This window comes from Sphingomonas sp. Leaf30, assembly GCF_001422525.1.
Classification (GTDB): Bacteria; Pseudomonadota; Alphaproteobacteria; order Sphingomonadales; family Sphingomonadaceae; genus Sphingomonas; species Sphingomonas aerolata.
Genome location: NZ_LMKZ01000001.1, coordinates 183,726 through 237,270, shown reverse-complemented (window position 1 = coordinate 237,270; position 53,545 = coordinate 183,726). Strand labels below are relative to the sequence as shown.

63 protein-coding genes and 1 tRNA gene (2 of these 64 only partly in view) are annotated in these 53,545 nt (G+C 66.7%); 33 read left to right on the top strand and 31 right to left on the bottom strand.

Annotation, left to right across the window (positions count from 1 at the left end; translation table 11 throughout):
* The 5 genes in view from ASE89_RS01125 to ribH are tightly spaced (at most 23 nt apart) and all read left to right on the top strand, a layout consistent with a single transcriptional unit that may run on beyond the window.
* On the top strand, positions 1 to 340 hold the 3' portion of the coding sequence (locus tag ASE89_RS01125; protein WP_056673271.1) for a hypothetical protein. Its footprint begins 8 nt before the window's first position; the window shows 340 of its 348 coding nt (coding positions 9-348); the start codon falls outside the window, past its left edge; the stop codon is at positions 338 to 340.
* Between the two features lie 23 nt (positions 341 to 363).
* A complete protein-coding gene (gene ribD / locus ASE89_RS01120) occupies positions 364 to 1,323 on the top strand; it encodes a bifunctional diaminohydroxyphosphoribosylaminopyrimidine deaminase/5-amino-6-(5-phosphoribosylamino)uracil reductase RibD (RefSeq protein ID WP_056673269.1) in 960 nt (319 codons plus the stop codon).
* On the top strand, positions 1,323 to 1,964 hold the full coding sequence (locus ASE89_RS01115) for a riboflavin synthase (RefSeq protein ID WP_056673266.1): 642 nt from the start codon (positions 1,323 to 1,325) through the stop codon (positions 1,962 to 1,964). The genes ribD and ASE89_RS01115 overlap by 1 nt, the downstream gene beginning before the upstream one ends.
* On the top strand, positions 1,954 to 3,117 hold the full coding sequence (ribB, locus tag ASE89_RS01110; RefSeq protein ID WP_031440487.1) for a 3,4-dihydroxy-2-butanone-4-phosphate synthase: 1,164 nt from the start codon (positions 1,954 to 1,956) through the stop codon (positions 3,115 to 3,117). The genes ASE89_RS01115 and ribB overlap by 11 nt, the downstream gene beginning before the upstream one ends.
* Positions 3,117 to 3,539 (top strand): 6,7-dimethyl-8-ribityllumazine synthase, encoded by a 423-nt coding sequence (gene ribH, locus ASE89_RS01105; RefSeq protein WP_031440486.1) that lies wholly within the window; start codon positions 3,117 to 3,119, stop codon positions 3,537 to 3,539. The genes ribB and ribH overlap by 1 nt, the downstream gene beginning before the upstream one ends.
* Before the next feature lie 50 nt (positions 3,540 to 3,589).
* On the opposite strand, the gene ASE89_RS01100 is transcribed toward ribH, so the two are convergent.
* Entirely contained in the window at positions 3,590 to 4,126 is a 537-nt protein-coding gene (locus ASE89_RS01100; RefSeq protein WP_236701578.1) for a hypothetical protein, read from the bottom strand.
* A gap of 90 nt (positions 4,127 to 4,216) precedes the next feature.
* Positions 4,217 to 5,305 carry an alkene reductase gene (locus tag ASE89_RS01095; RefSeq protein ID WP_056673263.1) on the bottom strand — a complete coding sequence of 363 codons (1,089 nt, stop codon included), beginning with the start codon at positions 5,303 to 5,305 and terminating at the stop codon, positions 4,217 to 4,219.
* A 50-nt stretch (positions 5,306 to 5,355) separates the two neighbouring features.
* On the opposite strand from ASE89_RS01095, the gene ASE89_RS01090 reads away from it, so the two are divergent.
* From ASE89_RS01090 to ASE89_RS01065, 6 genes are all read left to right on the top strand, one after another.
* Positions 5,356 to 6,333 (top strand): DMT family transporter, encoded by a 978-nt coding sequence (locus ASE89_RS01090; RefSeq protein ID WP_082451174.1) that lies wholly within the window; start codon positions 5,356 to 5,358, stop codon positions 6,331 to 6,333.
* Entirely contained in the window at positions 6,330 to 6,983 is a 654-nt protein-coding gene (locus tag ASE89_RS01085; RefSeq protein WP_056673260.1) for a COQ9 family protein, read from the top strand. The genes ASE89_RS01090 and ASE89_RS01085 overlap by 4 nt, the downstream gene beginning before the upstream one ends.
* Positions 6,984 to 7,089: 106 nt before the next feature.
* The gene (locus tag ASE89_RS01080; RefSeq protein WP_056673257.1) at positions 7,090 to 7,365 is read left to right on the top strand and encodes a FeoA family protein; all 276 of its coding nucleotides are present in this window, start codon (positions 7,090 to 7,092) and stop codon (positions 7,363 to 7,365) included.
* Between the two features lie 13 nt (positions 7,366 to 7,378).
* A complete protein-coding gene (feoB, locus tag ASE89_RS01075) occupies positions 7,379 to 9,241 on the top strand; it encodes a ferrous iron transporter B (RefSeq protein ID WP_056673255.1) in 1,863 nt (620 codons plus the stop codon).
* Positions 9,242 to 9,410: 169 nt separating this feature from the next.
* Positions 9,411 to 10,001 carry a single-stranded DNA-binding protein gene (gene ssb, locus ASE89_RS01070; protein WP_056673254.1) on the top strand — a complete coding sequence of 197 codons (591 nt, stop codon included), beginning with the start codon at positions 9,411 to 9,413 and terminating at the stop codon, positions 9,999 to 10,001.
* A gap of 101 nt (positions 10,002 to 10,102) precedes the next feature.
* Positions 10,103 to 11,554, top strand: coding sequence for a sensor histidine kinase (locus ASE89_RS01065; protein ID WP_082451265.1), 1,452 nt, complete (start codon positions 10,103 to 10,105; stop codon positions 11,552 to 11,554).
* A gap of 16 nt (positions 11,555 to 11,570) precedes the next feature.
* Here the strand turns inward: ASE89_RS01065 and ASE89_RS01060 are convergent, their stop codons facing one another.
* The 3 genes from ASE89_RS01060 to metX all read right to left on the bottom strand — a co-directional run bounded on the left by ASE89_RS01060 (position 11,571) and on the right by metX (position 13,833).
* Positions 11,571 to 11,966, bottom strand: coding sequence for a response regulator (locus ASE89_RS01060; protein ID WP_031439515.1), 396 nt, complete (start codon positions 11,964 to 11,966; stop codon positions 11,571 to 11,573).
* A 110-nt stretch (positions 11,967 to 12,076) separates the two neighbouring features.
* On the bottom strand, positions 12,077 to 12,697 hold the full coding sequence (gene metW, locus ASE89_RS01055; protein ID WP_192003298.1) for a methionine biosynthesis protein MetW: 621 nt from the start codon (positions 12,695 to 12,697) through the stop codon (positions 12,077 to 12,079).
* On the bottom strand, positions 12,694 to 13,833 hold the full coding sequence (gene metX / locus ASE89_RS01050; RefSeq protein WP_056673248.1) for a homoserine O-acetyltransferase MetX: 1,140 nt from the start codon (positions 13,831 to 13,833) through the stop codon (positions 12,694 to 12,696). The genes metW and metX overlap by 4 nt, the downstream gene beginning before the upstream one ends.
* Before the next feature lie 73 nt (positions 13,834 to 13,906).
* Here metX and hisC point away from each other — a divergent pair, with 73 nt between their 5' ends.
* The gene (gene hisC / locus ASE89_RS01045) at positions 13,907 to 15,004 is read left to right on the top strand and encodes a histidinol-phosphate transaminase (protein WP_056675098.1); all 1,098 of its coding nucleotides are present in this window, start codon (positions 13,907 to 13,909) and stop codon (positions 15,002 to 15,004) included.
* Entirely contained in the window at positions 15,004 to 15,912 is a 909-nt protein-coding gene (locus tag ASE89_RS01040) for a prephenate/arogenate dehydrogenase family protein (RefSeq protein ID WP_056673245.1), read from the top strand. The genes hisC and ASE89_RS01040 overlap by 1 nt, the downstream gene beginning before the upstream one ends.
* 26 nt (positions 15,913 to 15,938) lie before the next feature.
* Here ASE89_RS01040 and ASE89_RS01035 read toward each other — a convergent pair whose 3' ends face one another.
* Genes ASE89_RS01035 through ftsE form a run of 4 tightly spaced genes read right to left on the bottom strand, consistent with a single transcriptional unit; the run spans position 15,939 to position 18,740 of the window.
* Entirely contained in the window at positions 15,939 to 16,625 is a 687-nt protein-coding gene (locus tag ASE89_RS01035; protein ID WP_056673242.1) for a lysophospholipid acyltransferase family protein, read from the bottom strand.
* Positions 16,622 to 17,158: a YdcF family protein gene (locus ASE89_RS01030; RefSeq protein ID WP_056673239.1), complete on the bottom strand. Its 537-nt coding sequence runs from the start codon at positions 17,156 to 17,158 to the stop codon at positions 16,622 to 16,624. The genes ASE89_RS01035 and ASE89_RS01030 overlap by 4 nt, the downstream gene beginning before the upstream one ends.
* Positions 17,155 to 18,033, bottom strand: coding sequence for a cell division protein FtsX (locus tag ASE89_RS01025; protein WP_082451173.1), 879 nt, complete (start codon positions 18,031 to 18,033; stop codon positions 17,155 to 17,157). The genes ASE89_RS01030 and ASE89_RS01025 overlap by 4 nt, the downstream gene beginning before the upstream one ends.
* Positions 18,030 to 18,740, bottom strand: coding sequence for a cell division ATP-binding protein FtsE (ftsE, locus tag ASE89_RS01020; RefSeq protein WP_056406665.1), 711 nt, complete (start codon positions 18,738 to 18,740; stop codon positions 18,030 to 18,032). Before ftsE ends, ASE89_RS01025 begins: the two co-directional genes overlap by 4 nt.
* A 198-nt stretch (positions 18,741 to 18,938) precedes the next feature.
* Here ftsE and ASE89_RS21060 point away from each other — a divergent pair, with 198 nt between their 5' ends.
* The 3 genes from ASE89_RS21060 to ASE89_RS20680 all read left to right on the top strand — a co-directional run bounded on the left by ASE89_RS21060 (position 18,939) and on the right by ASE89_RS20680 (position 20,422).
* Positions 18,939 to 19,925 carry an MJ0042-type zinc finger domain-containing protein gene (locus tag ASE89_RS21060; protein ID WP_056673233.1) on the top strand — a complete coding sequence of 329 codons (987 nt, stop codon included), beginning with the start codon at positions 18,939 to 18,941 and terminating at the stop codon, positions 19,923 to 19,925.
* Positions 19,926 to 20,087: 162 nt separating this feature from the next.
* Positions 20,088 to 20,174 (top strand) — tRNA-Leu (locus ASE89_RS01010).
* Between the two features lie 92 nt (positions 20,175 to 20,266).
* Complete coding sequence (locus ASE89_RS20680; RefSeq protein ID WP_168427519.1) at positions 20,267 to 20,422, top strand: hypothetical protein; 156 nt, start codon at positions 20,267 to 20,269, stop codon at positions 20,420 to 20,422.
* On the opposite strand, the gene ASE89_RS01005 is transcribed toward ASE89_RS20680, so the two are convergent.
* Both ASE89_RS01005 and ASE89_RS01000 read right to left on the bottom strand, forming a co-directional pair.
* Positions 20,419 to 21,126 (bottom strand): PilZ domain-containing protein, encoded by a 708-nt coding sequence (locus ASE89_RS01005; protein WP_167396708.1) that lies wholly within the window; start codon positions 21,124 to 21,126, stop codon positions 20,419 to 20,421. The two genes, ASE89_RS20680 and ASE89_RS01005, sit on opposite strands and share 4 nt — an antisense overlap.
* A gap of 212 nt (positions 21,127 to 21,338) precedes the next feature.
* On the bottom strand, positions 21,339 to 21,806 hold the full coding sequence (locus ASE89_RS01000; protein WP_056675096.1) for a hypothetical protein: 468 nt from the start codon (positions 21,804 to 21,806) through the stop codon (positions 21,339 to 21,341).
* A gap of 325 nt (positions 21,807 to 22,131) precedes the next feature.
* Between ASE89_RS01000 and ASE89_RS20115 the strand changes: the two genes are divergently transcribed.
* The 5 genes from ASE89_RS20115 (at position 22,132) to ASE89_RS00980 (ending at position 27,577) form a co-directional block, all read left to right on the top strand.
* The gene (locus tag ASE89_RS20115) at positions 22,132 to 22,293 is read left to right on the top strand and encodes a hypothetical protein (protein WP_156360361.1); all 162 of its coding nucleotides are present in this window, start codon (positions 22,132 to 22,134) and stop codon (positions 22,291 to 22,293) included.
* Positions 22,294 to 22,393: 100 nt separating this feature from the next.
* Complete coding sequence (locus ASE89_RS00995) at positions 22,394 to 23,524, top strand: type III polyketide synthase (protein ID WP_236701577.1); 1,131 nt, start codon at positions 22,394 to 22,396, stop codon at positions 23,522 to 23,524.
* A complete protein-coding gene (locus ASE89_RS00990; protein ID WP_056673227.1) occupies positions 23,518 to 24,216 on the top strand; it encodes a methyltransferase domain-containing protein in 699 nt (232 codons plus the stop codon). The genes ASE89_RS00995 and ASE89_RS00990 overlap by 7 nt, the downstream gene beginning before the upstream one ends.
* Positions 24,213 to 25,298, top strand: coding sequence for an NAD(P)/FAD-dependent oxidoreductase (locus tag ASE89_RS00985; protein ID WP_236701576.1), 1,086 nt, complete (start codon positions 24,213 to 24,215; stop codon positions 25,296 to 25,298). The genes ASE89_RS00990 and ASE89_RS00985 overlap by 4 nt, the downstream gene beginning before the upstream one ends.
* Positions 25,299 to 25,417: 119 nt before the next feature.
* Positions 25,418 to 27,577: a transglycosylase domain-containing protein gene (locus ASE89_RS00980; protein WP_082451171.1), complete on the top strand. Its 2,160-nt coding sequence runs from the start codon at positions 25,418 to 25,420 to the stop codon at positions 27,575 to 27,577.
* Here ASE89_RS00980 and ASE89_RS00975 read toward each other — a convergent pair.
* The 3 genes from ASE89_RS00975 to ASE89_RS00965 are packed head-to-tail and all read right to left on the bottom strand — an operon-like array spanning position 27,553 to position 29,262.
* Positions 27,553 to 28,227, bottom strand: coding sequence for a M48 family metallopeptidase (locus ASE89_RS00975; protein WP_056673222.1), 675 nt, complete (start codon positions 28,225 to 28,227; stop codon positions 27,553 to 27,555). The genes ASE89_RS00980 and ASE89_RS00975 overlap by 25 nt on opposite strands.
* Before the next feature lie 4 nt (positions 28,228 to 28,231).
* Complete coding sequence (locus ASE89_RS00970) at positions 28,232 to 28,666, bottom strand: YcgN family cysteine cluster protein (protein ID WP_031395091.1); 435 nt, start codon at positions 28,664 to 28,666, stop codon at positions 28,232 to 28,234.
* Positions 28,663 to 29,262, bottom strand: coding sequence for an SCO family protein (locus ASE89_RS00965; RefSeq protein ID WP_056673220.1), 600 nt, complete (start codon positions 29,260 to 29,262; stop codon positions 28,663 to 28,665). The genes ASE89_RS00970 and ASE89_RS00965 overlap by 4 nt, the downstream gene beginning before the upstream one ends.
* Positions 29,263 to 29,336: 74 nt before the next feature.
* Between ASE89_RS00965 and ASE89_RS00960 the strand changes: the two genes are divergently transcribed.
* Positions 29,337 to 29,993, top strand: coding sequence for an ankyrin repeat domain-containing protein (locus ASE89_RS00960; protein ID WP_236701575.1), 657 nt, complete (start codon positions 29,337 to 29,339; stop codon positions 29,991 to 29,993).
* Positions 29,994 to 30,010: 17 nt separating this feature from the next.
* Here the strand turns inward: ASE89_RS00960 and ASE89_RS00955 are convergent, their stop codons facing one another.
* From ASE89_RS00955 to ASE89_RS00905, 11 genes are all read right to left on the bottom strand, one after another.
* Positions 30,011 to 30,508, bottom strand: a complete 498-nt coding sequence (locus ASE89_RS00955) for an MmcB family DNA repair protein (protein ID WP_031395094.1) — start codon at positions 30,506 to 30,508, stop codon at positions 30,011 to 30,013.
* A 118-nt stretch (positions 30,509 to 30,626) separates the two neighbouring features.
* Positions 30,627 to 31,286 carry a cell wall hydrolase gene (locus ASE89_RS00950; RefSeq protein ID WP_056673217.1) on the bottom strand — a complete coding sequence of 220 codons (660 nt, stop codon included), beginning with the start codon at positions 31,284 to 31,286 and terminating at the stop codon, positions 30,627 to 30,629.
* A gap of 153 nt (positions 31,287 to 31,439) precedes the next feature.
* A complete protein-coding gene (locus ASE89_RS00945; RefSeq protein WP_056673214.1) occupies positions 31,440 to 31,766 on the bottom strand; it encodes a DUF1491 family protein in 327 nt (108 codons plus the stop codon).
* A 10-nt stretch (positions 31,767 to 31,776) separates the two neighbouring features.
* Entirely contained in the window at positions 31,777 to 32,256 is a 480-nt protein-coding gene (locus ASE89_RS00940; RefSeq protein ID WP_056675088.1) for a PaaI family thioesterase, read from the bottom strand.
* Positions 32,246 to 32,713: a PTS sugar transporter subunit IIA gene (locus ASE89_RS00935; RefSeq protein WP_056675086.1), complete on the bottom strand. Its 468-nt coding sequence runs from the start codon at positions 32,711 to 32,713 to the stop codon at positions 32,246 to 32,248. The genes ASE89_RS00940 and ASE89_RS00935 overlap by 11 nt, the downstream gene beginning before the upstream one ends.
* 101 nt (positions 32,714 to 32,814) lie before the next feature.
* Positions 32,815 to 33,411, bottom strand: a complete 597-nt coding sequence (gene hpf / locus ASE89_RS00930) for a ribosome hibernation-promoting factor, HPF/YfiA family (RefSeq protein WP_031395099.1) — start codon at positions 33,409 to 33,411, stop codon at positions 32,815 to 32,817.
* A gap of 49 nt (positions 33,412 to 33,460) precedes the next feature.
* Positions 33,461 to 34,153 (bottom strand): DNA polymerase III subunit epsilon, encoded by a 693-nt coding sequence (dnaQ, locus tag ASE89_RS00925; RefSeq protein WP_056675084.1) that lies wholly within the window; start codon positions 34,151 to 34,153, stop codon positions 33,461 to 33,463.
* A gap of 7 nt (positions 34,154 to 34,160) precedes the next feature.
* Positions 34,161 to 34,748 carry a dephospho-CoA kinase gene (coaE, locus tag ASE89_RS00920; protein WP_056673211.1) on the bottom strand — a complete coding sequence of 196 codons (588 nt, stop codon included), beginning with the start codon at positions 34,746 to 34,748 and terminating at the stop codon, positions 34,161 to 34,163.
* Positions 34,745 to 35,560, bottom strand: coding sequence for a shikimate dehydrogenase family protein (locus ASE89_RS00915; RefSeq protein WP_056673209.1), 816 nt, complete (start codon positions 35,558 to 35,560; stop codon positions 34,745 to 34,747). Before ASE89_RS00915 ends, coaE begins: the two co-directional genes overlap by 4 nt.
* Before the next feature lie 126 nt (positions 35,561 to 35,686).
* On the bottom strand, positions 35,687 to 36,280 hold the full coding sequence (locus ASE89_RS00910; RefSeq protein WP_082451170.1) for a Maf family protein: 594 nt from the start codon (positions 36,278 to 36,280) through the stop codon (positions 35,687 to 35,689).
* Positions 36,277 to 37,092, bottom strand: a complete 816-nt coding sequence (locus ASE89_RS00905) for a pyruvate, water dikinase regulatory protein (protein ID WP_031395104.1) — start codon at positions 37,090 to 37,092, stop codon at positions 36,277 to 36,279. The genes ASE89_RS00910 and ASE89_RS00905 overlap by 4 nt, the downstream gene beginning before the upstream one ends.
* Positions 37,093 to 37,441: 349 nt before the next feature.
* Here ASE89_RS00905 and hemE point away from each other — a divergent pair, with 349 nt between their 5' ends.
* From hemE to ASE89_RS00885, 4 genes are all read left to right on the top strand, one after another.
* Positions 37,442 to 38,470, top strand: coding sequence for a uroporphyrinogen decarboxylase (gene hemE / locus ASE89_RS00900; protein WP_056673205.1), 1,029 nt, complete (start codon positions 37,442 to 37,444; stop codon positions 38,468 to 38,470).
* A complete protein-coding gene (locus tag ASE89_RS00895) occupies positions 38,467 to 38,928 on the top strand; it encodes a CopD family protein (protein ID WP_056673202.1) in 462 nt (153 codons plus the stop codon). Before hemE ends, ASE89_RS00895 begins: the two co-directional genes overlap by 4 nt.
* A 295-nt stretch (positions 38,929 to 39,223) precedes the next feature.
* Entirely contained in the window at positions 39,224 to 40,480 is a 1,257-nt protein-coding gene (gene rho / locus ASE89_RS00890) for a transcription termination factor Rho (RefSeq protein ID WP_031395107.1), read from the top strand.
* 230 nt (positions 40,481 to 40,710) lie between these two features.
* Positions 40,711 to 41,430 (top strand): TerC family protein, encoded by a 720-nt coding sequence (locus tag ASE89_RS00885; RefSeq protein WP_056673199.1) that lies wholly within the window; start codon positions 40,711 to 40,713, stop codon positions 41,428 to 41,430.
* A gap of 236 nt (positions 41,431 to 41,666) precedes the next feature.
* On the opposite strand, the gene ASE89_RS00880 is transcribed toward ASE89_RS00885, so the two are convergent.
* Together ASE89_RS00880 and ASE89_RS00875 are read right to left on the bottom strand one after the other, a co-directional pair.
* Positions 41,667 to 42,368, bottom strand: coding sequence for a dienelactone hydrolase family protein (locus ASE89_RS00880; RefSeq protein WP_056673196.1), 702 nt, complete (start codon positions 42,366 to 42,368; stop codon positions 41,667 to 41,669).
* Positions 42,365 to 42,838, bottom strand: a complete 474-nt coding sequence (locus tag ASE89_RS00875; protein ID WP_056673194.1) for a methylated-DNA--[protein]-cysteine S-methyltransferase — start codon at positions 42,836 to 42,838, stop codon at positions 42,365 to 42,367. Before ASE89_RS00875 ends, ASE89_RS00880 begins: the two co-directional genes overlap by 4 nt.
* Before the next feature lie 56 nt (positions 42,839 to 42,894).
* On the opposite strand from ASE89_RS00875, the gene ASE89_RS00870 reads away from it, so the two are divergent.
* From ASE89_RS00870 to ASE89_RS00845, 6 genes are read left to right on the top strand one after another with little or no spacing between them, the layout of a single operon-like run.
* Entirely contained in the window at positions 42,895 to 43,149 is a 255-nt protein-coding gene (locus ASE89_RS00870) for a DUF6489 family protein (RefSeq protein WP_031440901.1), read from the top strand.
* Between the two features lie 8 nt (positions 43,150 to 43,157).
* Entirely contained in the window at positions 43,158 to 44,438 is a 1,281-nt protein-coding gene (gene mnmE, locus ASE89_RS00865; protein ID WP_056673191.1) for a tRNA uridine-5-carboxymethylaminomethyl(34) synthesis GTPase MnmE, read from the top strand.
* Between the two features lie 54 nt (positions 44,439 to 44,492).
* Complete coding sequence (gene mnmG / locus ASE89_RS00860; protein ID WP_056673188.1) at positions 44,493 to 46,328, top strand: tRNA uridine-5-carboxymethylaminomethyl(34) synthesis enzyme MnmG; 1,836 nt, start codon at positions 44,493 to 44,495, stop codon at positions 46,326 to 46,328.
* Positions 46,325 to 46,945, top strand: a complete 621-nt coding sequence (rsmG, locus tag ASE89_RS00855; RefSeq protein WP_056673185.1) for a 16S rRNA (guanine(527)-N(7))-methyltransferase RsmG — start codon at positions 46,325 to 46,327, stop codon at positions 46,943 to 46,945. The genes mnmG and rsmG overlap by 4 nt, the downstream gene beginning before the upstream one ends.
* Entirely contained in the window at positions 46,942 to 47,724 is a 783-nt protein-coding gene (locus ASE89_RS00850) for a ParA family protein (RefSeq protein ID WP_031396158.1), read from the top strand. The genes rsmG and ASE89_RS00850 overlap by 4 nt, the downstream gene beginning before the upstream one ends.
* Before the next feature lie 10 nt (positions 47,725 to 47,734).
* The gene (locus ASE89_RS00845) at positions 47,735 to 48,646 is read left to right on the top strand and encodes a ParB/RepB/Spo0J family partition protein (RefSeq protein WP_056673182.1); all 912 of its coding nucleotides are present in this window, start codon (positions 47,735 to 47,737) and stop codon (positions 48,644 to 48,646) included.
* 69 nt (positions 48,647 to 48,715) lie between these two features.
* On the opposite strand, the gene holA is transcribed toward ASE89_RS00845, so the two are convergent.
* From holA to ASE89_RS00825, 4 genes are read right to left on the bottom strand one after another with little or no spacing between them, the layout of a single operon-like run.
* On the bottom strand, positions 48,716 to 49,735 hold the full coding sequence (gene holA / locus ASE89_RS00840; protein WP_056673179.1) for a DNA polymerase III subunit delta: 1,020 nt from the start codon (positions 49,733 to 49,735) through the stop codon (positions 48,716 to 48,718).
* Positions 49,732 to 50,250, bottom strand: coding sequence for an LPS assembly lipoprotein LptE (lptE, locus tag ASE89_RS00835; protein WP_056673175.1), 519 nt, complete (start codon positions 50,248 to 50,250; stop codon positions 49,732 to 49,734). The genes holA and lptE overlap by 4 nt, the downstream gene beginning before the upstream one ends.
* Positions 50,247 to 52,760 (bottom strand): leucine--tRNA ligase, encoded by a 2,514-nt coding sequence (gene leuS, locus ASE89_RS00830; protein WP_056673172.1) that lies wholly within the window; start codon positions 52,758 to 52,760, stop codon positions 50,247 to 50,249. The genes lptE and leuS overlap by 4 nt, the downstream gene beginning before the upstream one ends.
* Before the next feature lie 10 nt (positions 52,761 to 52,770).
* Positions 52,771 to 53,202 (bottom strand): DUF3576 domain-containing protein, encoded by a 432-nt coding sequence (locus ASE89_RS00825; RefSeq protein WP_031396163.1) that lies wholly within the window; start codon positions 53,200 to 53,202, stop codon positions 52,771 to 52,773.
* A gap of 247 nt (positions 53,203 to 53,449) precedes the next feature.
* On the opposite strand from ASE89_RS00825, the gene ASE89_RS00820 reads away from it, so the two are divergent.
* Positions 53,450 to 53,545, top strand: the start of a protein-coding gene (locus ASE89_RS00820) for a hypothetical protein (protein WP_236701574.1). Its footprint extends 615 nt past the window's final position; 96 of the gene's 711 nt are visible here — the first part of the coding sequence; it begins with the start codon at positions 53,450 to 53,452; its stop codon lies off the right edge, out of view.

Below are 53,545 nucleotides of genomic sequence, written 5' to 3'. Positions count from 1 at the left end.
TTTCAGTCGTTTCTCGCCGGTCCGCGCCTATCGCGACCTCCGCCTGTTCCTCCGGGGCCGGCAGCCGTACGAGCTCGGCTTTCTCGCGCTGGCGATGCTCGTCACGGGCTTCCTGATCTACGCCTTCTCGAAGGACAGCTATGCCGAGCGCGAGTATCGGCCGAACATCGTCTATGTCGAGCAATGGCCCGCGGATCGCACCGATGCGCAGATCATCGCGCAGCAGAAGATCGACGCGCCGATCAAGGCCGCGCGGCTGGCTGAGCAGAAGAAGCGCGAGGAGGAAACCCGCGCGTCGTTCAAGCGGATGGACGACAAGCTGAAGGCGCTGGGGATCTGAGCATCGACCAGCCCGGCCGCGGTATTGGCGCGGCACTGGCGCTGGCGGCACGGGGACGCGGGCGTACGGCACCCAACCCTTGTGTAGGCTGCGTGATCGTAGCGGACGGACGCATCGTCGGGCGCGGCTGGACGCAAGCAGGCGGTCGGCCGCATGCCGAGGCGATGGCACTGACACAGGCGGGCGTGAAGGCGCGGGGAGCCACGGCCTATGTGACGCTCGAGCCCTGTGCGCATGAATCACCGCGCGGGCCGGCGTGCAGCGATCTGCTGATCGCGGCCGGCGTGGCGCGGGTCGTCGCGGCGTTGGAGGATCCTGATCTCCGGACGGCGGGGCGTGGGTTCGCGCGGTTGCGCGACGCCGGGATCCGCGTCGAGACGGGCGTGCGTGCCGCCGAGGCGCGACGGTCGATGGCGGGGTTTCTTACACGACTCGCCCGCGGTCGGCCGCATGTCACGCTGAAACTCGCGACCTCGCTCGACGGCTGTATCGCGATGGCGGACGGGTCGAGCCGCTGGATCACCGGGCCACAGGCGCGCGCGCATGCGCATCTCGAACGGAGCCGGCACGAGGCGATTCTGGTCGGGCGCGGGACGTTCGAGGCGGATGCGCCGCGACTCGACGTGCGGCTTGCGGGACTTGAGCCGCGGGCGCCGCGCCGCGTGCTGCTGTCGCGGACAGCGCCCGATGCGGACGCGGAGTGGCACGTCATCGCCGATCCGCAGGATATTGCGGCCCTGCCCGGCGACCATCTGCTGGTCGAGGGCGGCGCGGCCGTAGCGTCGGCGTTCCTTGCCGCGGATCTGGTCGACCGGCTGCTGCTGTACCGCGCGCCGATCCTGATCGGGAACGGCCGGCATTCCATTGGCGATATTGGTCTCGACGATCTTTCCAGCGCGCATGGCCGCTGGTCGATCGTCGATTCACGGCAACTTGGCAGCGACCGAGTCGAGGTCTACGAGCGCGAGCGAAACGAGGAATAATGTTTACCGGAATCGTCACCGACATCGGCACAATCACCAGCGTGGCGCAACAGGGCGACACGCGCGTGGTCATCGCGACCGCCTATGATCCCGCCACGATCGACCTGGGCGCGTCGATCGCGTGTTCGGGCGTCTGCCTGACCGTGGTCGACAAGTCCGCGGGCGGCGACGGACCGCACTGGTTCGCGGTCGACGTGTCGGGCGAGACGATCAGCCGCACCGCGCGCGATCAGTGGACGCAAGGTCGCCCGCTGAACCTCGAACGCGCGATGAAGCTCGGCGAGGAACTGGGCGGGCATATCGTCACCGGCCATGTCGACGGGCTGGGGACGATCGTGTCGGTGGTCGAGGAAGGCGGATCGCACCGCGTCACCGTCCGCGCCGGCACCGACATCGCGCCGTTCGTCGCTGCCAAGGGATCGGTCACGGTCGACGGCGTGTCGCTGACCGTCAACACCGTGCGCGACGTCGACGGCCCCGACGGGCAACGCGCGGTCGAGTTCGGGCTGAACATCATCCCGCATACCTGGGGCGTCACCACGCTCGGGACGATCGAGACGGACCGGACGGTCAATATCGAGATCGACGTCCTTGCCCGCTATCTCCAACGGATGGAGCATTACCGTGTCAATGCCGGCTGAACGCAGCGCCGAACTCGGGCGCCTGAAGCATGGATATCTGTCGAGCCCCGAAGAGATCATCGACGAGGCGCGCAACGGCCGGATGTTCATCCTGGTCGATGACGAGGACCGCGAGAACGAGGGCGACCTGGTCATCCCCGCGCAGATGGCGACGCCCGAGAAGATCAACTTCATGGCGAAGTTCGGTCGTGGGCTGATCTGTCTCGCGCTGACCAAGACGCGGACCGAAGAGCTCGGACTCGAGCTGATGAGCCGCAACAACGGCACGCGGCACGAGACCGCGTTCACCGTGTCGATAGAGGCGCTCGAAGGCGTCACCACGGGCATCTCGGCGGCGGATCGCGCGCGGACGATCGCGGTGGCGATCGATGCGACCAAGCAGAAGGCGGACATCGTCACCCCCGGCCATGTCTTCCCGCTCGTCGCGCGCGACGGCGGCGTGCTGATCCGCGCCGGCCATACCGAGGCGGCGGTCGACGTCGCGCGGCTGGCCGGGCTGAATCCTTCGGGCGTGATCTGCGAGATCATGAACGAGGACGGGACGATGGCGCGGATGGACGACCTCGTCACCTTCGCGCAGTTCCACAATATCAAGATCGGCACGATCCGCGACCTGATCGCCTATCGCCGCCGCTACGACCATCTGGTCGAGAAGCGCGCCGAGGCCAGGTTCACGTCCGAATGGGGCGGCGACTGGACCGCATTGACCTTCTGGAACAAGGCGACGGGCACCGAGCAGGTCGCGCTGGTCAAGGGCCGGATCGACCCGGCAAAGCCGACGCTCGTCCGCATGCATGCGCTGTCGCCCTTCGCGGACATCTTCGGCGAATCGGGCGATCGCGGCCGGATCCTCGCGCGGTCGATGCAGATGATCGCGGACGAGGGCGCGGGCGTGATCGTCGTCATCAACCGGCCGCGCGGCAACGCATTCACCTCCGCCGTGCTGAAGAAGGCGGGCGCGGAGATCACCCCGGACATGGAAGAGCTGCGCGACTATGGCGTCGGCGCGATGATCCTGACCGAGCTCGGCGTCCATGACATGGTGCTGATCACCAACACCCACCACACGCTGGTCGGGCTCGACGGCTATGGCCTGTCGATCGTCGGCGAACGTCCGATCGCTCCCCTCGACACTGAAAAGGCTCCCAACTGATGGCGCATATCCTGATCGTCGAAGCGCGGTTCTACGACCATCTGAACGACCTGCTGATCGAAGGCGCGCGCGCGGCGATCGAGGCCGCGGGCCACAGCCACGAGACGATCACCGTCCCCGGCGCGCTCGAGGTGCCCGGCGCGATCGCGCTGGCGGCCGAGAGCGAGACCTATGACGGCTATGTCGCGCTGGGCGTCGTGATCCGCGGCGAAACCTATCATTTCGAGATCGTCGCTGGCGAGAGCGCGCGCGGGATCATGGCGCTGACGATGGACGGCCTGCCGATCGGCAACGGCATCCTGACGACCGAGAACGAGGCGCAGGCGCTCACGCGTGCCCGCCCGACCGAGGGCGACAAGGGCGGCGGCGCGGCGAAGGCGGCGCTCGCGATGCTGGCGCTGAAGGACCGCTTCGTCGCGTAGGATGCGTGGGCGTTCGGACGTCCGCCCTCATCCACCCACGATCGCCCTGGTCATTCCTCGGGAGTGTCGCGCAGGGCGGCCTCGACCTCTTCGGCAGTAATTCCGAACGCGGCGGCCAGCGCGGCGATCGACGCGCCGCGGGCGGCGAGCGTGCGGATGCGGGCGGGATCAACGATCGTCGTATAGCCGCGGGTGTCGCGTTCGGTCTTCGTCTCCTCGCCGCTGCGCGCACGCGCGCCCGAGCGGCGGCGCTTGGCGATCTTGAGCGCTTCCTCGTCATTGGCGGGCGGTGCGTCGAGCCGGGCGCGGATCCGCTGCGCTTCCTCGACCCGGCGCGCTTCGCGCGCACGTTCACGGTCCTGCGAGAGCGCATCGCGTTGCGCGGCGCGTGCTTCGGCGCGCTGGTCCGTGGCAGCGAGGCGGTCCTGCGCGCGCTGCTCCCGCTCGCGGGCACGCTCTTCCGCACGGCGGGCAGCGCGATCCGCGGTGCCGGGCAGCAACGGGCCGGGGCCGCGGTCGTTCAGCGGCCAGGCCGATGCGGGGCTGGATTTGGGGGGCGATTTCGGCGGGCCCCAGCCGTCGGTCATGTCATGTCCTGTCGTCACCGGTGCGCCGCGCACGACGCGAAAGCCGCGCTGCTATGCGATGGCGTTACCGGTGACAATCAGGCGGTCGGCTTAGGCGGGCACGGTTTCCAGCGCCGGATAGTCGATATAGCCCTCGGGGCCCTGGCTGTACCAGGTCTTCGGGTTATCCTGCGCCAGCGGTGCGCCGGTACGCAGGCGCTCGGGCAGGTCGGGGTTCGCAATGAACGTCCGCCCGAAACTGATCGCATCGGCATCGCCCTTGTCGAGCTCGGCCTGCGCCTTTTCGAGCGTGTCGTAATCCGAGTTCACGACCAGCACGCCCTTGAAGACCTTGCGGATCGCCGGGCTGAGCTTCGGCACGTCGGTCTTGCCGAAGGTGCCATCGGGGCCGGGCTCGCGCAGTTCGAGGAAGGCGATGCCGAGATCGGACAGCGCCTTGGCAGCGGCGGTGAACAGCGGCTCGGGATTGCTGTCGTCGACGCCCTGCGAATCGCCATTGGGCGAGAGACGGACGCTGGTGCGATCGGCGCCGGCGACCGAGATCACGCGCTCGGTGACTTCGCGAAGCAGGCGGATGCGGTTCTCGATGCTGCCACCATAGTCATCGGTGCGGCTGTTCGCGTTGTCGCGCAGGAACTGGTCGATCAGATAGCCGTTCGCGGCGTGGATCTGGACACCGTCGAACCCGGCCTCGAGCGCGTTCTTCGTCGCCAGCTCATAGTCGTTCAGCAGCCGCGGGATCTCGTTCAGCTCGAGCGGACGCGCGACCTCGAAATCCTTCTTGCCCTCGAACGTGTGCGCCTGGCCTTCGGTCTTGGTGGCGGACGACGAGACGGGCTGGCCGCCGATCACCGACGAATGAACCTGGCGGCCCATATGCCAGAGCTGCGCGATGATGCGGCCGCCGGCGGCGTGCACCGCTGCGGTGACGGGCTTCCACGCGGCAACCTGCGCATCGGTCCACAGACCCGGCGCGAATGGCCAGCCCAGGCCTTCGCGGCTGATGCCGGTGGCTTCCGAGATGATCAGGCCGGCGCTGGCGCGCTGCGTGTAATAGTCGATCATGAGGTCGGACGGGACGGCGTCCTTGTCCGAACGCCCGCGGGTGAGCGGCGCCATGAGGATGCGGTTGGGCGCGGCGACGGCGCCGAGCGTGATGGGATCGAAAAGGCTTGGCATGGGGGCTCCTTAATGCCTGACGGGGGCAAGATAGGACGCTACAGCGCGGCATGCATCGCCCCGCCCCGCAAAGAATATCTAGCGTGCCCGAAACGCCGACGGCGACGACGACCGGTGCCCCCGGCACGCTCGCGTTCGGCGCGCTGCTGATCGCCAACGTCGCGCTCGCATTCGGGCCGTGGTTCGTCCGCGCGACCGAGGTCGGACCGGTCGCGGCAGGATTCTGGCGGCTGACGCTGGCGGTGCCGTTTCTCGTCCTGCTGGCCGCGCAACAGGGCGCGCGACCGACGCGGCTCGGGCGCGGCGTCTGGATCGGGCTGATCGCGGGCGGCGTGTGCTTTGCCGCGGATCTCGGCAGCTGGCATCTCGGCATCCTGCGCACCACGCTCGCCAATGCGACGCTGTTCGGCAATGCGGCGACGCTGATGTTCCCGATCTACGGGTTCCTCGTCGCGCGGACCTGGCCGACGCGGACGCAGGGCTGGGCACTTATGCTCGCCGCGGCGGGCGCGGCGCTGCTGCTCGGACGCTCCTATCAGCTCGACGCAAAGAATTTGGCGGGTGACCTGCTCTGCATCCTCGCGGGGCTGCTCTACACGGTGTATTTCATCCTGATGGCGCGCGCGCGGACGACGCTTGCCCCCCTGTCCGCGCTGGTGCTGTCGACATTGGCGGGCATCGTGCCGTTGCTGGTCTTCGCGCTGGCGATGGGCGAGCGGATCGTGCCGGCGCAGTGGGGCCCGCTGATCGGGCTCGCGCTGTGCAGCCAGGTGCTGGGCCAGGGATTGATGATCTATGCGCTCGGGCGGTTTTCGCCGCTGGTGATCGGCATAGCGCTGCTGATCCAGCCGGTCGTCGCAGGGACGGTCGGCTGGCTGGTCTATGGCGAGCGGCTCGGCCTGCCCGATCTGGCCGGCGTGGTGATGGTGGCGATCGCGCTGGTGCTGGTCCGCCGGACGCCGGCCGATCGCCCCCCTATTGAAGAGGCGCTCGACACGCCTGATCTTGGACGGCAGGAGACGGTATGACCCAAGACCTCACGCTCGACGAAATCCGTTCGCTGCTCGCTCCCGGCATCGCCGCCAATGCGGCGTTCGACGGGTGGAGCGACGCGGCGCGCGACATGGCGGCGGACGCGGCGGGGATCGACCGCGACGTCGCCGCGCTGGCCTTCGAACAGGGGCCGGTCGACATGATCGACGCTTGGTTCGCCGATATCGACGTCGCGATGCTCGAAAGCGTGCCGCCCGAACGACTGTCGGCGATGAAGATTCGCGCCCGGATCGCCGCGCTGGTCGAGGCCCGGCTGCAGGCGACCGCCGCCGACCGCGAATCGCTGCGCCGCGCGCTGGCGATCCTGGCCTTGCCGCAGAATCTGACCAAGGCGGGGCGGCTCGGCTGGCGGACGGTCGACACGATCTGGCGCGCCGCGGGCGACGTCGCGACCGATTATAATCATTATACCAAGCGGACGATCCTGCTCGGCGTCTATGCCGCGACCGTCACCATCTTCCTCGACGACGACAGCGAGGGGTTTGCCGAGACGCGGGCGTTTCTCAGCCGGCGGATCGACGGCATCATGCGGTTCGAAACCGCAAAGTCGGGCTTTCTCAAGCGGACAGAGCATGGCTTCAGCCTGTCGCGGTTCGTCGGGCGGTTGCGCTATCCGGTGGCATGAGCCCGTTGCGGCGCATCGTCACGCGGCGATGGAATGCGCGCAATCTGGGTCAAGCGCGCGTGCCGGGGCTTCCCTTGGCGATCCGTTACTGATAATCAGTCGCATCATGGACACTCGCCCCGATCGTTCCGTCAGTCTCGAAACGCTGCCCCGCAAGCAGCATGGCACCGTCGCTGCGATCGACTGGGCCAGACTGGCAGGCCCGGAGGCACGCCGGTTGCGCGAACTCGGCTTTGACGAGGGTGTCGATGTCGAGGTTCTTCACCGCGCGACGCTGGGCCAGGGTCCGATTGCCTGCCGGATCGGCCGGATGACCGTCGCATTGCGGCGTGCGGTCGCAGGTGCGATTCGCGTATCACCCACGCCAGCCGCCGCAGAATAATCAGCCTGACATTATGAACGCAGCACCGCTGGTCGCGCTGGTCGGCAATCCCAATGCCGGCAAGAGCGCGCTGTTCAATGCGCTGACGGGTGCGCGGCAGAAGGTCGGCAATTATCCAGGCGTGACGGTCGAGCGCAAGGCCGGACGGCTGACGCTCGACGACGGCCGCCCGGTCGAGCTGGTCGACCTGCCGGGCGCCTACAGCCTCGAGCCATCGTCCCCCGACGAGCGCGTCACGCGCGACGTCGTCACCGGCACGCAGGACGGCGAACGCCTGCCCGACGCGCTGGTCGTGGTCGTCGATGCCGCCAATCTCGACAATCATCTGCGCTTCACGCTCCAGCTGATCGCGCTCGGCCTGCCCGTCGTGGTGGCGCTCAACATGGTCGATCTCGCCGAACGCGACGGGTTGAAACTCGACGCGGCGGTGCTTTCGCGCGAACTCGGCGTACCGGTGATCCCGACCGTCGCGGTCCGCAAACGCGGGCTCGACGCGCTGCGTGCGATCCTGACGCAGACCGTCGTCAACGGTCCGATCCGGCTGCGCAAGTCGGACGGCAGCGTGCAGGACGACATCGTCACCTTGCAGCGGCGCGCGCGCGACATCGCGACGGCCGCCACGCTGTCCGAGACACCGGTGCGGCGCTGGACGCACATGCTCGACGGGGTCGCACTGCATCCCATCGCCGGGCCGGTGCTGCTGCTGGCGATCATGTTCCTGATGTTCCAGGCGGTGTTCAGCTGGGCGCAGCCGTTCATGGACCTGATCGACGGCGGCTTCACGGCGCTGCAGGCGTTCATCACGTCGGAGCTTCCCGATTCGCTGCTCCGGTCTCTGCTGGTCGACGGGGTGATCAAGGGCGTCGGCGCTGTGATCGTGTTCCTGCCGCAGATCCTGATCCTGTTCCTCTTCATCCTCGTACTCGAGGCGAGCGGCTACATGGTCCGCGCGGCGTTCCTGATGGACCGCGTGATGGCGAGCGTCGGGCTGTCGGGCCGCGCGTTCATTCCGCTGCTGTCGAGCTTCGCCTGCGCGATCCCCGGGATCATGGCGACGCGGACGATCGACGACGAGAAGGACCGGCTGACGACGATCCTGATCGCGCCGCTGATGACCTGTTCGGCGCGGTTGCCGGTCTACACGCTGATCATCGGCGCGTTCATTCCCAACACGCAGGTGCTGCCGTTCGTCGGCCTTCAGGGGCTCGTGATGCTCGGGCTGTACGTGATGGGGATCGTTGGTGCGTTCGTCGCCGCGCTGGTGCTGCGCCGGACGGTCACCAAGGGCGTGTCGTCGGGCTTCATGATGGAGATGCCGAAATATCAGTGGCCGCAGTGGCGCGACGTCGGCATCGGCCTGTGGAGCCGCGCGCAGATCTTCCTGAAGCGTGCGGGCGGCATCATCCTGGTGTCGACCGTGATCCTGTGGGTGATGCTGAGCTTTCCCAAGCCGCCCGAAGGCAGCCGGGTGTCGCCGGTCGATTATTCGGCGGCGGGACGGATCGCCAACGGCATTGCCCCGGTGTTCGCGCCGATCGGCTTCAACCGCGACATCGTGCTCGCGCTGATCCCGGCGATGGCCGCGCGCGAGGTCGCCGTCGCGGCGATCGGCACCGTCTATGCGATCGACGATCCCGACAGCAACCAGGGCGGCAAGGCGATGGTCGAGAATCTGCGCGGCCGCTGGACCCTGCCGACCGCGCTCGCCTTCCTGATGTGGTTCGTGTTCGCGCCGCAGTGCATTTCGACGATCGCCGTCACCCGGCGGGAGACCAATGGGTGGAAATGGCCGGCGTTCATGGTTGGCTATTTGTTCGCTGCCGCGTACATCATGGCAGGCATCACATATTGGCTGGCGGTGGCCGCTGGCCTGTAATTGATGCGGTGAGCGGACTCCAAATCCGTTCAAGGCGTAGGTCCTGGTCCTTCTCCCCAGAAGCGATCACCCCTTCCACCGGGTCATCTGCACCCAGGTCCTACGCCGCTACGTTCTATTCGTTCATGCTCGTCTGAGCAATCAAACCTTACTATTGGAGTCCTGGTTCGTGGCAGGCAGCGTCAACAAGGTCATCATCGTCGGCAATCTCGGCCGCGATCCCGAAAGCAAGCAGTTCCAGAACGGCGGCAAGGTCGTCAACCTGCGCATCGCGACGTCCGAGTCCTGGAAGGACAAGATGTCGGGCGAGCGCAAGGAAAAGACCGAATGGCATTCGGTTGCCATCTTCAACGAAGGCCTCGCCAACGTCGCGGAAAAGTATCTGCGCAAGGGCTCGAAGGTCTATATCGAGGGCGCGCTCCAGACCCGCAAATGGCAGGACGCGCAGGGCCAGGACAAGTATTCGACCGAGATCGTGCTGCAGGGCTTCAACAGCGTGCTGACGATGCTCGACGGCCCGAATGGCGGCCAGGGCGGCGGCGCAGGCGGTGGCGGTGGTAGCCGCGGCGGCGGCGACGACTGGGCCGGCGGCGGCAACGACTTTGGCGGCGGCTCGTCGGGCGGCGGCGGCGGTTACGGCGGCGGCGGTGGTGGCCGCTCGGCGCCGTCGGGTGGCGGAAGTGGCGGCGGCGCACGCGGCGGCAGCTTTGGCCAGACCGGCGGGTTCTCGGACGATCTCGACGACGACGTGCCGTTCTAAGCATCGTGACGCCACCCGTTTCGACTCCAGTAGCGCCGAGCGTGTACGACGAGGCGGCGCGATCGCGCGTCATCTCGTCCTACGATGTCGCGGGCGCGCGCATGCAGGGTGAGCTGGACGACATCGTGTCGTTCGCAGCCCGGCTGTGCGATGCGCCGATCGCGCTGCTGAGCCTGGTCGAGGAGGAATATCAGCGGTTCCTCTCACGCAGCGGCACCGATCTCCACCAGACGCCGCGGAGCCAGTCCTTCTGTGCGCATGCGATGCACCATCACGACGTGATGGAAGTGCCCGACGCGCAGGCCGATCCGCGGTTCGTGGACAACGCGCTCGTCACCGGTGCCCCGCATGTCCGATTCTACGCGGGCGCACCCTTGGTCTCGAGCGAAGGCGTACCACTCGGCGCGCTGTGCGTGCTGGCGACGACCTCGCGGGCGGGGCTTACGCCGTTCCAGCGCGACGGGCTGACGCTGCTGGCAAAGGCGGCGATGGGGCGGCTCGACGATCGCCGGACCGCACGCGAACAGGCCTTTGCCGAGGCGCGGGCGCGGCGCACGCTCGAGGCGAGCGATCTGCGGTTCCGGACGCTGGCCGACACGATGCCGCAGATGGTCTGGTCGACGCTGCCCGACGGCTTCCATGATTATTACAATGCGCGCTGGTACGAGTTTACCGGCACGACGCCCGGCACGACCGATGGCGAGGGCTGGAACGACGTGTTCCATCCCGAGGACCAGGACCGCGCCTGGACGATCTGGCGCCATTCGCTCGCGAGCGGCGAGCCCTATACGATCGAATATCGGTTGCGGCACCGGGACGGCACCTATCGCTGGGTGCTCGGCCGCGCGCTGCCCGTGCGCGACGACCAGGGCGCGATCACGCGCTGGTTCGGGACCTGCACCGACATCCACGAGCAGAAGCTCGCCTATGAAGAGCGCGAGGTGATCAGCCAGGAGCTGAGCCACCGGATCAAGAACATCTTCGCCGTCATCGCCGGACTCATCGCCTTTTCCGCGCGCGGCAAACCCGAATTTGCCGGGATCGCGACCGATCTGCGCCACCGCATCACGGCACTGGGCCGTGCACACGACTTCGTCCGCCCGCACAGCACCCAGTCGCGTCCGGAAGCCCCGCAGGACAGTCTGAAGGGCCTGCTGGGCGATCTGTTCGAACCCTATCGCGAGGATGGGACGGATCGTCTGATCGTGATCGGCGACGATGTGCGGATCGACGATCGTTCCGCGACCCCGCTCGCCCTGCTGTTCCACGAGCTTGCGACGAACGCGACGAAATACGGCGCGCTGTCGACTGTCGATGGGCATGTTGCGCTGACGATCGGGCATGACGAAGATGGCGCCACAGGCATGGTGCGCCTGATCTGGCGCGAGCAGGGTGGTCCGCCGATCGCACACCCGACGAGCCATAAGGGTTTCGGCAGTCAGCTGATCGAAATGAGTGCGGTTCGCCAGTTGGGCGGCACGGTGCGGCGCGACTGGCGTCCCGAGGGGCTGTGCGTCGAGATCGGGGTCCCCCTCCCCTCCTTCTGCCGCTGACCGCGCGGCCTCCCCGTCAGTTCCCGCGCCGTCGGATCTGGATCAGTTCGCTACCGCCGCGTAGCGCCTGACCCGTGGTCGCCAGTTCGGCGGCGGCAAGGATCGCGGCATCGTTGAACGGCTTGCGGATATAGCCGAGGCAATCGGCGTCGCCGATCTGGCTGGGATTGGCGGTGACGAAGACGACCTTCACGCCGTGATCGCGCGCAATCGTCTCCGCAATCGACGGACCGGTCGGACCGTCGCGCAGATTGACGTCGACAAAGGCGAAATCGCATCCGGCCGCGGCGATGAGCGCGGTTTCGCGGTCCGCCGCGATCGCCACGACGTGATATCCCGCGTCGATCAGGATCCTTTCGAGATCCAGCGCGACGAAGATTTCATCTTCAACGATCATGGCGGTCTTGGTCATTGTCGTGGCAACCGTTGGCCGGGCTATCCGTTCCTTCGGTTTATTGATTTGAATCAAGAACCTGTAGCGAATTGAAACAAACAACCTGTGTTACCGGGGGAGCGCCCGGGTCATGCCCCCGGTTCGCCCCGCAACAGGAATACGGCGTGCTCGGCGAGCAGGTTGGCGGCCGCCGACGTCGTCTGCTTGTCGCCCGACAGGAACCAGGCGCCCTCGACAATCACGCCGCGCTGCCGGAGGAACGCACGGAAGTCGTCGATCGTGACGTGATGGATGTTGGGGGTGTCGTACCAGCTTTCGGGCAATTGCCGCGTGACCGGCATCCGCCCGCCCCACAGCAGCGACAGCCGCACACGCCAATGCGCGAAGTTGGGAAAGCTGACAAAGGCGCGCCGGCCGATCCGCAACAGATGGTCGAGCACCAGATCGGGCGCGCGCGCGGTCTGCAATGTCTGGCTGAGGATCGCATAGTCGAAACTGGCATCGGGATAGCCCTGCAGGTCGACATCGGCGTCGCCCTGGATCACCGACAGGCCGCGCCCTACCGCGGCCGCAACGTTGCCCGGATCGATCTCCAGCCCGCGCGCATCGACCGCGCGCTCGTCGCGAAGCGCCGCCATCAGCGCGCCGTCGCCGCATCCGACGTCGAGCACGCGCGACCCACGGGCCACGTGATGCGCGATGATCCCCAGGTCGGCGCGCAGCGCCTCCTGCGGCGTCGGGGTGCTCACGCCCCTGCCCTCAGAAATCCGTCGACGACGCGGTTGAGCTCGGGCGCCTCGAGCAGGAACGCGTCATGGCCGTATGGGCTGCTGAGCTCGACGAAGCTGACCGGCGCGCCGGCGGCATTGAGCGCCTGGACGATGCTGCGCGATTCCGCGGTCGGATAGAGCCAGTCGGTGTCGAAGCTGACGAGGCAGAAGCGCGCCCTGGTGGCGCGAAAGGCGTTGGCGAGCAGCCCGCCATGCTCCTCCGCAAGATCGAAATAGTCCATCGCGCGGGTGATATAGAGATAGGAATTGGCGTCGAACCGGTCCGTGAAGGCGAGCCCCTGATGCCGCAGATAGCTCTCGACCTGGAAATCGGCGTCGAAGCCGAACGACTTGGCATCGCGCGCCTGCAGCCGTCGCCCGAATTTCTCGGTCAGCCCGGCTTCCGACAAATAGGTGATGTGCGCTGCCATCCGCGCTACCGCGAGCCCCGCGGTCGGCGCGGACTCGTCGTGATAATCGCCGCCGCGCCAGTTCGGATCGGCCATCACCGCCTGGCGGCCAACCTCGTGAAAGGCGATGTTCTGCGCGGTGTGGCGCGCGGTCGATGCGATCACGACACAGGCGCGGACCCGGTCGGGGAAGGTCGCGGGCCAGCTCAGCGCCTGCATCCCGCCCATCGATCCGCCGACCACCGCCTGCAGCACGTCGATGCCGAGATGGTCGAGCAGCATTGCCTGTGCGCGGACCATGTCGCGGATCGTGATGACCGGAAACCCCATCGCCCAGGCGCGCCCAGTCGCGGGGTTGATCGTCGCAGGCCCCGACGAGCCCATGCAACTGCCGAGCACATTGGCGCAGACGATGAAATGCCGCGCGGGATCGATCGGTCGCCCCTCACCGACCATCCGCGTCCACCAGCCGGGCTTGCCGGTCCGCGGATGCGTCGAGGCGACATGCTGATCACCGGTCAGCGCATGACAGATCAGGACCGCGTTCGAGGCGTCGGCATTCAGCGTGCCATAGGTTTCATAGGCAATGTCGACCGGCGACAGCAGGACGCCGCCATCGAGCCGCAACGGTCCCGGCAAGGTCACGCGACGCGCCAGGCCGAAGCGCGCGTCGGTCGTCCGGTCGGGATCAATCGTGTCGAGCATGACGCGTCCGCTACCACAACCATTTGCCACTGCGCCACACCGACCGCTATGCCCCGCGGCCATGACAAACATCATGCCCGCACCCACGCCGAAGCCCTGGATCCTGGGGATCGCGCCGTACACGCCCGGTCGCTCGACGACCGATGATGGCCGCACGGTGATCAAGCTGTCGTCGAACGAGAACCCGCTTGGGACGAGCCCAGCGGCCAAGGCCGCGTTCGACGGCGCGGATCACACGCTCGAACGCTATCCCGACGCCAGCGCGACCGCGCTGCGCGAGGCACTGGCGGCGCATTACGACCTGGATCCGGCACGCGTGATCTATGGCACCGGATCGGACGAGATCCTGCATCTGGTCGCGGGCGCCTATGCGGGCCCCGGCGACGAGATCATCCATGTCCGCTACGGCTTTGCGGTCTACGAAATCGCGACGCGGCGCGTCGGTGCCGAGCCGGTCGTCGTCGACGACCGCGACTATGCGACCGATGTCGATGCGATCCTCGCCGCGGTCACCGAACGCACCCGCGTCGTGTTCGTCGCCAACCCGAACAACCCGACCGGCACCTTCACGCCGCGCGCGGAGATCGCCCGGCTGCACGCCGGTCTGCCGCGTTCGGTGCTGCTGGTGCTCGACCAGGCCTATGCCGAATATCTCAGCCCCGAGGAGGATGATGCGGGCCTCGCGCTGGCGATGACCGAGGCGAACGTGCTCGTCACGCGGACCTTCTCGAAGATCCACGGCCTGGCAGCCGAACGGATCGGCTGGGGCTATGCCTGCGCGCCGATCATCGATGCGATGCACCGCATCCGCGCGCCCTTCAACGTCACGACGGCGGGCCAGGCGGCGGCGGTCGCGGCGCTGGCGGATACCGGCTTCGTCGATGCGACTCGCGCGCACAACGACCGCTGGCGCGGCTGGTTCGTCGAGCAGGTCGCGCAGATGGGCAACGCAGGACTTCGCTGCGTGCCCTCCAAGGCGAATTTCGTGCTGGTCCTGTTCGAGGGCGAGCTGAGCGCCGACGCGGCCTATCACGGGCTGATGGAGGCGGGGTATATCGTCCGCTGGCTGCCCGGACAGGGCCTTCCCAACGCGCTGCGCATCACGATCGGCACCGAAGATGAGACGCGCGGCGTGATCGCGGCGTTGCGCGCGCTGGTCGAGCGGGGCTGATGCTGCCGTTCGCACGCGTCACGATCCTGGGACTGGGGCTGATCGGATCGTCGATCGCGCGCGGCGTGCTGCAGGCGATGCCGACGGTGCGGCTCACCGGATATGACGCCGATCCCGCGGTGCGTGCGACCGCGGACCGGCTGGAGCTGTGCCACGATATCGCCGACACTGCGGGCAGTGCGGTGATCGACGCCGATCTGGTGATCCTGTGCGTCCCCGTCGGCGCGATGGCGGCGGTCGCGGCGGAATTTGCCGCGGACCTGCCCGCCGAAGCGATCGTCAGCGATGTCGGCAGCAGCAAGACCGAGGTCGCGCGCGTGCTGGCGGAGGCGCTGCCGGGTGCGACCGTGATCCCCGCGCATCCGGTCGCTGGCACCGAACGCAGCGGGCCCGAGGCGGGGTTCGCGACATTGTTCAACCATCGCTGGTGCATCGTCACGCCCCCCGAGGGCGCAGAGCCGGCGGCGGTCGAGCGGGTCGCCGAATTCTGGCGGCGGCTGGGCGCGCAGATCGAGTTCATGGCCCCCGATCATCACGACCGGGTGCTCGCGATCACCAGCCATCTGCCCCATCTGATCGCCTACACGATCGTCGGCACCGCGAGCGATCTGGAAGAGGTCACCCAGTCCGAGGTGATCAAATATTCAGCGGGCGGCTTTCGCGACTTCACGCGTATCGCCGCGTCCGATCCGACGATGTGGCGCGACGTGTTCCTGACCAACCGCGAGGCGGTGCTCGACATGCTGCAACGCTTTTCGGAGGATCTGAGCGCGCTGCAACGCGCGATCCGCTGGGGCAAGGGCGACGAGCTGTTCGACCTGTTCACGCGCACCCGCGCGGTGCGCCGGTCGATCGTCGAACAGGGTCAGGACGACGACGCCGCCGATTTCGGCCGCGCGCACGACTGACCCCCCTCGGAGCGCCGCCAGCGGCGTCAGCCGTCGAGCGCGTTCATCGCCGCGTGGACGCGCGCCTCGGCCTCCTCGCGCTTGAGACCGGCGGGGACGACCTCGCCGAAGCGGAAGGTGATGACGCCCGCGCGCTTGGGCCCCTTGCGCGGCCAGACGGTGCCGCTGTCGCAGGCGATCGGGACCGTCGGCATGCCGAGCGCGCGGTAGAGGCCCGCAAAACCCGGCTTGAGCGGCGGATGCTCGCCGGGCGCGACCCGGGTGCCTTCGGGGAAGATCAGGACCGAGCGCCCGGTCGCCTTGGCCGCGATCGCCTCGCGCATCATGCTGCGCAGCGCCTTGGCGGACGCGTCGCGGTCGACGACGATCGCACCATAGCGTCGCGCCGCCCATCCCCAGGCGGGGATGTCCGCCAGTTCGCGCTTGAGCACGATCGCCGGCCCGTCGAGCAGCGCCTGGAGCTCGAGCGTCTCGAACATCGCCTGGTGCTTGCACGCGTAAAAGGCCGCGCCGTCGGGCCGCGTCCCCTCGATCCGGATCCGGATGCCGAGGATCCAGCGCGTCGCCCAGCGGTGGAACCGCGTCCACACCGTCGAATGGACGATCACCGCGCGCGACCCGAACAGCGCGCTGATCGGCACGGTCAGCACGATCGGCGCCGAGATACTGTAAAAGACGATCATGAAGACGATCGTTCGCAACCAGGCGATCATGCGCCAAATCCTATCCACAATGCGATCCGTCGCAGGATCAACTTGTTGTATTCGTTGACCAGCGTCCCGAGCCGCGGCGTGCCGGGAACGCCGTCGCCGAGCACCAGCACGCGCGGCCCGAGCACTGCGGCAAGCTCCATCTTTGCGCGCGGGACATGCCAGTCCGAGGTGACGAGGCGCACGGTGCGATAGTCGTGCGTCTTGACCCAGCGCGCGGTTTCCTCGGCATTCGACCGCGTATCGACCGCATCCGCGCCGAGATCGACGCAACAGGCGAAGACGCTGGGCGAGGTGCGATATTCGAGTGCGAGGTCGATCGGGCGGACGCCGGGCGCGACTCCGGTCACGAGCATCCGCTTGGCCTGGCGGTCGCGCAGCAGCGCCAGACCGCGATCGATCCGCCCTGCCCCGCCGGTCGGCACGACGATCGCATCGGTGGTCGAGCCATTGAGCGGCGGCGGCAGGAACAGCATGAACGCGGCGAACCCCAGCGCCCAGACGAGCACACCGACACCCAGAAGGCGGACGATCACAGGGTCGTCCTCATCGCGCGCACGATCGTCGCGCGCGCGGCGACCATCGCTAGCACGATGAAGCCGATCGGCATCGCGCCCAGCGTGGCCCAGTCGGTCGAGGACAACCGCCCCCCGTCGAGCAGTTCGGAGCCCAGCCCCTGCAACCGGGTCATGATCAGCAAAATGACGGCGATCGCGACGCCGGCACCGGCCACGCCGCCGATCGCGGCGTCGATCGCCACCCGACGCTGGAAGAGACGCGCGACCTGCAGATCGGTCGACCCCAGCATGTGCATGACCTCGATCGTCGCGCGGTGCGTTTCAAGTCCCGCGCGCGCCGCCAGCACGACCACCGCTGCGGTCGCGCCAGCCATCAGCAGGACGATACCGAACGCGAGCAGCGTGAGCGAACGCATCACCCCGCTGACAGGCGACATCCAGGTTTCGTGCCGGTCGACGCGCGCGGTCGGCGCGACGCCGCGAACCGCGCGCGCGACCGCGGCGACCGCAGCATCGTCCTGGCCGCCCAGATCGACGTCGATCATCGCCGGCACGGGCAGCCCCGGATCGGCGCCGTCGCTGCCGAGCCAGGGTCGCAACAGCCGCGTCAGCTCGGCGCGATCGACCGCGGCGACGCGGGTCACCTCCGGCAGCGTGCGCAGCGTCGCGAGGACGCGGGCGGCACTGGCATCACGCCGAACCGGGTCGCCGTCGATGATCTGGACCGTCAGCCGTCCCGCCAGCTGACGATCGAGCGCGCGCGCGGCACCCGCGGTCCCCAGCCCCAGCGCGGCGGCAAGCATGGTGAGGAACAGCATGATCGCCATGACCCAGGTCATCGCACGGACGCCGCCAGCCTCGTCGAGCACGCGACGTTCGGATGCGCGGCTCATGGCTCGGCCCGGGGCGATGGGGGGTACTGCAACGACCCGGTCGGATCGAGCAACCGGCCGTGATCGAGCCGCATCATCTGCGCGGTCGGAATCCGGTTGAGAAGGTGCAGATCATGCGTCGCGACCACCACCGTCGTGCCGAGCTTGTTGAGCGATTCGAACAGATGCAGCAGCCGCTCGGCCATGTCGGGATCGACATTGCCGGTCGGCTCGTCCGCGACCAGCATCTCGGGCCGGGCGATCACCGCGCGGGCGATCGCGACGCGTTGCTGCTCACCACCCGACAGCGTCGCCGGTCGCGCCTCGGCGCGTTCGGTCAGGCCGACCCAGGCGAGCATCTCCTCGACGGGTTGGCGCAGGTCCGCCTCGGGCATCCCCGCGACGCGCAGCGGCAGAGCGATATTGTCCCAGGTCGACAGATGCGGGACGAGCCGGAAATCCTGGAACACCACGCCGATGCGGCGGCGAAACCCCGGCATCCGGTCACGCGGGAGCAGCACGGCATCCTCGCCGAACAGCCGGATCACCCCGCGGCTCGGCCGCTGCGCGAGATAGAGCAGTCGGAGCAACGACGTCTTGCCCGCGCCGCTTGCGCCGGTCAGAAAGTAGAAGGCGCCGCTGCGCAGCGTGAACGAGATGTCGGACAGCGTTTCCGCGCCGGTGTCGTAGCGCAAGCCAACATTTTCGAACTGCACGATATTCGCCATGAAATTGGTCGCGCCCGCCCGAGTTCGCCTGTGCCGTCAGCCTCGCTTTCGCATGAAAGCGCGCGCGGCTTCAAGCTGGCGGCCATCTGCAGCGTGTCAGACAGCATCCGGGCGCATGATGCTTGCCACGAGCGGGGGCCACGTGCTTAGTTTGACGGCGAACGGCCCCGTCCCGCGGCCCGCAGTGAATCGTGCCCGATGATCCTCCAATGCCCCGAGTGCAGCACACGCTATCTGGTCCCCGACAGCGCGATCGGCACCGAAGGTCGGACCGTGCGCTGTGCCAATTGCCGCCACAGCTGGTTCCAGGCCGCGACGGACGTCACGGCGCCCGACGCGCCGGCCCCTGCGGAGGCAATGCCCGCGACCCCGCTCGGCTTCGCGCCCGCGCCGCCGTTCGGCGCAGCGTTTGACGCCGAGCCCGCCGCGCCCCCGGTCTGGCCCAATCCGGCGTGGCCCAATCCGTCCTCGCCCACCCCGTCCGGGGTTCCGATGTCTTCGCCGCCTTCGGCTGCACAGACCGCCGACGATCTGCCGCCGCCGATCATCCGACCCTTTGCGCCATTGGTCGCCGCGCCGACTCCCCCTTCCGCTGCCGCGCCGGATGTCGAAGATGCGGAGGCCGTGCCGCCTGCGGCTGCGACGACCGTGTCCGCCACGACCACCGACAGCGCCGCTCCGCCCTCCTATGCGGGAAGCCGGAGCGACGCCGATTCCTATGATGCATTCGCACATGCCCCGCCGTTCCGCGCACGGCGCAACACCACCCGGCTGTGGACGATCGGTGCGGTGGCGGCCGGGCTTCTGATGCTGCTGGGCGTCGCTGCGATCCTCTATGTCGGCGCACCCGGCCTTGCGACGCAGTTGGGACTGGTGACGGGCGCGGACGAGACACCGCTGCGACTGCGCGACAATCCGATCGAGCGTCGCGAACTGGACAATGGATCCGAGCTGTTCGCGGTCAGCGGGCAGGTCACCAATCCCTCCGATTCGACGCAGCGCGTGCCCGACATTCGCGCCGAGCTGCGTGATGCGCAGGGCCGGATCGTGTATAGCTGGACGATCACCCCGCAAAAGCGGACGCTGACACCCGGCGCGGCGATCGATTTCAACTCCGCCAAGCTCGACGTGCCGTCGAATTCGAAACGGCTCGAACTGAGCTTTGCGGGCGAAAACGCCTCCTGATCCGGTTCCGCCGCCCCGACGCGGTGGCGACATAGGGCCCTGCGGCACGATTTTCTCGCAGGGGCGCGCATTCGATGGCGAAAGGGCGTTGCGGGATCGCAAAAGCCTTGCTAGTGGCACCGGCCTACCAGCTAGCCGGCTTGTCCGGTCAGTGTTTCACGTGCGGCCGTGGCGGAACTGGTAGACGCGCAACGTTGAGGTCGTTGTGGGCGAAAGCCCGTGGAAGTTCGAGTCTTCTCGGCCGCACCACTTTCCTCGTTTCTACCGACCCGGATCAGAACCACCCCCATGGGGGACATGACGGTCCGTCCTGCGGGATTTTGTCAAAGCGGAGCACGGCGATGGCCGATTCGATCGACGACCAGATCATCGAAACGCCCGATGGCCCGATGACGTTCGCGCAGTGGAAGAAGAAGCACCCCGTGCAGCTCCCGTCGCGCCGAACCAAGGGCAAGACGCTTCCTAACAAGGTGAAGTTGACGACCGACGAGGTTTAGTCGCCGGTCGTCGTTGCCAGGCCCCTGGGAGGGGGGATGGGGACCTGACAATCGGGGTTTGACTCCAGCACCCGGGACAAAGTCACGAGCGATAGCGGCGCAACGAAGCGAAGCCCGAATCGGTTGCCACGCCGCCAGCAGATTGCCGCAAAAATCGCGAGTCCGCCGGGATCGACGACGAGCTGGGCCGCCTGCCCCTGTGAAAAATGCCCGCAGAGCGACGCCGCGACCTCGAGTTTCGCGCCGCCGGTCGAGATGTCGACCAGCCGTGCAGCATACCAATACCCCTCAACATTCAGCCTGACTGGTGCCGAAACCACGAATCGTGGCGATCGGGCGATCATCCCGGCGGCGTCGCGCGTCGCGAAGACGGGGTCGATCACATGCGGCTCGTCAAAATCGACCCCTGCGTGAAACCCGTCGACCCAGCGGACGGTGGCGCGAAGCAACGGCATGCCCCTCACCTTGATCTCAAGCGTCTCACCAAGCGCTGGCAGCGTGGTGAAGCGCGCCTTCAGACCGACGGTCGAAATGTCATGGACGAGACAGATCGAGCCGCGGTCGGCATGCATGACCCGGCCGATCAGCAGGACGGTCGCATGGCGTCGACCGGCACGCCGGTCGCGGTCCGCGGGCCGGCGCAGATCTGCTCCGCTCCCGCCGTCGCCGCCGGTTGCGTCTTCCTCGTCAGGCCCCGACAGCACGCGCCGTCTCCCCGCCGCCATGCGATCGGGAGGCGCGACGCGCGATCAGCACGCACCGCCCTGTCGGTGCGCGATAGCGCCATCTGGTGCCTGAGCCTGGTCTGCCTTGCCGCACATTTGATATCCCCGAACGGTGTCGGCGAACCGTGCTAGGCGCGGCTTAACTAATTACTACAAAACCGAAATTACTGTAATACCGTGCTGAATGCCGGTCAGCGTCGGGCGATCGCGGTGAGGTAGCCGGCGACCGCGTCATAGCCGGTTGCGCTCAGCGAGATTTCGATGCGACGCCGATCGGTCGGGTCGTTGACGCGGTCGATCAGCTTCAGCTTGTGGAGGTGCTCGATCCAGCGTTGCGACGTGGTGACCGGTGCATCCGCCATCGCGACCAGCGCCTTGACGTTGGTCGGCCGGTGATCGCGGTGCGAAACGAACAGTGCGACGAGCATGTCCCAGGCCGGCTCGTGAAACAATTCGCCCGGCAGGAAGCGACGGCGCAGTTTACGATGCGCCAGAATCTCCTTGGCCCGGGCGACGAGCATTTCCTCGCTGATCGGGCTCGTCGCATCCTCGGCCCGCTGGTCGACGACCCGCGATGCCCGCGCCGTGAACTCCTCGCTGACGGCGGCCAGCCTCGATCCCAGATCCTTGATCAAGTCGGCAACGGATTCGTCTTTCACCACATGCTCCCGGTCGCCCACAGGGTCTTAAGCCCATAATGACCCAAATATGGCGGCAGGCCGGCATAATGGTCAACATCATTCAGCTATCTGTTTTACCGCTCTATTCTTTTCGGTACACGCGATAGTCTCGGAACTTTCTTAAGATATGCAAAACGGTTTGAAATCTGTTCAGTTTGGTTGTGATTGGTGGCTTGCTACGCGTGGGTTTTTGGGCTGCAACAGGTAGAATTTTGTACCAATGTGAAACCAATATAAGGTTTGATCGATTTTGCCCGCGTCTGGGATGATCCTCCAGCTCGGACGCCCTCCTCGGAGATACGCGATGAATGCTGCACGCACCTATGAGCTTCTGCAGGAAGCCTGTCGCGCGCTCGAACAGGCGGGCGATCATGCGATTGCGGCCTATGTCGGTGTCAGCATGGCGATGGTCGAGGAGAAATACCTGGTCGGGCACGACCATCTCGACCCGATCGATCAGGACTGAAGCCAGCGCGGTTCCGCATGCCAAGGGCTTGTTATAGCCGCATGTCGGGCCGATGTCCGGACGTCACGCGTTGGCCGTATCAACCGTGCGAAAGGATGTCGTGCCCGCTCCCCTGCCTGCCTATCTGAACGCGATCGGGACTGCGGTCCCCGGCCATGACATTCACGAAGCCTTTATCCGCTGGGCACGCGACCGGGTCGATGACCGTTCGGCCAGGCTGTTCGATCGGATGGCGGGTCGATCGGGTATCGCGCATCGCTGGTCGGTGCTGCCGCCGACAAAGGCCATCGCGGTTGCGGACGGCGTCGACAGCGGCGACACGCAGCGGCTGCATGCCGGATCTCCGGTCGACCCGGGTGGGTTCTACGCGATCGATCCGCATCCCGGCACCGCGGAGCGGATGGCCATCTATGCCGACGCCGCACCCGGTCTTGCGCTCGAGGCGATCGCCGCGCTTCAGGAAACGATCGCGCTCGGCACGATAACGCATCTGGTGGTGGCGAGCTGCACCGGATTCGTCGCGCCCGGCATCGACCAGATCATCGCCCGCAGGCTCGCGCTGCCCGCGACGGTCGAGCGGCTGCTGATCGGGTTCATGGGATGCTATGCCGCGGTCGTCGCGCTCCGCAGCGCGCGGCATATCGTCCGGTCAGAGCCCGGTGCACGCGTCCTGGTCGTCACCGTCGAATTGTCCACGCTGCACCTGCAGGCGGTGTCCGAGATCGAGCCGCTGCTGGCGATGCTCCAGTTCGGCGACGGTGCCGCCGCGGCGCTGGTGACCAGCGATCCGAGCGGATTCGAACTCGAAGCGCCGTTCGCCACCGCATTGCCCGACAGCGAGGCGCTGATCCGCTGGGACATCACCGACCAGGGCTTTGCGATGCACCTGTCCGGAGAGGTGCCGGGGCGGATCGCGCAGGCGCTCGCCGATCCCGCCTTCCGTGCCGCCGCGAGCGGCGGGCGCCCCGCGGATACGGTCGACGGATGGGCGGTCCATGCCGGCGGGCGCTCGATCCTCGATGCGGTCGAGCATGCCCTGGCGCTCCCGGCGGATGCGCTCGACGCGTCGCGCGCGGTGCTGTCGGCGAACGGCAACATGTCGTCCGCGACGCTGATGTTCGTGCTGCAGCGATTGCTCGCGGGTCCGGACATCGCCCGCGGTGTCGCGCTGGCGTTCGGCCCGGGTCTCGCGGCCGAGGGCATCGGCTTCCGAAGCGCAGCGCGATGCTGACGACGCGGGCGCAGGCCGAGGAACTGATGGACGCCGACGACCTGGCGCCCGAAACCTATGCCGCGGTGGTCGCCGATCTCGCGAAGGTGAATGTCGTGACGATGGCGGCGCGTCCGACGCTTGCCTTTCTGAAGCGGGTCATCGCGGGGCGGACGCGGCTGAGACTGCTCGATGTCGGGTTCGGCGATGGCGACATGCTGCGGACGATCGAGCGCTGGGCTCGCAGGCGCGGTGTGGAGACCGAACTGGTCGGGGTCGACCTCAATCCCCGCAGCGAACAGGCCGCGCGCAGGCATACGGACGCGGGATCGACGATCCGCTATGTCACGGGGGATTACGCCGATCTCGCCGGTGAGACGGCGGGGGAACCCCGCTGGGACGCGATCGTCAGCAGCCTGGTCGCGCACCATATGAGCCATGCCCAACTGATTGCCTTCCTTCGGTTCATGGACACACATGCGCGATGCTGGCTGATCAACGATCTGCATCGCCACGGGTTTGCGCATCGCGGATTCCCGATTCTGGCACGGCTCGCGCGCTGGCATCCGATCGTGCGTCACGACGGGACGCTGTCGATCGCGCGGTCGTACCGGCCGGATGAATGGCCGGCGATTCTCGACGAGGCGGGGATCCGCGGTGCGCGCGTGTTCCGGGCGTTCCCGTTCCGGCTGTGCGTCGAACGGCTGCGGTGACCACGACACGCGCGCTGATCGTCGGCGGCGGGCCGGCAGGGGCGGCGGTCGCGATCGAGCTTGCACGTGCGGGCCTGCCGCATCTGTTGATCGAGCGTAGCCGCGAGACGGGCGACGCCTTGTGCGGCGGGTTCCTCAGCTGGCGGACGCTCGACACGCTGGCGCGACTAGGAATCGATCCGGATCAGCTCAACCCGGCGCGAACGACGACCGTCCGGATCTTCGCCGGTAGCCGCGTCGCGCATGCCGCGCTGCCAAGGCCTGCACTATCGGTGTCGCGACGGCGGCTCGACACCGTTCTGCTCGCCGCCGCGGTGGCGCAGGGCGCGGCGGTCGAACGCGGGGTGACCGTCCGGGCGATCGAAGACGGCCAGGTGCGGACCGCCGATGGCGCGGTGATCGCCGCACCCGCGCTGTTCCTGGCCAATGGCAAGTCGGATGTCCGCGGGACCGCGCGGCCGGCAAGCGCCCGCGGCGCCGATCCGACGCTGGGGATACGCGTCCGCATCGTGCCCCCGCCGGCGATGGCACGGGCGCTGGCAGGGCAGATCGACCTGTATCTCTTCGACCGGGGCTATGCCGGGCTTGCGATGCAGGAAGATGGCAGCGCGAATCTGTGCATGGCAGTACATCGCTCGCGATTGCAGGAGGTGGGAACGCCGGCGGATCTGCTCGCCGAGCTCGGCCGCGCGATGCCTGTGCTTGGCGAATGCGTCGCCGCGATTGCGCCGGATGCGACGATCGATGCGATTGCCAACGTCCCCTATGGCTGGCGCCAGACGACGGGGCAGGCGGGGCAGTACAGGCTGGGCGATCAGGCGGGGGTGATCCCGTCGCTGGCTGGCGAGGGCATGGGCATCGCGCTCGCCAGCGGGCTCGCCGCCGCGCGCGCCTATCGCACCGACGGGGCAGGGGGGGCAGCGGCATGGCAGCAGCAGCTGGCGCGGACGCTCGCGCGGCCGATCGGGGTAGCGGGCGCGGTGCGCCGGGTGGCCGAAAGCCGCGGTGCAGCCCGGCTTATCCCCTTTGCGCATCCCGTACTGATCCGAATGCTCGCACAAGCGACGCGGATCGGCGCGTGACGCGCCGTCGCGCGGCGATGAATACTGTCGACGAAACGCCGGGCGGAGTGCGCGTGCCGCGGGCGCACACGCGAACCGCTTGTCGGCGCCGCGGTTAAGGCGTATTTCGTCGACCCTTCATGGCTCGCGCGCGTCCCGCTTCCCGCCCCTCTCGGCCTCGCTCCTCATGGCGCCGCCGGTTTGTCCTCCTCCTGAAGGTTCTCGCCGGTATTGCCATCCTCGCGCTCGGCGCGCTGGTGATCGCGATCTACATCGCCCGCGCGCAGCTGCCGAGCTTCGAAAGCCTCAAATCCTCACCCAACGGCCAGATGATCCGGGTACATGCCGCCGATGGCAGCGTGATCGTGTCGATGGGGCCGAGTTTCGGCGAATGGCTTTCCTATGGCCAGATCCCCGCGGTGATGCGCGACGCGACCGTCGCGGTCGAGGATCGTCGGTTCCGATCGCATCTCGGCGTCGATCCGGTCGGGATCGCTCGCTCGGTCAAGGTACGGTTCGATCGCGGGCGCTGGACTCAGGGCGGGTCGACGATCACGCAGCAGCTCGCGCGTAACGTTTTCCTCAACAACCAGAAGAAGTTCGGGCGCAAGTTCCGCGAATGGATCCTGGCGTTCGCGCTTGAGCGCAAGTTCAGCAAGGATCAGATCCTCGAACTCTACCTCAACAAGGTCTATTATGGCGGCGGCGCCTACGGGATCGACGCCGCGTCGCGTAAGTTCTTCGGGCACGGGGCGGACCGCCTGTCGCTGGCCGAAGCGGCGGTGATCGCCGGGCTCGTCAAGGCACCGTCCAACTATTCGCCGACTGCCGATGCCGAGGCGGCGATGGGCCGTGCGGGCGTCGTGCTGAAGACGATGGCGGAAACCGGCGTCATCAGCGCGAGCGAGGCCGCCGATGCCGATGTGCAGGGGCTCAAACTGGCGCCCGAGCCGAAGCAGAACAGCGTCCGCTACTTCACCGACTGGGCCTTGCCGCAGCTCGACACGCTGATCGACGAGACCGAGGCGCCGCTCGAGGTGTGGACGACGCTCGACCTGTCGATGCAGCGCGATGCCGATGCCGCGATCCGGGCGAATGCCCCCGCGGGTGCGCAAGGCGCGCTGGTGTCGCTCGACCGCGATGGCGCGGTCAAGGCGATGGTCGGCGGCAAGGACTATGTCTCGTCGATCTACAACCGCGCGACGCAGGCGGTCCGCCAGCCGGGTTCGGCGTTCAAGCTTTTCGTGTATCTCGCCGCGCTCGAGGCCGGGCACAAGCCCGAGGATTCGATCGTCGACGAACCCGTGACGATCGACGGATGGAGCCCGCGCAACGATTCGCGGCGCAATTCCGGTGCGGTCAGCCTGCGCACGGCCTTTGCCTATTCGCTGAACACCGTCGCGGCCAAGCTGGGGCAGGAGGTCGGTTTCACGACGGTCGCGGACATGGCGCGGCGGTTCGGGATCACGACGACGGTCAACACGCATCCCTCGATGGTGCTGGGCACGTCGGAGGTCCGCGTGATCGACATGACGCGTGCCTTTGCCAGCGTCGCGAGCAAGGGCGTCGCGGTGACCCCCTATGGCATCATTCGCGTGACCGCGAACGGCCAGACGATCTACACGCATGAGGTCGATCGCAGCCACGTCCTCGTCGCCCCCTATGTCGCCGCCGAGATGACCGACCTGTTGCAGACCGCGGTCAACACCGGCACCGGGCGCGCCGCGCAGATCGGCCGGCCGGTGGCGGGGAAGACGGGCACGACGAGTTCGTCGAAGGATGGCTGGTTCCTCGGCTTCTCCAGCGGCATCACCACCGGCGTGTGGATGGGCCGCGACGACGCCAAGCCGATCTCCGGACTGCACGGCGGTACGGCACCGGCGCGCGCCTGGGCGGCGTTCATGAAGCCCGCCACGGCCAATCGCCCGATCGAGCAGTTCGAGACGCAGGTGACCTTGCCCGAATGGCAGCTCGAACCCGATGAGGAGAGCTATTTCGGCCAGCCCGACAACGGCCAGATGATGGTCGACGAGAATGGCAATCCGATCGAGCCTGGCGGCGTTCCGGATATGCCGAGCGATGCCCCGGCGGGCGAGCCGATACCGCGCCCCGATGCGGACCCGTCCGACCAGGCCCCCCAGGTGCCGCAGCAGCAGTTGAACCAGGACTGGATTGACCGCGTGACGGGCCGGGACGCACCACGTCGCGATCCCGTCGCGCCGCAGCCCCGCGCGCCCCAGCGGGACTGGTCACGCGAGAGTTCGCGCGATCGCTTTCAGGACGATCGACCGACCCAGTGAAGCGCCGCGCCATGCGTGCGTAGCCAGACCCGCGCAGGGGTGGGGTCCTCACCATAGAGATCGGCGACGAGCGCGTGGAAGGCGGGCGCGTGGTTCATGTGGACGCGGTGGGCGACCTCATGCGCCACCGTTGCCCGCCGTACGAAGCCGGGGGCGAGGATCAGCCGCCAGCTGTAGCGGATCACCCCGCTCGACGCGCAGCTGCCCCAGCGGCCCCTGGCATCACCGATCGCGACCTGCGTGACGCTCACCCCCGCCTTGGCGGCATATTCGGCGGTTTCCTGGTCCAGCAGGCCCAGCGCGGTACGCTTGAGCCATGCCTCCACACGGCGGGGAATCGTCTCGACGGGACCGGACAGCGACAGGATCGCCCCCTCACGGACCACTGTGCGCCGGCTGCCGGGGGTCCAGTGGATCGTCACCGGCTCATCGGCGACCATCACGACCGCGCCGGGAACGAAAGGCTGCGGCTGCGGCAGACGCGCGCGCTGCTCGGCGATCCAGTCCGCCTTCTCCTCCGCCCAGGCCAGTGCCTGCTTCAAGGCCGCCCGCTTGGGCAGGACGAGCCGGGCGCGGCCGCTGGCGGGATCGATCGACAACCGTGCCCGGCGCGCGCGCGGATGCCGGATGATCTCGAGGCCGTCGATCACCGGGTCAGAGTTCGCGGTCGATCACGTGATATTCGAGTTCGCCGGCCTCGTCCTCGCTGATCGTCCAGCCGCGGACCGACTGTTTGGCGCGGTGGACCGCCTCGCGGTCGCCGCAGACGAGATAATGCCATTCGGGAAGCTGCTCGCCCGCCGCGCGCAGGCGGTAGGCGCAGGTCGAGGGCAGCCAGTCTATATCGCGGACGTTCGACGTCGTGAGGCGCACGCATTCGGCGACATAGGCGTGGCGGTGGCGATAATCCGAACACTGCCCGCTGCGCCGGTCGAGCAGCCGGCACGACACATTGGTCGCGACGAGCTCGCCGGTATCCTCGTCCTCGAGCTTGTGGATGCAGCATTTGCCGCAACCGTCGCACAGGGCTTCCCACTGGCCGCGGTCGAGCTTCTCGATCGGCGTGTCTTCCCAGAATCTGGCGCTCATCGGGCCCAGCGCTTGATGTCGTCGGCCAAGGCCTGTGGTCCCTTATCCTGTGGCAGCAGCGCGAGAGGCTTGCCGTCCGGATCCATCAGATAGGCCTGACGCGAGTGATTTACGAGGTAACCGCCACCGGGCGCGGCATCCCCCTTGGCTGAGAAGATCGCGAATTCCTTCTTTACCGTCTCAATCGACGCGGGACTGCCGGTGAGCCCGACAATGCGCGGATGAAAGGCGGTGACGAACTGTTTGACGACCGCAGGGGTGTCACGCGTCGGATCGACGGTCACGAAGATCGGCACGATCCGCGCCGCGAGCGCCGGGTCGCTGGCCTCCAGCAGTTTCATCGCGCCGCCGATCGTCTGCATGTCGGTCGGACAGACATCGGGACAGAAGGTGTAGCCGAAATACATGATCCGGTATTGGCCCGCGAACAGGCGGTCGCTGACCTGTTGCCCGTCCTGATCAACGAGCGTGAACGGCCCGCCGATCCGCGCCCCGGCAAGCGGCGGCGTGGCGGGGGCCGCGCTCGTATCGGGCGCAGAGGGGCTGCACGCCGCGAGCGCGAGGGCGGCGAGAAGGGCGGGGCGTCGATTGGTCATGATACAGCCAGCCTTGATCTGTTAGCCCGTGCGGCGCAAGCGTCGCACATCACCCGCGTCCCGAGGATCTATCGATGTCGTATATCCGCCAGTGCCCCGCCCTGACGACGGGCGCCAAGACCATGGGCGCCCTGTTGATGGGAGCCGTGATCGCGCTTCCCGCCGCCACTGTGGTCGCCCCGCGTGCCGCGCATGCGCAGAACCAGTCGGAAGGCTATAAATTCCTGAACGCGGTGCGCGAGTCGAAGAACAACGAGGTCCTCGAAATGCTCGGGCGTCCGGGCAGCAGCATCGTCAATGCGCGCGACGTCTCGACCGGCGAGGGTGCGCTGCACATCGTCATCAAACGTGCCGACGAGACCTATCTGCGGTTCCTGCTGCAGAAAGGCGCCGACGCCAATCTGCGCGACGGCAAGGGTAACACGCCGCTGCTCCTCGCGGTGACGCTCGGCCAGACCGATATGATCCCGATCCTGACCGCCGCCGGCGCCAATCCGAATCTTGCCAATTCGGCAGGGGAAACGCCGTTGATCCGCGCCGTTCAGCGCCGCGACATCGCCATGATCCGCGTGCTGCTCACCGAAAACGCCGATCCGGATCAGGCGGATATCATCGCCGGCATGTCGGCCCGCGATTATGCCAAGCAGGATGGTCGCAACGTCGTGGTGACCAAGCTGTTGGCCGATGCACCGAAGAAGACCCGCAAGGCGGTCGCGGGGCCGAAATTCTGACGACCACGTCGCCGGGCTCAGAAAGCGAGACCGGCGGCGTCGGGATCGACCTGTGCGATCAGGCGGCGTGCGGCGCGTCTTGCAAAGGCCAAAGTGCAGCGCTTGCGGACATGCGCGGGCAGGGGGGTCGTATGCGCCTCACGGACGATCGCGGCGTCATAGCGATCGGCGACGATTATCCCGGTACGTTCGGGCAGAAACGCCGCCCCCTGCAGCGGCCGCATGTCGAACCCGGCCGGCACCGCCCAGAAATAGCGATCACAATGCCCGAGATACTCAGGCCATTTGCCATCCCCGACCAGGTCCGCGCGCGACACCTTGATCTCGACGACGACGATCTGCCCCCGGGCATCGATCGCCATCAGATCGGCGCGACGCCCCCCGTCGAGGGGAACCTCCGCCATCGCGGTCAGGTCGTGGCGCAACAACATCCGGATCACGCCGCGTGCCACGTCGGCGGCACATAGGGGCGATCCGGGTTCGTCGATGCAGGAGTCCGGGGGGCTGTCGAGCATGCGCCAGAAATAGAACAATCCGCGAACGACGCAAGCGCGTTCACGGATTGTTTGTAGCGTTGGCGATGCAGGTGGGATCCTGATCATGATCCCGGACCCTCTCCGGATCGGCTGTCGATCAGCGATAGAAGACGTGGTTGCCGATCGAGGCGACCTTGATGACGCGGCCCGCGGGGCGGCGATCGGCGGTGTTGAAATACAGCGCCTTCTCCGCCGGGCTGTTCCACGCATCGGCCAGTGCGACCTTCGCGACGGCGATGGCGGTGCGGTACGACGTGCCTTTGTTGATCGCGGGGATCTGACCGCCGCGGACAAAGCTGAACTGGCCGCGCTGCTTAACGACGTCGCAGACGTCGGCGGGGAAACGACCCGACTTGGCGCGGTTGATGATGACTTCGGCGACGGCGAGCTGACCGGTGAGCGGCTCGCCCTTGGATTCAAAATAGATGGCGCCGGCAAGGCACTGGAGCGCTTCGTCGGCGGCGGCGCTATCCTGCGCGGCAACGGCCTGAGCGAGCGTTTCGAATTCTTCGTCTTCGATTTCGGCCGACGTCTGGACGGCGGTTTGTGCAGCGGGCTCGACGGCGGTGACGGGCGTCACGGCGGGAGCGATCTGCGGAACATTCTGAGAGGAGAGGGCGTTTAGATTTGCGAGTGCGGTGAGGCTGGCGGTCGAGCGATCGACGCCGGTGGCCTGGCTGGGCGCGCTGTTGCCGAACAGGCCGGCAAGAGAGAAGGTCATGACCGCAATCGTTGCGGCCCGCTGCAAAATCGTCATTCAAACTTATTCAGATGCGGTTGGACCACGGAACCAATCGTACGAGCCGATCGTCCAGGCATCCCCCCGACTGCGTAACTGATCCGGATCGCACCCGTCCCAGCACAACGCCAATCAATGTTGAATATCCCCTCTATCGGGGGGACTTTGGAGTCAATCGGCCAGGATCGTTTCAGCGGCGAACCGTTCCGCCGCTGCGACATCCACCTCGATCACCCAGAGATCTGGATCGCTCGACCGCCGTCGACGCCAATAGCCGTCGAGGTCTTCGGGCGGAGTCGAGTCGATCAGTGCCGTTCGCCCATCGGCGCCGATCCCGCGCTCAAGCAGGCGGGGCAGGGCACCGCGGTCGATGGCGATCACGAGGATCGCGCCGCCCTGCGCGTCCCCTTTGGCAAGCACCGCGCCGAAACCGCCGGCGTCGTTGACCCGTCGCAGCAGCGCACTGACGAGGACGCCGCTGGGAAGACGGTCACTCATCGCAGGACCATCAAGGCAGCGGATGCGGCGAGACGCGGTATCCGGGAAGGCCGGCCAGGGCGATCCGTGAGCGCATGAACGTACCCGTGCCCCGCGCTGCCTCCTCCTCCTCGGCGTCGATCAGCCGGGCATCGGCGACGAACACGCGGCGCTTCCCGCTGATCCAGCGGCCTTCGGCGATGACCGGCCCCGCCTTTAACGGGCGGGTCAGCAACAGGTTGAACGCGGTCGTCAGGAGAAAGCGATCGGTGACGAGACTGTTTGCGGCATAGAAAGCGGCATCGTCGAGCATCTTGAAATAGCTCGTCCCGTGCGCGGCACCGCCGGCATGATAATGACGTTCGTCGATCGTGAACCGGATCCGCGCGACGCCGGCCTCCGGTATCTCGAGCGTGGATTCGAAGAAGCGGTTGATCGGCGCACAGGCGTAGAGCGATTCGAGCGCACGAAAATGCGCCTCGGCGCCGGCGGAGGCCAGTTCAGGCGGCATCGCGAACCGCATCGGCGGTAAACAGGGCATAGAGCGCATCGGTCGAACCCGCACCGCGCAGCTTGTCGAGGAACAGCTTGTCGCGCAGCCGCCGCGATATCCGGGCAAGCGCCTTCAGATGAACCGCGCCCGCATCGGTCGGCGACAACAGCATGAAGACGAGATCGACAGGCAGATCGTCGACGGCCTGAAAATCGATCGGCTGCGCCAGTCGCGCGAACACCGCCGTGACCTGTGTCAGTCCGTCGAGTTTGGCATGGGGAATCGCGACACCACCGCCAAATCCCGTCGAACCCAGCTTTTCGCGGGCAATCAGACGGTCCGCGATAGTTTTTGCGTCGCCTTCGACAATGTCGGCAGCAAGCGTGGCGACATGGTGAAGCACAACCTTTTTGTTTGCTGCGACCATGCCGGTCAGGACCGCGTCCGGACGCAGCATATCACTGAAGTCATTCATGCTGTTCATGTCTCAAAGCGCCCCCGCACGCCCCGCCTTAACGGTTTGCACGGGGGCGTAAAGCGCAGCGTCACAACAGCTGTTGCGGCTCGCGCGCTCTATTATGGTGCGGCGGATGCGGAGCGTTGCGGTTCGACCCAGCCGATCGTGCCGTCACCGCGGCGGTAGACCATGTTATGCGCGCCAGTACCCGCATTCATGAACAATAGTGCGGCTGTATTGCGAAGATCCAGCATCATCACCGCGTCGGATACGCTGGCCTCGGGGATGTCGACGCGCGTCTCGGCAATGATCAGCGGTGCATCGGGGGCATCGTCCTCGGTGACCTGCTCCTGAAACAGCGTATAGCTTGCATTGTCATAGCCGTTGCTTTCCGCGATCGCCACGGCTTCACCGGCATGGCGATCCTTCAGGCGGCGCATATAGCGTCGGAGCTGGGTTTCGATCTTGGCCGCAGCGCTGTCGAACGCGGCACGGGCGTCATAGGCATCGGCATGGCCCTTGAGCACCAGCCCCTTCATGACATGCGCGACGATATCGCATTTGAAGCCGGCATCATGCGGCCCCTTACCGAACGTAACCTCGGCGGAAATGGCGCGCGAGAAATACTTGTCGGCGATACCCTGGAGTCGGTCTTCCACATGGCTGTTGAGCGCATCGCCAGTGGCGACCTGATGACCAGAAATCCGGATATCCATTATCGTCTCCTTCTCATCGGACGGTCCTATTGGCTCCGTCCGCCCGGCGTCATCCGGACGCCACGGCCCCCCAAATCGGATCCTTGATCCCCTTCATAAACGCGGCATGGGCAGCAAGGTCTCCCTCGCTGACCGTGAAAACACGCGGTTGCCGAACGACACGAGGCGCCGGTGCGACGACCGGAGTCGCGGCGGTGACAGTCCGCTCGCTGAGCAGGCCGAGACCAATCTGGCGACCACCCAACAGCTCGACATAGACCTGCGCCAGAAGCTGCGCGTCGAGCAACGCGCCGTGGAGAACGCGGTGACTCCGATCGATCCCGAACCGCGAGCACAGCGCATCAAGCGAATGCTTCGCGCCCGGATGACGGCTGCGGGCGATCTGCAGCGTATCGATCATCCGGTTCAGGTGAATGATCGGACGACCGCATTTGACGAGTTCGCCGTTGAGAAACGAGAAATCGAAGCTGGCATTATGCGCGATCATCGGCGCATCGCCGACGAAATCGAGCAGGTCCGCCACGCCCTCGCCGAACCGCGGCTTGTCGGCGAGAAACGCCTGGCTCAGCCCGTGGACGTTGAACGCCTCGACCGGCATGTCGCGTTCGGGATGGTAATAAGCGTGGAAGGTGCGCCCGGTCTCGACCCGGTTGACCATCTCGACACAGCCGATCTCGACCATGCGATCGCCACCGGAAAAGCTGAGGCCGGTGGTTTCGGTATCGAAGACGATCTCACGCATCCGGCTGTTATCGGCGCTCACGTCCCGTCACGCAAGCGATCACCGCACGAACCTGCGCGCGGGTTTCGTCGAAACTCGTGTCGGTGCGAATGACATGATCGGCACGCGCGCGTTTCTCGGAATCGGGTGTCTGGCGGGCGAGGATCGCGGCGAAACGCTCGACGGTCATACCGGGGCGGGCGAGCACGCGGGCCCGCTGGACATCGGCGGCGGCGGTCACGACGACGATGCAGTCGACCCGCGCGTCACCGCCGGTTTCGAACAACAGCGGCACGTCGAACACGACCAGTGCGCCGGCATGAGAATCGAGAAACGCCTGACGCTCCTCACCGACCGCGGGATGCACGATCGCCTCGAGACGGCGGATCGCATCGTCGTCGCCGAACACCGTTGCGCCCAGTCGTGTACGGTCGACCGCGCCGTCATGGACGGTGCCGGGAAACGCGGCGCCGATCGGTTCGACGAGTCGACCACCGACACTCTGCAGCCGGTGGACCGTCGCATCGGCGTCGAACACGGGGACACCTTCTTCCGCGAACATCGCGGCAACGGCGGATTTGCCCATGCCGATCGATCCGGTAAGCCCGATGATCATGCGGTGAGCAGCGCGCGCAAGGCCTCGTCGCGGTCCCGCGGAGGTTCCACGTGGAACAAAATCTCGAACGCAACCGCCGCCTGGCCGATCAGCATCTCGAGCCCGTCGACGGTTTCGAGATCGCGCGCGCGGGCGGCCTTGAGCAGTCCGGTCTCGAGCGGCGAATAGACGATGTCATAGACGAGCGAGTCGGGATCGAGCGCGCCGAGATCGAGGTCGAGGGGCGGCTGACCGGCCATGCCGAGGATGCTCGCATTGACCAGCAGCCGCGACGGTGGGACCGCCGGACCGATCGGCAGCGCCTGTCCCTTGAGCCCGAATGTCGACAGCAACGCCGCCGCCTTCAAAGGATTGCGGTTGAAGATCGTCACCGGACCGACGCCCATACGCGACAGCGCGAACAGGATCGCGCGCGCCGCGCCGCCCGCACCGATCACGGTGACCGGCTGGCCGGCGATATCGAGATCATCGATCGGCGCCCAGAAGCCCGCGGCATCGGTATTCGTACCGATGCAGTCGCCGGCCGAATTGCGGAACACGGTATTGATCGCGCCGATCGAACCCCGGACGTCGCCGGGGTCGGACACGTGGTCGAGCGCCGCCAGCTTGTGCGGCATGGTGATATTGCACCCCCGCCATGCGGGATCGCTTTTCCGCTCAGCGAAATAGGCCGGAAGCTCTTCCGCGGTGACGTGCTTGTGCCGGTACTCGGCGTCGATCCCGAGCGCATCGAGCCAGAAGCCGTGGATCAGCGGCGATTTCGATTGGGCGATCGGATCGCCGATCACTTCGGCATAGGGGCGAGGGGTCATTCAGAGCTCCATAAGATCCCGGGGCTGGCTGGCCGGCGTTCGACGCCGCCACCGCGCATCGATCGCGTGTAATCGATACCGCCGGGATTGCCAGCCGAACGCCGATCGCCGTCAGAGGCCCACGAGCTAGGCGGGCAGTGCACCGCGGGTCCGGAGAAAATCGAGCACGTTCAGCAGCGGCATGCCGAGCACGGTGAACTGGCTGCCGTCGATCTTCGTGAAGAGCTGCGCGCCCGGACCCTCGATCCGGTAACAACCGACGCACCCCGCGATCGCCGGCCACTCGGCTTCGAGATAGGTTTCGATGAACGCGTCGGACAGCGGCCGGACATGCATCCGCGCGCGCTCGACATGGCGCCACACCGGTCGGCCATTCTCCGCGATGACCGCCGCGCTCCACAGATCATGATGCGTGCCCGACATCCGTCGCAGATGCGCGGCCGCGTCATCGCGATCGACCGGTTTGTCGAGGATCGTGCCATCCTCCAGCGCGACAAGCGAGTCGCTGCCGAGGACGAGATGCCCCGGCATCCGGGTCGAGACCTTCGTCGCCTTGAGCTCGGCAAGCGCGTCGGCAAGATCTCGGGGTGACAGCGCGACCAGGGCCGCCTTGGCCGCATCCTCGTCGACACCTGCAAAGGTCGCATCGAACGCGACGCCCGCCGCGGTGAGCATGGCACGACGCGACGCGCTCTGCGAGGCGAGGATCAGCAGGCTCATGCCTCGGGCCGGCGCTGGTTGCACAGCGCGATGATCGCCGCCGCGGTTTCCTCGATCGACCGCCGTGTCACGTCGATCACCGGCCAGCCATTGTCGGCGAACATCCGCCGCGCAAAGGCGAGTTCGCGCATCACGGCCTCTTCCTCGACATAGGAGGTATCGGGCGCCTGATGCAGCGACAGCAGCCGGTTGCGGCGCACCTGGATCAGCCGGTCGGCGCTGGTCGTCAGCCCGACGATCAGCGGCTTCCGCAAGGTGTAAAGGATCTTCGGCGGCGGGCTTTCGACGACGATCGGGATATTGGCAGTCTTGTAGCCGCGATTGGCGAGATAGATCGAGGTCGGCGTCTTCGACGAGCGCGAGACGCCGGCGAGGACGATATCGGCCTCCTCCCACTCTTCCCACGCGATCCCGTCGTCATGCGCGATCGTCCACTGGATCGCGTCGACACGCGCGAAATAGGCGGCGTCGAGGACGTGCTGGCGACCCGGCCGCGCCTTGGCCTGCTGACCCAGCAGTCCCGACAGTGCATCGTTGACCGGATCGAGCGGCGCGACCGCGGGGAGACCCAGCGCAAGGCAGCGCTGTTCGAGGATCCGCCGCGTCGCGGGGTTCACCAGCGTGAAGATCACGAGCCCGGGATTCTGCGCGACCTCCTGAAGGATGCGTTCGAGATGCGCCTCAGTACGAACCATCGGCCAGAAATGGCGGACGGTCTCGACATCGTCATATTGCGCGAGTGCGGCCTTGGCGATGTTCTCCAGCGTCTCGCCCGTCGAGTCCGACAGCAGGTGAAGATGAAGCCGTATCATAGGTCGCATAGCCCTGCCGCGAGGGGCCATCGGGATGAATCTGTGGATAACATGCGGATAAGGGCTAGCGTAACTCACGCCTCCCGCCAAGCGGGCCGGTCGCTGTGGATAAGTCACCTTTTATCCACAGGGCCGCGCACAGCCTAAAAAGTTATCCACAGGCTGTGGGTTGCGGGAACGGTTGAATCGAATCAGCGCGTTTGTACGGGTGTGCAGAGGTCAAGCTGTTGGCATTTCCGGGATCACCGCATAAGTCCCGTGATCAACCGCCCAACCACTGCAACAACCTCTTTCTTGAATCTTCTTATAGTAGAAGAAGGGTGCTCCGCTGACCGATCCGACCCCCAATATGCCGACCTTCAAGCCGCTTCTGGCGACGTTGCGCGGCGACCGTCCGGCAACCCCGCCGCTGTGGCTGATGCGCCAGGCCGGGCGCTATCTTCCCGAATATCGCGCGCTCAGGGCGGAAAAGGGCGGGTTCCTCGCGCTCGCGACCGATCCCGCGGCTGCGGCCGAAGTGACGCTGCAGCCGATCCGCCGGTTCGGCTTCGACGGCTCGATCCTGTTTTCGGACATCCTGATGATTCCCTGGGCGCTGGGGCAGGATCTGAGCTTCGGGGTGGGTGAGGGGCCGCGGCTCGAACCCGCGCTGGTCGATCATGCGCTCGATCGCCTGCAGTCGGTGCCGGAGCGGCTGGAGCCGGTCTACGAGACCGTCACGCGGGTCGCCGAGGCCTTGCCGCCCGAGACAACGTTCCTGGGCTTTGCGGGGTCTCCCTGGACGGTTGCCACCTATATGGTGGCGGGCAAGGGCAGCAAGGATCAGGGCGAGACGCGGCGTTTCGCCTATCGCGATCCGGCGGCCTTCGGAGCGATCATCGATGCGATCGCGGACAACACCGTCGAGTATCTCGTCCGCCAGATCGAGGCGGGAGTCGAGGCAGTCCAGTTGTTCGACAGCTGGTCGGGATCGCTGTCGCCTGCGCAGTTCGAACGCTGGGTGATCGCGCCGACCGCGCGGATCATCGACGAACTCCATGCGCGCTGTCCCGGCGTGCCGGTGATCGGCTTTCCGAAGGGGGCAGGGGGCAAGCTCCCCGCCTATGCGCGCGAGACGGGGGCCGATGCGATCGGGCTCGACGAGACGGTCGATCCGGTCTGGGCGCATGCGTCACTGCCCGCCGACCTGCCGGTGCAGGGCAATCTCGATCCGCTCGCGCTGATCGCGGGCGGTGCGGATCTCGATGCGGCGATCGACCGGATTCTCGGGGCGTTCGGTGATCGTCCGCACGTCTTCAATCTGGGGCATGGTATCCTGCCCGACACGCCGATCGCGCATGTCGAGCAACTGATCGCCCGCGTCAGGAGCACGACATGAGTGGTTTTCTCGGGGCGGCCTATGATTGGGTGAAGGCCGCACACCTGATCTTTGTGATCTTCTGGATGGCGGGGCTGTTCATGCTGCCGCGCTATCTCGTCTATCATCAGGAAGCGCTGGCCGCGGGCAATGCAGCCGAGGCGGCGAGCTGGATCGAGCGCGAGGGCAAGATCCGCAAGATCATCCTGACCCCGGCAATGATCGTCGTCTGGGTGCTGGGGCTCGCGCTTGCGCTGAATCTCGGGCTTGCGGACGGCGCGCCGGGGCTGGGGTGGCTGCATCTCAAGCTGCTGCTGGTGTTCCTGCTGACGGGTTATCATGGCTGGACGGTCGGCTATGCGGGGAAGCTTGCGGCGGGGAAGCCGACGCTGACGGGCAAGCAGTTGCGGATGCTCAATGAGATCCCTGCGCTGGCGGTGACGCTCATCGTTGTGCTGGTGATCGTCAAGCCGTTCTAAGCGCGTCGCACCAACTCTCGTCATCCCCGCGGGGGCGGGACCCAGAGCCTCTAACGTCGGCGATAGCGCGTCCAGGTTCGCCAATATGGGTTCCCGCCGACGCGCGGGAATGACGACGAAGTGGGGACGCGGTCCCGCTTGACTAACCGCCCCCCCAATTCTACCCCGATCCACAGCACGGCCTCCTGGCGTCCTGCCCGGTCGTGTGGTCCTGCCTGTTCGGCTCGCCCAGTTCCGCTTTCCAGCGCACCCGCAGACCGAACCTGTTCCCGTTGATCGCTATCCGGAAATTCCCATGCATCTCAAAGACCTGAAGAAGAAAAAGCCCGCCGAGCTGGTCCAGCTGGCCGAGGAACTGGGGGTCGAGAGCGCCTCGACGCTGCGCAAGCAGGACCTGTTGTTCGCGATCCTGAAGGTGCAGGCGGACAATGGCGACCAGATCATGGGGCTCGGCACGATCGAAGTGTTGCCCGACGGTTTCGGCTTCCTGCGCTCGCCCGAGTCCAACTATCTCGCCGGGCCCGACGACATCTACATCTCGCCCAACCAGGTGCGGAAGTTCGGCCTGCGCACCGGTGACACGGTCGAAGGCGAGATTCGCGGGCCGAAGGATGGCGAACGCTATTTCTCGCTGGTGAAGCTCACGGCTGTCAATTTCGACGATCCCGACGTCGTCCGCCACCGTGTCAATTTCGACAATCTCACGCCGCTCTACCCCGAGAGCAAGCTGACGCTCGATCCCGCCGACCCGACCGTCAAGGACAAGTCGGCGCGGGTGATCGACATCGTGTCGCCGCAGGGCAAGGGCCAGCGCACGCTGATCGTTGCCCCGCCGCGCGTCGGCAAGACGGTCATGTTGCAGAACATGGCTAAGGCGATCACCGACAATCACCCCGAGGTGTTCCTGATCGTCCTGCTGATCGATGAGCGCCCCGAGGAAGTCACCGACATGCAGCGCAGCGTGAAGGGTGAGGTCGTCAGCTCGACATTCGACGAACCCGCGCAGCGCCACGTGCAGGTCGCCGAGATGGTAATCGAAAAGGCCAAGCGCCTGGTCGAGCACAAGAAGGACGTTGTGATCCTGCTCGATTCGATCACGCGTCTGGGTCGTGCCTACAACACCGTTGTGCCGTCGTCGGGCAAGGTCCTGACCGGTGGTGTCGATGCGAACGCGCTGCAGCGTCCGAAGCGCTTCTTCGGTGCCGCGCGCAACATCGAGGAGGGCGGCTCGCTCTCGATCATCGCGACCGCGCTGATCGACACGGGCAGCCGCATGGACGAGGTGATCTTCGAGGAGTTCAAGGGCACCGGCAACTCGGAAATCGTGCTCGATCGCAAGGTCGCGGACAAGCGCATCTTCCCGGCGCTCGACGTCGGCAAGTCGGGTACCCGCAAGGAAGAGCTGCTGGTCGACAAGGCCAAGCTCTCCAAGATGTGGGTCCTGCGTCGTATCCTCATGCAGATGGGCACGATCGACGCGATGGAGTTCCTGCTCGACAAGATGAAGGATTCGAAGACCAACGAGAATTTCTTCGACAGCATGAATCAGTGATCGAATGCGGCCCGCTGCACGCTGCAGCGGGACTCGCATCGATCCGGCCGGCGGGGCACCGCCCCGACCGACGACGCGGCTTTGCCGCGGCGCCGGCCAACAGTTCCGCAGCGGCACGCGAGAGCAATGGCTTTCGTGTGCCGCTTTGCTATGAAACCCATTGAAATCCGCCATCTCCGCACGTCGGTGGTGGCCCGTCACCGGGAGCTGACATCTTGAGTATCATCGCCATGCTGGCCACCGCCGCATCGGGAGTAACCGGACCCGGTTCACCGCTGGAAATCTGGCAGCACATCGTCGCCGACTTCTCCAATCTCGGCGACCCGAAGGCGCTGGCCGCATTCGGATCGGTCCTGATGATCGACCTCGTCCTTGCCGGCGACAATGCGATCGTCGTCGGCGCGCTTGCCGCGGGACTTCCCGCCGATCAGCGCAAGAAGGTCATCCTGATCGGCATCGGCGCCGCGCTCGTCCTGCGCATCTTCTTCGCGCTGATCGTGACGTGGCTGATGGGGATCGTCGGGCTGATCTTTGCGGGCGGCCTGCTGCTGCTGTGGGTCAGCTGGAAGTTCTGGCGTGAAATCCGCGAGGGTGCACAGAATGCCGGCTCCGAGGAAATCGAGGGCGACGAACGCTCGGGGATCAAGTCTTCCAAGGGCTTTGCCAGCGCCGCCTGGGCGGTCGCGGTCGCCGACGTGTCGATGAGCCTCGACAATGTGCTCGCGGTCGCCGGCGCGGCGCGCGAGCATCCGGGGATCCTTGTGATCGGCCTGTTGCTGTCGGTCGCGATGATGGGCCTTGCGGCGAACTTCATCGCGCGGATCATCAACCGCTATCGCTGGATCGCCTATATCGGCTTGGCGGTGATCCTCGTGGTTGCGGTGAAGATGATCTACGAGGGCTGGACCGGTACCGGCGAAACGCTCGGGATCGTCTCGCTGCTCGCCTGATCGGCGCAGCGTTCGGATGGAAAGAAGGCCTCGCCGGGATCGTCCGGCGAGGCCTTTTTTTGGCGCTCGGTCGTTTGTCATGCCGCTTATAGTGCGTTCAGACACGATCCCCACCGTCATCCCTGCGGAGGCGGGGATCCATATCCTGCACGGTCGTTGATCTCGTAAGCGACGCCAGCCAGTATGGATTCCCGCCTTCGCGGGAATGACGAGGGGGGAGGGGTGCCTCTTAGCTCTTAGCCCAGATGCTCGGCGAAGAACTTGGCCGTCCGTTCGTCCGCCAGCTTCGCCGACGCATCCGACCGGCGCTCGCCGAACTCGGTCGCGAAGCCGTGATCCTCGCCCGCATAATCGTAGATCGTGACTTTGGGATGATCGTCGAGCCCGGCGTGCATCGCCGCCTGCGCGTCCTTGTCGACGAAATGATCCTCCTCGGGAACGTGGAGCAGCACGGGGTTTGCGACCGCGTGCTTCTCGCCGAGCAGGCCATCGATCCCGACGCCGTAATAGCCGACGCTCGCATCGATATCGGTGCGCGCGGCGGTCATGAAGGCGAGGCGGCCACCGAGGCAATAGCCGACCGCGCCGACCTTTGCGCCGTCACCAAGTTCGCTGCGCGCGGCGCGGATCGTCGCCTCGATATCGGCGATACCCTTGTCCTGGTCGAACTGGCCCATGAGTTCGAGTGCACGCTCGAATTCGGGCTTCACGTCCGGGTCCAGCTCGATCCCCGGCTCCAGCCGCCAGAACAGGTCAGGGGCGATCGCGAGATAGCCGGCCTCGGCGAGCGTGTCGCACTTGCGGCGGATGCCGGCATTCACGCCGAAGATCTCCTGGATCACGACGATCGCGGCCTTGGGCGTGCCGGCGGGGACCGCGCGATAGGCGGTGAAGCTGCCGTCGCCCGCGAGCGTCGGGATGGTGGTGGTATTGGTCATAGCAATCCTCCTTGCGGCCGTTCGAGATCGAGCAGCCGGGATTTTGTGATCGGGCCTTGGCCTGCGGAATACGCACCAAGCCCGCCCCCGGCTCCGAGAATTCGGTGGCAGGGGACGATGATCGGAAAGGGATTGCGCGCACAGGCCTGGCCGATCGCGCGCGGGCTCGACCCGATCGCCTGCGCGAGGTCGCCATAGCTGGCGGTCCGGCCGTACGAGACCGCAACGATCGCCTGGCGCAGCGCATCGCCGCGGGGCGTGGCCGGTGGTACGAGCGGCAGATCGAAGACGGTCAGCCGGCCGGCGAAATACGCGTCGAGCTGGCGGAGCGCTTCGCGGATCGCCGGGCTCATGGTCGCCTCGACGATGCCGTCCCGGTCGATCGCGATCGCGTCGATCCGGTCGGTGCTGCCGGTCACGCGGATCAGCCCGATAGGCGTTGCGATCGAGGCGGCATCCCGCGCATACATTGCGACGCTATGCCGTGCCCCGCCGTGCGGCTCAAGCGCCACCGAAAGGGCCGTCCATGAAAATGAACATCGAAATCGAATGCACGCCCGAAGAGGCCCGCCGCGCGGTCGGGCTGCCCGACCTGACGCCGATTCATGACCGCTATGTCGCGATGATGATCGAGGCGATGCCCGGGCTCGGCGACGGGGCGATGCAGCCCGAGATGATCGAGACGATGATGCGTGGGTGGCAGCCGATGGGTGAGGCGGGGATGGCGTTCTGGAAACGGATGTTCGACGGCGCGACGCAGACGGGCAAAACGGGCGGTTGAGTAACAGAATGACGACGATCTTTGCAGTGTCGAGCGGGCGCCCGCCCGCGGCGATCGCAGTGGTGCGGATATCGGGGTCTGAGGCGTTTGCGGCGGCGATCGCGCTTGCCGGGCCGCTCCCTGCCGCGCGGCATGCCAGTTTACGTGCTCTGCGTGATGCCAGCGGGACGATGCTCGATCGCGCATTGGTGATCGTCTTTCCGGGCCCGACCACTGCGACGGGCGAGGATCTGGTCGAGCTCCACTGCCACGGGGGGCGGGCGGTGATCGCTGCGGTCGAACGCACGCTCGCGGCTATGACCGGGTTACGACTGGCCGAGCCCGGAGAATTCACCCGCCGTGCGCTTTGTAACGGACGCATCGACCTGACCCAGGCCGAAGGGCTCGCGGATCTGCTCGAGGCCGAAACCGAGGCGCAGCGTGTTGCCGCGATCACCGCGACCGAGGGGCGGGTGAGCCAGGCTGTACGCGGCTGGATGGACGCGGTCGCGATGCTGTCCGCACGGATCGAGGCGATGCTCGACTTTGCCGACGAGGATGACGTAACCAGCGATGCGGCGGCCTTCGACGCGGTGCTCGCCGATCTCGAAGCGCTGGCGGCAGAGATCGAGACGGTGGTGGCGAGCCCCCCGGTCGAGCGACTGAAAGACGGCCTTCGCGTCGTGATCGGCGGCCCCCCCAACAGCGGCAAATCGACGTTGCTCAATCTGATGGGGGAGCGCGATGCCGCGATCGTCTCGCCGATCTCGGGGACGACGCGTGACCGCATCGATGTCCCGGTCCTGCGCAACGGGGTCGCCTATGTCCTGACCGATACCGCGGGTCTGGTTGATACGCTCGATCCGATCGAGGCAATCGGCGTTGCCCGGGCGGAGACGGCGATGGCGACGGCGGACCTGCTGCTGTGGCTGGCTGACACGGCGCCGCCACGCGAGGATGCGATCTGGGTTCACGCCCGAGCCGATCTGCCGGGGCGGGACGGGGGCGTCCCGCCCGGTCGGGTAATTGCCTTCTCACAAAGCGACCAGGCATCGCTCGATCGACTCTGGGCTATCGTCGATGATCGCGCGGCCGCTCTGCTTCCGCGCAATGACGATCTGGCGCTCAAGGCGGATCAGCGCCTTCGCTGCAAGCGGGCTGCGGCGACGCTTCGCGTCGCGGGCAACGACCCTTTGATCGTTGCGGAGCATCTTCGCGAAGCCCGCACCGGGCTCGCTGCGGTGCTGGGTCTCGACGCAACCGGGGAGATGCTCGACGCATTGTTCGGCCGGTTCTGCATCGGCAAATGATGTTCCACGTGGAACAACTTTGACGCGATCGTCGCGTCGCTCTACGGCGATGGCATGTTCGATGTAGTGGTGGTTGGCGGTGGCCATGCCGGGACCGAGGCCGCAGCCGCGGCAGCGCGGAGGGGCGCGCGTACTGCGCTGGTGTCGTTCGACGCGCGGCAGATCGGTGCGATGTCATGCAACCCGGCGATAGGCGGGCTTGGCAAGGGCCATATGGTCCGCGAGGTCGATGCCTTTGACGGGCTGATCGGACGCGCTGCCGATGCCGCGGCGATCCATCACCGGATGCTCAATCGGAGCAAGGGATCCGCGGTCCAGGGGCCCAGGATCCAAGCGGACCGCCGGCTCTATGCGGCAGCGATCCAGGCACAGCTGGCGACGACGCCGAACCTGTCGATCATCGCCGGCGAGGTCAGCGCGCTGCATCTGGAGGGTGATCGCGTCGCGGGTGTCGTGCTCGCCGACGGCACCGTCATCGCAGCGCGCGCGGTGGTCCTCGCGACCGGGACGTTCCTGGGCGGGCGGATCTTCCGCGGCGATGACCGCGAGGAAGGGGGCCGGATCGGCGAGCGTGCGGCGAAGCCACTGGCGGACCAGCTCCGCGCGCGCGCGCTGCCGATGGCGCGGCTGAAGACCGGAACCCCGCCACGGCTCGACGGACGGACGATCGACTGGGGGGCGCTTGCGGAGCAGCCCTCCGATCCCGAGCTCTGGACGATGTCGCCGATGACGACCGGCCGTATCCTGCCGCAGGTCGCCTGTGCAATCACGCGGACGACGGACGAGACGCATGCGATCATCCGCGACGCGTTCCACCGGTCGCCGCTGTTCACCGGCGCGATCGAGGCGGCAGGGCCGCGCTATTGTCCGTCGATCGAGGACAAGGTTTCCCGCTTCGGTGACCGCGACGGCCATCAGCTGTTCCTCGAACCCGAGGGTCTCGACGACCCGACGATCTATCCCAATGGCCTGTCGACGTCCTTGCCAGTCGAGGTTCAGGCAGCGATGCTCGCGAGCATTCCCGGGCTTGAGCGCGTCGTGATGACGATGCCGGGCTATGCCGTCGAATATGATTATATCGATCCGCGCGCGCTCGATACGCGATTGGCGCTTCCCGCGATCGACGGCGTGTTCTGCGCCGGCCAGCTCAACGGGACCACAGGCTATGAAGAGGCAGCGGGGCAGGGGCTGGTCGCCGGGCTCAATGCGGCGGCGCATGCCTGTGATCTCGCACCGGTGATCCTCGACCGCGCGTCGAGCTATCTCGGCGTGATGATCGACGACCTTGTCCTGCAGGGCGTCACCGAGCCATACCGGATGCTGACCGCGCGTGCCGAGTTCCGGCTGTCGCTTCGCGCGGACAATGCCGAGACACGGCTTGGCGGGATTGCAGAGGCGGCGGGATGCCTCGGCACCGCGCGGCTCGCCCATCAGCGTGCGCGTGGCGAAGACCGGGTCCGATTCCGATCTGCACTGCACGGCGAACGCACTGCGACGGAGATCGCGGATCAGGGCGTTGCGGTGGGGCGTGATGGCGCGCGGCGAACCGCGTTCGACTGGTTGCGCTTCGAGGGCGTCAAGCTTGCGCATGTCGCGCCTGATGCAGCGACCGGAATCCCGGCGGCGGTGGTCGACGAGGTCGTCGAGGATGCACGCTACGCTCCCTATATCGAACGGCAGGCGCAGGAGGTCGCACGATTGCGGGCGGACGAGGCGATCCTGTTACCCCAGGATCTTGCCTATGATCGGATCCCCGGTCTGTCGAACGAGATGATCGACCGATTGAGTGTGGCACGACCGCTGTCTCTGGCTGCTGCGGCACGGATCCGGGGCATCACGCCTGCGGCGCTGTCTGCGGTGCTTCTCCATACGAAACGAGTGCCGGCATGACCGAAGACGAAGCACGGACCTGGGTCCTCGAGCGGTTTGGCCCGGTCGCGATCGAGCGGGTTGCGGCGTTCGTCGCGATGGTCGTCGAGGAGGCCGCGCATCAGAATCTGATTGCGCCATCGACGATCCCGACGATCTGGGAGCGGCATGTCGTCGACTCGCTTCAGCTAGTTGCACTCGCGGGCCCGGAGACAGATGCGATGCGCTGGCTCGACATCGGGACCGGAGGCGGATTTCCGGGCATGGTCGTTGCGCTGGTCCGCGAAGGGCCGGTCGATCTCGTCGAGCCGCGCCGGCGTCGCGCGGACTTCCTCCAGCTTTGTGTCGCCAGGCTCGGGCTTGGCGAGCAGGTCCGTGTGTATCCAACCAAGGTCGAGTCCGTCACTGCAACGGCGCGGATCATTTCGGCGCGCGCGGTTGCCTCGCTCGAAAACCTTTTGCGTGGCGCGGCCCACTGCGCCACAACAGAGACGCGGTGGCTGTTGCCTCGGGGGCGTCTCGATGAGGCAGAGATCACCGCGCTTCAGAAGCCTTGGCACTTTATGTTCCACGTGGAACAAAGCGTCACGAACCCGGAGTCGTCTATCGTGGTTCTGGATCGAGTCCGCGCGCGATGATCACCATCGCGGTCGCCAATCAGAAGGGTGGGGTGGGCAAGACCACCAGTGCCATCAATCTCGCGACCGCATTGGCGGCGACGGGAATGCGGGTGCTGCTGGTCGATATCGACCCGCAGGGCAACGCCTCGACCGGCCTTGGCATCGGCCATGCGCAACGCGTCAAATCTAGCTATGACGTCCTCATCGGCGAAGCGACGATCGACCAGGCCGTGGTGCACAGCCGCGTGCCCCGGCTGGACGTGATCCCCGCGACGGTCGATCTGTCGGGAGCAGAGATCGAGCTCGTCGAATTCGATGCGCGGACGCATCGGCTCGATCGTGCGATGCAGGACTCGACCGGGCATTGGGATATCGCGCTGATCGATTGTCCGCCTTCGCTCGGGTTGTTGACGATCAATGCGATGGTCGCAGCGGATGCGCTGCTCGTGCCGCTCCAGTGCGAATTCTTCGCGCTGGAGGGCCTGTCGCAGCTGCTCAGCACGGTCGAGCGTATCCGTCAGCGGTTCAACCCCGGCCTGTCGATCCTCGGCGTTGCGCTGACGATGTATGATCGCCGCAACCGGTTGACCGATCAGGTCTCGGCGGATGTCCGCGCGGTGCTGGGCAAGGTCGTGTTCGAAACGGTCATCCCGCGCAACGTGCGGCTGTCGGAAGCGCCCAGTCACGGACTTCCGGCGCTGATCTACGACCATCGCTGCAGCGGATCGCAGGCGTATATCGCGCTTGCCCGCGAGATGATCGGTCGTCTTCCGGTATCGGCACGAGCAGCCGCGTGAGGGTATTGGCATGAGTGAAGGTACCAAGCGCGGCCGGCCGGGGCTCGGCCGCGGGCTGAACGCGCTGCTCGGCGAGATGGCCCGCGAGGCGCCGGTCAACGCCAGCGGCGACGCGCCGACCCACAGCGGCGTGCGCATGCTGCCGGTCAGTTCGCTGTCGCCGCATCCGGACCAGCCCCGCCGGCATTTCGACGAGGCGATGCTGAGCGAGCTTGCCGCCTCGATCGCCGCACGCGGATTGATCCAGCCGATCATCGTGCGGCCGCACGGCCATGATTATCAGATCGTCGCGGGCGAGCGCCGTTGGCGCGCGGCGCAACGGGCGCGGCTGCACGAGGTCCCGGTGGTCGTCCGCGACTTCGACGACGCCGAGACGCTCGAAATCGCGCTGATCGAGAACATCCAGCGCGAGGATCTCAACGCGATCGAGGAGGCGCAGGCCTATCAGCGGCTGGCGGGCGAATATGGCCACACGCAGGAGGTGCTGGCCAAGATCGTCCATAAGTCGCGGAGCCATGTCGCCAACCTGTTGCGGCTGCTCGAACTGCCTGCACAGGTTCAGTCGCAGGTGGTCGAAGGATCGCTGTCGATGGGCCATGCGCGCGCGCTGCTCGGTTCGCCCGATGTCGAGACGCTGGCGGACCAGGTGATCGCCCGCGGCCTATCGGTGCGCGAGACCGAAAAGCTGGCGCGCGATGCCAAGCCGGGCCGGACTCGGTCGGGCGGAGCTGCGGCGACTACGGTGAACGAGGCACGGATCCCTGACGCGGATATCGCGGCTCTGGAGCGGCAGCTGGCCGATCTGCTGGGGCTTCAAGTGCGCGTTGCGCATAGTGAGACCGGCGGCACGCTGACGCTGAGTTATTCGACGCTCGATCAGCTCGACATGGTGTGCCAGCGGCTGACGGGCGGGGCGATCTGAACGTCTGGGGGGAAGCGTTGCGCGTACTCCCGTCCGGTACGTTCGCCTGACGGGGAGAATTCAGCGGGCTTAGTTTCTGCGTGCGATTGCCTGGGCGAGGGCAACGATGGCGGCATCCGCGACGACCCCGCCGGGATTGCCCGGGGCCATGATCGCGCGTTCGGCGGCGCGGACTCGGGCGATGGCCGTAGCAAGCATCACCGGCGACCAGCGGCGGAGCGACTTGGCGGTCTGTGCCTCGTCGCGGAAGAAGACGCGGTGGCGCTTCATCACCGTATCGACAGCTTCGCCGCGATCGATCTCGCCGCGCATCTCGGCCAGCGCGATCAGTCTGCGGACGAGCTGCCGCAGCCACGGGATCGGCGAGGTTCCGGCTTCTTCCAGCCGCGCGAGTTCGGTCCCGAGATCGGCGACACGCCCCTCGATCGCCGCGTCGATCGCCTGACCCATCTCCGCCTCGCCGAGGTCTGCGCCGATCGCATCGAGCGCAGCGTGGTCGAGATCATGCGGTCGTTCGGCGCTTGCGTCGAGATACAGCGCGAGCTTGTCGATCTCGCGCGCGATGATCGCACGGTCGCCACCGGTGGTCTCGACCAAACGGCGTGCGACGCCGGGGGCAGGGCGCAGGCCCTGCTCGCCCGCCATCGTGCTGGCGAGCCGCTCTGCATCGGCGGCGGTCGGTGCGTAGCAGGCGAACGCCATCGCACGCGGCGATTCGAGCGCGAGCTTGACGATCTTCGCACTCGTCTTGACACTAGGCGCGATCGCAACGACCGGGTTGCCCGCGCGATCGGCGTTCAACAGCGTGGCGAACGCATCGAGGCTCTCCTCGCCAGCCGAGGCGACGCGAACGTGACGCGCGGTGGCGAAGAGCGACATGGCGGCCGCCTCGTCGGCGAGCCGCGAGGGATCCGATCTGAGTTGTGCGCCGTCCAGATCGACGCGCTCCGCATCGGGCCCCATCGCCTTGGCGAGCGTGCGGGCGAGGTCGCTTGCGCCGGCCTCGTCTGGGCCGTGGAGGAGATAGAGACGGATATCGGGGCCGGGCCTGGCCAATGCGGCGCGGATCTGGTTGGCGCTGGCCTTCACGGGGCCGGCGTGGGGGTCGGCGGGGTCCGCTGCGCATAGAGCGCGATCCGCGCGACGATCTGATCCGCGACGATGCCCGACAGACGTTCGAGCGCGGTATTCTCGGCGGCGATCGTCGCATATTCGGAGCGGACGACATCGATGCCCGCGTCCGATCCCGCCGTCGCGTCGAGCAGGACGGTGCCGTCACCGATCCGGACGAGCTGATAGCGCGCACGCAGGATCCGGCGTTCGCGCGACACGCTGTCGTCGCGCCGCACGCCGAGGCCGTTGATCTGGTCCTCGAGCCGGATGTCGATCCGATACAGCGGTGCCCCGCCGTTCGACGGCAACCGGTCGCGTAGCGCGGTCGCCATCAGCCACCCGGACTTGCCCTCGATCGGCGTGATCTCGACCTGGCCGAGCGTGCCGGCAACCGCGCCGCTGCTGCCGCCCGAATAGAGCGGATGCAGCCCGCAACCCGCCAGGCTGGTCGAGAGCAACAGGGCTCCGGCAAGAAGCGCGTACCGCGTCATGCGACGATGTTCACGAGGCGGTCGGGCACGACGATCACTTTCCGGGGCGGCTTGCCCTCGAGCAGGCGGACAATCTTGTCGGAGGCCAGCGCGGCCGCCTCGACTTCATCCTTCGGCGCGCCCTTGGGGAAGACGAGCGTATCACGCAGCTTGCCGTTGACCTGCACCGCGATGGTGACCTCGTCATCGACCAGCAGCGCCGGATCGACTTCGGGCCACGCGGCGTCGGCGATCAGGCCATCGTTACCGGCGGTCGCCCAGGCTTCCTCGGCAACGTGCGGCACCATCGGGCTGACGAGCAGCAGCAACGTACGGATCGCCTGTTCGCGGTCGGCGGACTGCGGTGCCTTCTCGATTGCGCTGCACAGGCTGTAGAGCCGTGCGACCGCCTTGTTGAACTGCAAGCCATTGATATCGCTCTCGATACCCACTGTCGTCCGGTGGCAGAGCTTGCGCAACGCGATGTCGTCACCCTCGGCCTTGGCGGCACCATCGGCCTCGATCAGGCGCCAGAGACGCTGGACGAACCGCCACGCGCCTTCGATACCCGATTCACTCCAGGGAAGGTCGCGCTCGGGCGGCGAGTCGGAGAGCACGAACCAGCGCACCGCGTCGGCGCCATATTGGTCGACGATCGGCTCGGGATCGACGGTGTTCTTCTTCGACTTCGACATCTTCTCGACACGACCGACGGTGATCGCGTCACCCGTCGCGATCTCGATGCCGTCGCGCACGTCGTCGGGGCCGAGCCAACGGCCGTCCGCGGACTTGTACGTTTCGTGCGTGACCATGCCCTGCGTGAACAGCCCGGCAAACGGCTCGGCGATGTCGAGCATGCCGATATGCTTCAGCGCGCGCGTCCAGAAGCGGGCGTAGAGCAGATGCAGGATCGCATGCTCGACGCCGCCAATATACTGGTTGACCGGCAGCCACTTCTCCGCGCCCGTCCGGTCGAACGGCTTGGCGTCCGGCTGGCTGGCGAAGCGGATGAAATACCACGATGAATCGACGAACGTGTCGAGCGTGTCGGTCTCGCGTCGCGCATTCCCGCCGCAGCTAGGGCATGGGACATGCTTCCAGGTTGGATGACGATCGAGCGGGTTGCCGGGGATGTCGAAGCTGACGTCCTCGGGTAGCACGATCGGCAGCTGCTCCTTCGGCACCGGCACCGCACCGCACGCGTCGCAGTGGATGATCGGGATCGGCGTGCCCCAGTAACGCTGGCGGCTGACGCCCCAGTCGCGCAGGCGGAACACGGTCGTGCCCTTGCCCCAGCCTTCGCCCTCGGCGCGCTCGATCACAGTGCGCTTGGCGTCCTCGATGTCCATCCCGTCGAGGAAGTGCGAGTTCACGAGATTGCCCGCACCCGTCCAGGCGGTGTCGCCGACGAACACGGGGGCCTCGTCATCGCCTTCGGAGACGACGCGCTTGACGGGCAGATCGTATTTGCGCGCGAAATCGAGATCGCGCTGGTCATGCGCGGGCACGCCGAACACCGCGCCGGTGCCGTATTCCATCAGCACGAAGTTCGCGATGTAGACCGGGAGCTCCCAGCTCTGGTTGAGCGGGTGCGTCGCGCGGATCCCGGTGTCGAAGCCCAGCTTCTCCTGCGTGTCGAGTTCGGCCGCGGTGGTGCCGCCACGCTTGCAGAGTTCGATGAACGCAGCCGCATCGGGGTTCGTCTCGGCGATGGCGCGCGCGATCGGATGATCCGCGGCGACCGCGACGAAGCTCGACCCGAACATCGTGTCGGGACGAGTCGTGAACACCTCGACCGAGTCGATGCCGGTCGCATTGCCCGCCAGCGCGAACTTGAACTGCAGGCCCTGGCTGCGGCCGATCCAGTTCTCCTGCATCAGCTTGACCTTGTCAGGCCAATGCTCGAGCGCGCCGAGGCCGTCGACCAGTTCGTCGGCGAAATCGGTGATCTTCAGGAACCACTGCGACAGCTTGCGCCGCTCGACCAGCGCGCCCGAACGCCAGCCGCGCCCGTCGATCACCTGCTCGTTGGCGAGCACGGTCATGTCGACCGGATCCCAGTTGACCGCCGATTCCTTGCGGTAGACGAGCCCCGCTGCGAACAGGTCGAGGAACAGCGCCTGCTCGTGCCCATAATACTCAGGCTCGCACGTCGCCAGCTCGCGCGTCCAGTCGAGCGCGAAGCCCAGCCGCTTCAGCTGCGCCTTCATCGTGGCGATGTTGGCGCGCGTCCAGTTGCCCGGATGCACGCCCTTTTCCATCGCTGCATTCTCGGCGGGCATGCCGAACGCGTCCCAGCCCATCGGATGGAGCACTTCCATGCCCTTCATCCGACGGAATCGCGCGAGCACGTCGCCCATCGTGTAGTTCCGGACATGCCCCATGTGGATGCGCCCCGACGGATAGGGGAACATCTCGAGCACGTACGAGCGCGGCTTGGTCGAAGAATCGTCAGCGGCGAACGTCTTGCGTTCGTCCCAGACCTTCTGCCACGCCGCGTCCGCCTTCAACGCATTGAAACGCGACGCCATGATGTCGTCCTCAGCCCGCGATCGAGGCGCGGCGCAGGTCGCGGGCCTTGGTCAGGATGATGTCCTCGAGTTTCTGCGTGGTCGCCGCCTGGACGGGTGCAGACACCCACTGGCCGTTGCGGTTGATCTCGCGCAGTGCCGCGACGCGCACGGCATCGGCGCGCAGGTCCTGGTCGAGGATCGATACCGTTACCTTCATCCGCTCGGCCGGGGTCTGCGGGTTGACGTACCAGTCGGTGACGATGACGCCGCCATTGGAGTCGGTCTGAAGCAGCGGCATGAAGCTTAGCGTGTCGAGCGTCGCGCGCCAGAGATAACTGTTGACGCCGATCGTGGTGATCTTCGACGCGGCCAGATCGGCCTTGGGACGGGCGCTGCCGCCGCCGCACGCAACCAGCGGCAGAGCGGCGAGAACCACGAGGGCGGTACGCGGGCGGAACATCGGCATCATCCTGGCAATAGATCGTCGTCAGCCTCTACAGGGCGGGCCTGCTACCCGCAAGGATGGGGTGGGCGTCTGCAATTCGTCCGGCAACCACGGCGTTCGACCTGTTCTGTGTGTCTGATGCAACACCTTTGGATAATCATTAGGTGCGGATAGCTGACGGGGATCGATCTGTGTTAGCTGCCGTTCAGCGAAGGAATCGTAACAAGATTCGTCTATAAAAGATTCGCAGGGAGTTGTTGTTTTGGTTGCCAAGCGCGTGATGGTCGGGATGTTCGCCGGAGTGGCTGCTGCCGCTGCGGTCTTCGTCGCGCCCGCGTTCGGCGCTTCCGAACAGCAG

What these genes read in the sequence shown, in the direction of transcription:
- ASE89_RS01025 (WP_082451173.1), bottom strand. Translation starts at nt 18,033, where the DNA reads ATGAGCCGCGCATCCGAACGTCGCGTGCTCGACGAGGCTGGCGGCGTC.
- ASE89_RS01095 (WP_056673263.1), bottom strand. Translation starts at nt 5,305, where the DNA reads ATGCCAAGCCTTTTCGATCCCATCACGCTCGGCGCCGTCGCCGCGCCC.
- ASE89_RS00955 (WP_031395094.1), bottom strand. Translation starts at nt 30,508, where the DNA reads ATGCTCGACAGCCCCCCGGACTCCTGCATCGACGAACCCGGATCGCCC.
- mnmG (WP_056673188.1), top strand. Translation starts at nt 44,493, where the DNA reads ATGTTCGATGTAGTGGTGGTTGGCGGTGGCCATGCCGGGACCGAGGCC.
- ASE89_RS00910 (WP_082451170.1), bottom strand. Translation starts at nt 36,280, where the DNA reads ATGAGCCTGCTGATCCTCGCCTCGCAGAGCGCGTCGCGTCGTGCCATG.
- ASE89_RS01035 (WP_056673242.1), bottom strand. Translation starts at nt 16,625, where the DNA reads ATGATCGCCTGGTTGCGAACGATCGTCTTCATGATCGTCTTTTACAGT.
- ASE89_RS00895 (WP_056673202.1), top strand. Translation starts at nt 38,467, where the DNA reads ATGAGTGGTTTTCTCGGGGCGGCCTATGATTGGGTGAAGGCCGCACAC.
- ribH (WP_031440486.1), top strand. Translation starts at nt 3,117, where the DNA reads ATGGCGCATATCCTGATCGTCGAAGCGCGGTTCTACGACCATCTGAAC.
- rsmG (WP_056673185.1), top strand. Translation starts at nt 46,325, where the DNA reads ATGACCGAAGACGAAGCACGGACCTGGGTCCTCGAGCGGTTTGGCCCG.
- coaE (WP_056673211.1), bottom strand. Translation starts at nt 34,748, where the DNA reads ATGATCATCGGGCTTACCGGATCGATCGGCATGGGCAAATCCGCCGTT.
- ASE89_RS00845 (WP_056673182.1), top strand. Translation starts at nt 47,735, where the DNA reads ATGAGTGAAGGTACCAAGCGCGGCCGGCCGGGGCTCGGCCGCGGGCTG.
- ASE89_RS00950 (WP_056673217.1), bottom strand. Translation starts at nt 31,286, where the DNA reads ATGACGATTTTGCAGCGGGCCGCAACGATTGCGGTCATGACCTTCTCT.
- ASE89_RS00880 (WP_056673196.1), bottom strand. Translation starts at nt 42,368, where the DNA reads ATGACCAATACCACCACCATCCCGACGCTCGCGGGCGACGGCAGCTTC.
- ribB (WP_031440487.1), top strand. Translation starts at nt 1,954, where the DNA reads ATGCCGGCTGAACGCAGCGCCGAACTCGGGCGCCTGAAGCATGGATAT.
- hisC (WP_056675098.1), top strand. Translation starts at nt 13,907, where the DNA reads ATGCCCGCACCCACGCCGAAGCCCTGGATCCTGGGGATCGCGCCGTAC.
- ASE89_RS01080 (WP_056673257.1), top strand. Translation starts at nt 7,090, where the DNA reads ATGGACACTCGCCCCGATCGTTCCGTCAGTCTCGAAACGCTGCCCCGC.
- ASE89_RS01100 (WP_236701578.1), bottom strand. Translation starts at nt 4,126, where the DNA reads ATGACCGACGGCTGGGGCCCGCCGAAATCGCCCCCCAAATCCAGCCCC.
- ASE89_RS01060 (WP_031439515.1), bottom strand. Translation starts at nt 11,966, where the DNA reads ATGACCAAGACCGCCATGATCGTTGAAGATGAAATCTTCGTCGCGCTG.
- ASE89_RS00825 (WP_031396163.1), bottom strand. Translation starts at nt 53,202, where the DNA reads ATGTTCCGCCCGCGTACCGCCCTCGTGGTTCTCGCCGCTCTGCCGCTG.
- hpf (WP_031395099.1), bottom strand. Translation starts at nt 33,411, where the DNA reads ATGGATATCCGGATTTCTGGTCATCAGGTCGCCACTGGCGATGCGCTC.
- ASE89_RS00905 (WP_031395104.1), bottom strand. Translation starts at nt 37,092, where the DNA reads ATGATACGGCTTCATCTTCACCTGCTGTCGGACTCGACGGGCGAGACG.
- ASE89_RS00945 (WP_056673214.1), bottom strand. Translation starts at nt 31,766, where the DNA reads ATGAGTGACCGTCTTCCCAGCGGCGTCCTCGTCAGTGCGCTGCTGCGA.
- ASE89_RS00960 (WP_236701575.1), top strand. Translation starts at nt 29,337, where the DNA reads ATGTCGTATATCCGCCAGTGCCCCGCCCTGACGACGGGCGCCAAGACC.
- ASE89_RS00990 (WP_056673227.1), top strand. Translation starts at nt 23,518, where the DNA reads ATGCTGACGACGCGGGCGCAGGCCGAGGAACTGATGGACGCCGACGAC.
- ASE89_RS00940 (WP_056675088.1), bottom strand. Translation starts at nt 32,256, where the DNA reads ATGCCGCCTGAACTGGCCTCCGCCGGCGCCGAGGCGCATTTTCGTGCG.
- ASE89_RS00885 (WP_056673199.1), top strand. Translation starts at nt 40,711, where the DNA reads ATGCTGGCCACCGCCGCATCGGGAGTAACCGGACCCGGTTCACCGCTG.
- ASE89_RS20115 (WP_156360361.1), top strand. Translation starts at nt 22,132, where the DNA reads ATGAATGCTGCACGCACCTATGAGCTTCTGCAGGAAGCCTGTCGCGCG.
- mnmE (WP_056673191.1), top strand. Translation starts at nt 43,158, where the DNA reads ATGACGACGATCTTTGCAGTGTCGAGCGGGCGCCCGCCCGCGGCGATC.
- ASE89_RS00850 (WP_031396158.1), top strand. Translation starts at nt 46,942, where the DNA reads ATGATCACCATCGCGGTCGCCAATCAGAAGGGTGGGGTGGGCAAGACC.
- ASE89_RS00965 (WP_056673220.1), bottom strand. Translation starts at nt 29,262, where the DNA reads ATGACCAATCGACGCCCCGCCCTTCTCGCCGCCCTCGCGCTCGCGGCG.
- metX (WP_056673248.1), bottom strand. Translation starts at nt 13,833, where the DNA reads ATGCTCGACACGATTGATCCCGACCGGACGACCGACGCGCGCTTCGGC.
- ASE89_RS00980 (WP_082451171.1), top strand. Translation starts at nt 25,418, where the DNA reads ATGGCTCGCGCGCGTCCCGCTTCCCGCCCCTCTCGGCCTCGCTCCTCA.
- dnaQ (WP_056675084.1), bottom strand. Translation starts at nt 34,153, where the DNA reads ATGCGTGAGATCGTCTTCGATACCGAAACCACCGGCCTCAGCTTTTCC.
- ASE89_RS00870 (WP_031440901.1), top strand. Translation starts at nt 42,895, where the DNA reads ATGAAAATGAACATCGAAATCGAATGCACGCCCGAAGAGGCCCGCCGC.
- hemE (WP_056673205.1), top strand. Translation starts at nt 37,442, where the DNA reads ATGCCGACCTTCAAGCCGCTTCTGGCGACGTTGCGCGGCGACCGTCCG.
- rho (WP_031395107.1), top strand. Translation starts at nt 39,224, where the DNA reads ATGCATCTCAAAGACCTGAAGAAGAAAAAGCCCGCCGAGCTGGTCCAG.
- feoB (WP_056673255.1), top strand. Translation starts at nt 7,379, where the DNA reads ATGAACGCAGCACCGCTGGTCGCGCTGGTCGGCAATCCCAATGCCGGC.
- ASE89_RS00970 (WP_031395091.1), bottom strand. Translation starts at nt 28,666, where the DNA reads ATGAGCGCCAGATTCTGGGAAGACACGCCGATCGAGAAGCTCGACCGC.
- ASE89_RS01090 (WP_082451174.1), top strand. Translation starts at nt 5,356, where the DNA reads ATGCATCGCCCCGCCCCGCAAAGAATATCTAGCGTGCCCGAAACGCCG.
- lptE (WP_056673175.1), bottom strand. Translation starts at nt 50,250, where the DNA reads ATGACGCGGTACGCGCTTCTTGCCGGAGCCCTGTTGCTCTCGACCAGC.
- ASE89_RS00915 (WP_056673209.1), bottom strand. Translation starts at nt 35,560, where the DNA reads ATGACCCCTCGCCCCTATGCCGAAGTGATCGGCGATCCGATCGCCCAA.
- ASE89_RS00935 (WP_056675086.1), bottom strand. Translation starts at nt 32,713, where the DNA reads ATGAATGACTTCAGTGATATGCTGCGTCCGGACGCGGTCCTGACCGGC.
- ftsE (WP_056406665.1), bottom strand. Translation starts at nt 18,740, where the DNA reads ATGGCGAATATCGTGCAGTTCGAAAATGTTGGCTTGCGCTACGACACC.
- ASE89_RS21060 (WP_056673233.1), top strand. Translation starts at nt 18,939, where the DNA reads ATGATCCTCCAATGCCCCGAGTGCAGCACACGCTATCTGGTCCCCGAC.
- ASE89_RS01115 (WP_056673266.1), top strand. Translation starts at nt 1,323, where the DNA reads ATGTTTACCGGAATCGTCACCGACATCGGCACAATCACCAGCGTGGCG.
- ASE89_RS01065 (WP_082451265.1), top strand. Translation starts at nt 10,103, where the DNA reads ATGCAGGGTGAGCTGGACGACATCGTGTCGTTCGCAGCCCGGCTGTGC.
- leuS (WP_056673172.1), bottom strand. Translation starts at nt 52,760, where the DNA reads ATGGCGTCGCGTTTCAATGCGTTGAAGGCGGACGCGGCGTGGCAGAAG.
- ASE89_RS00875 (WP_056673194.1), bottom strand. Translation starts at nt 42,838, where the DNA reads ATGTATGCGCGGGATGCCGCCTCGATCGCAACGCCTATCGGGCTGATC.
- ASE89_RS01085 (WP_056673260.1), top strand. Translation starts at nt 6,330, where the DNA reads ATGACCCAAGACCTCACGCTCGACGAAATCCGTTCGCTGCTCGCTCCC.
- ASE89_RS01040 (WP_056673245.1), top strand. Translation starts at nt 15,004, where the DNA reads ATGCTGCCGTTCGCACGCGTCACGATCCTGGGACTGGGGCTGATCGGA.
- ASE89_RS20680 (WP_168427519.1), top strand. Translation starts at nt 20,267, where the DNA reads ATGGCCGATTCGATCGACGACCAGATCATCGAAACGCCCGATGGCCCG.